At 73.6% G+C, this 44188-nt stretch carries 40 protein-coding genes and 2 pseudogenes; 14 read left to right on the top strand and 28 right to left on the bottom strand.

The features are described 5' to 3' along the window. Together KIK08_RS11805 and KIK08_RS11810 are read right to left on the bottom strand one after the other, a co-directional pair. Nucleotides 1-1341: aromatic ring-hydroxylating dioxygenase subunit alpha (locus KIK08_RS11805; RefSeq protein ID WP_214403118.1), on the bottom strand; the 1341-nt coding region annotated here is incomplete at its 3' end. A 97-nt stretch (nucleotides 1342-1438) separates the two neighbouring features. Next, a complete protein-coding gene (locus KIK08_RS11810; RefSeq protein WP_214403119.1) occupies nucleotides 1439-1612 on the bottom strand; it encodes a hypothetical protein in 174 nt (57 codons plus the stop codon). A 263-nt stretch (nucleotides 1613-1875) separates the two neighbouring features. Here KIK08_RS11810 and KIK08_RS11815 point away from each other — a divergent pair, with 263 nt between their 5' ends. Then, the gene (locus KIK08_RS11815) at nucleotides 1876-2334 is read left to right on the top strand and encodes a pyridoxamine 5'-phosphate oxidase family protein (RefSeq protein ID WP_214403120.1); all 459 of its coding nucleotides are present in this window, start codon (nucleotides 1876-1878) and stop codon (nucleotides 2332-2334) included. Between the two features lie 99 nt (nucleotides 2335-2433). Beyond that, a complete protein-coding gene (locus tag KIK08_RS11820; RefSeq protein WP_214403121.1) occupies nucleotides 2434-3009 on the top strand; it encodes a 2'-5' RNA ligase family protein in 576 nt (191 codons plus the stop codon). 551 nt (nucleotides 3010-3560) lie between these two features. On the opposite strand, the gene KIK08_RS11825 is transcribed toward KIK08_RS11820, so the two are convergent. The 4 genes and pseudogenes from KIK08_RS11825 to KIK08_RS11835 all read right to left on the bottom strand — a co-directional run bounded on the left by KIK08_RS11825 (nucleotide 3561) and on the right by KIK08_RS11835 (nucleotide 5797). Next, complete coding sequence (locus tag KIK08_RS11825) at nucleotides 3561-3884, bottom strand: alpha-L-rhamnosidase C-terminal domain-containing protein (RefSeq protein ID WP_214403155.1); 324 nt, start codon at nucleotides 3882-3884, stop codon at nucleotides 3561-3563. Nucleotides 3885-3969: 85 nt separating this feature from the next. Next, nucleotides 3970-4032, bottom strand: a pseudogene (locus tag KIK08_RS42230) (hypothetical protein); the annotation flags it as partial. Continuing rightward, on the bottom strand, nucleotides 4026-4262 hold the full coding sequence (locus KIK08_RS11830; RefSeq protein WP_214403157.1) for a hypothetical protein: 237 nt from the start codon (nucleotides 4260-4262) through the stop codon (nucleotides 4026-4028). The pseudogene KIK08_RS42230 and the gene KIK08_RS11830, both read right to left, overlap by 7 nt. Nucleotides 4263-4555: 293 nt before the next feature. Beyond that, complete coding sequence (locus KIK08_RS11835) at nucleotides 4556-5797, bottom strand: glycoside hydrolase family 1 protein (RefSeq protein WP_214403122.1); 1242 nt, start codon at nucleotides 5795-5797, stop codon at nucleotides 4556-4558. A gap of 238 nt (nucleotides 5798-6035) precedes the next feature. Between KIK08_RS11835 and KIK08_RS11840 the strand changes: the two genes are divergently transcribed. From KIK08_RS11840 to KIK08_RS11870, 7 genes and pseudogenes are all read left to right on the top strand, one after another. Then, nucleotides 6036-7301: an ROK family transcriptional regulator gene (locus tag KIK08_RS11840; RefSeq protein ID WP_308257593.1), complete on the top strand. Its 1266-nt coding sequence runs from the start codon at nucleotides 6036-6038 to the stop codon at nucleotides 7299-7301. 267 nt (nucleotides 7302-7568) lie between these two features. Further along, nucleotides 7569-8906: an ABC transporter substrate-binding protein gene (locus KIK08_RS11845; RefSeq protein ID WP_214403123.1), complete on the top strand. Its 1338-nt coding sequence runs from the start codon at nucleotides 7569-7571 to the stop codon at nucleotides 8904-8906. Between the two features lie 44 nt (nucleotides 8907-8950). Beyond that, nucleotides 8951-9898 (top strand): carbohydrate ABC transporter permease, encoded by a 948-nt coding sequence (locus KIK08_RS11850; protein ID WP_214403124.1) that lies wholly within the window; start codon nucleotides 8951-8953, stop codon nucleotides 9896-9898. After that, nucleotides 9895-10809 carry a carbohydrate ABC transporter permease gene (locus KIK08_RS41655; RefSeq protein WP_214403125.1) on the top strand — a complete coding sequence of 305 codons (915 nt, stop codon included), beginning with the start codon at nucleotides 9895-9897 and terminating at the stop codon, nucleotides 10807-10809. Before KIK08_RS11850 ends, KIK08_RS41655 begins: the two co-directional genes overlap by 4 nt. Continuing rightward, nucleotides 10809-11021: pseudogene (locus KIK08_RS42235) on the top strand (DUF5060 domain-containing protein); the annotation flags it as partial. The gene KIK08_RS41655 and the pseudogene KIK08_RS42235, both read left to right, overlap by 1 nt. Before the next feature lie 146 nt (nucleotides 11022-11167). After that, nucleotides 11168-11509 carry a hypothetical protein gene (locus tag KIK08_RS11865; RefSeq protein ID WP_214403126.1) on the top strand — a complete coding sequence of 114 codons (342 nt, stop codon included), beginning with the start codon at nucleotides 11168-11170 and terminating at the stop codon, nucleotides 11507-11509. A 65-nt stretch (nucleotides 11510-11574) separates the two neighbouring features. Then, complete coding sequence (locus KIK08_RS11870; protein WP_214403127.1) at nucleotides 11575-13860, top strand: alpha-L-rhamnosidase; 2286 nt, start codon at nucleotides 11575-11577, stop codon at nucleotides 13858-13860. Nucleotides 13861-14065: 205 nt separating this feature from the next. On the opposite strand, the gene KIK08_RS11875 is transcribed toward KIK08_RS11870, so the two are convergent. From KIK08_RS11875 to KIK08_RS11895, 5 genes are all read right to left on the bottom strand, one after another. Next, complete coding sequence (locus tag KIK08_RS11875; RefSeq protein WP_214403128.1) at nucleotides 14066-15145, bottom strand: alpha/beta fold hydrolase; 1080 nt, start codon at nucleotides 15143-15145, stop codon at nucleotides 14066-14068. 101 nt (nucleotides 15146-15246) lie between these two features. Continuing rightward, nucleotides 15247-15879 carry a hypothetical protein gene (locus KIK08_RS11880; protein ID WP_214403129.1) on the bottom strand — a complete coding sequence of 211 codons (633 nt, stop codon included), beginning with the start codon at nucleotides 15877-15879 and terminating at the stop codon, nucleotides 15247-15249. A gap of 90 nt (nucleotides 15880-15969) precedes the next feature. Then, the gene (locus tag KIK08_RS11885) at nucleotides 15970-17625 is read right to left on the bottom strand and encodes a class I adenylate-forming enzyme family protein (protein WP_214403130.1); all 1656 of its coding nucleotides are present in this window, start codon (nucleotides 17623-17625) and stop codon (nucleotides 15970-15972) included. Nucleotides 17626-17630: 5 nt separating this feature from the next. Continuing rightward, nucleotides 17631-18599, bottom strand: a complete 969-nt coding sequence (locus tag KIK08_RS11890; protein WP_214403131.1) for a cyclase family protein — start codon at nucleotides 18597-18599, stop codon at nucleotides 17631-17633. 166 nt (nucleotides 18600-18765) lie between these two features. Beyond that, on the bottom strand, nucleotides 18766-19641 hold the full coding sequence (locus KIK08_RS11895; protein WP_214403132.1) for a TetR family transcriptional regulator: 876 nt from the start codon (nucleotides 19639-19641) through the stop codon (nucleotides 18766-18768). A gap of 45 nt (nucleotides 19642-19686) precedes the next feature. Between KIK08_RS11895 and KIK08_RS11900 the strand changes: the two genes are divergently transcribed. Continuing rightward, nucleotides 19687-21306 carry a class I adenylate-forming enzyme family protein gene (locus tag KIK08_RS11900; protein WP_214403133.1) on the top strand — a complete coding sequence of 540 codons (1620 nt, stop codon included), beginning with the start codon at nucleotides 19687-19689 and terminating at the stop codon, nucleotides 21304-21306. A gap of 8 nt (nucleotides 21307-21314) precedes the next feature. On the opposite strand, the gene KIK08_RS11905 is transcribed toward KIK08_RS11900, so the two are convergent. The 11 genes from KIK08_RS11905 to KIK08_RS11955 all read right to left on the bottom strand — a co-directional run bounded on the left by KIK08_RS11905 (nucleotide 21315) and on the right by KIK08_RS11955 (nucleotide 36358). Further along, entirely contained in the window at nucleotides 21315-23201 is a 1887-nt protein-coding gene (locus KIK08_RS11905; protein WP_214403134.1) for a helix-turn-helix domain-containing protein, read from the bottom strand. A 45-nt stretch (nucleotides 23202-23246) separates the two neighbouring features. Then, entirely contained in the window at nucleotides 23247-23939 is a 693-nt protein-coding gene (locus tag KIK08_RS11910; protein WP_214403135.1) for an ABC transporter ATP-binding protein, read from the bottom strand. Further along, entirely contained in the window at nucleotides 23939-26701 is a 2763-nt protein-coding gene (locus KIK08_RS11915) for an ABC transporter permease subunit (RefSeq protein ID WP_250556831.1), read from the bottom strand. The genes KIK08_RS11910 and KIK08_RS11915 overlap by 1 nt, the downstream gene beginning before the upstream one ends. After that, nucleotides 26701-27927, bottom strand: a complete 1227-nt coding sequence (locus tag KIK08_RS11920; RefSeq protein WP_214403137.1) for an acyl-CoA dehydrogenase family protein — start codon at nucleotides 27925-27927, stop codon at nucleotides 26701-26703. Before KIK08_RS11920 ends, KIK08_RS11915 begins: the two co-directional genes overlap by 1 nt. Then, nucleotides 27924-28784, bottom strand: a complete 861-nt coding sequence (locus KIK08_RS11925; RefSeq protein WP_214403138.1) for an enoyl-CoA hydratase-related protein — start codon at nucleotides 28782-28784, stop codon at nucleotides 27924-27926. Before KIK08_RS11925 ends, KIK08_RS11920 begins: the two co-directional genes overlap by 4 nt. Continuing rightward, nucleotides 28781-30313 (bottom strand): acyl-CoA synthetase, encoded by a 1533-nt coding sequence (locus KIK08_RS11930; protein ID WP_214403139.1) that lies wholly within the window; start codon nucleotides 30311-30313, stop codon nucleotides 28781-28783. Before KIK08_RS11930 ends, KIK08_RS11925 begins: the two co-directional genes overlap by 4 nt. A gap of 4 nt (nucleotides 30314-30317) precedes the next feature. Next, the gene (locus KIK08_RS11935) at nucleotides 30318-31520 is read right to left on the bottom strand and encodes an ABC transporter substrate-binding protein (protein ID WP_214403140.1); all 1203 of its coding nucleotides are present in this window, start codon (nucleotides 31518-31520) and stop codon (nucleotides 30318-30320) included. Nucleotides 31521-31690: 170 nt separating this feature from the next. Continuing rightward, nucleotides 31691-32821, bottom strand: coding sequence for an acyl-CoA dehydrogenase family protein (locus tag KIK08_RS11940; protein WP_214403141.1), 1131 nt, complete (start codon nucleotides 32819-32821; stop codon nucleotides 31691-31693). A 47-nt stretch (nucleotides 32822-32868) separates the two neighbouring features. Then, nucleotides 32869-34062, bottom strand: coding sequence for an acyl-CoA dehydrogenase family protein (locus tag KIK08_RS11945; RefSeq protein ID WP_214403142.1), 1194 nt, complete (start codon nucleotides 34060-34062; stop codon nucleotides 32869-32871). 14 nt (nucleotides 34063-34076) lie between these two features. Further along, nucleotides 34077-35546: an AMP-binding protein gene (locus KIK08_RS11950; protein WP_250556835.1), complete on the bottom strand. Its 1470-nt coding sequence runs from the start codon at nucleotides 35544-35546 to the stop codon at nucleotides 34077-34079. A 14-nt stretch (nucleotides 35547-35560) separates the two neighbouring features. Further along, nucleotides 35561-36358 (bottom strand): enoyl-CoA hydratase/isomerase family protein, encoded by a 798-nt coding sequence (locus tag KIK08_RS11955; protein ID WP_214403144.1) that lies wholly within the window; start codon nucleotides 36356-36358, stop codon nucleotides 35561-35563. 397 nt (nucleotides 36359-36755) lie between these two features. Here KIK08_RS11955 and KIK08_RS11960 point away from each other — a divergent pair, with 397 nt between their 5' ends. Then, nucleotides 36756-37547, top strand: coding sequence for an SDR family oxidoreductase (locus KIK08_RS11960; RefSeq protein WP_214403145.1), 792 nt, complete (start codon nucleotides 36756-36758; stop codon nucleotides 37545-37547). Nucleotides 37548-37596: 49 nt separating this feature from the next. Here KIK08_RS11960 and KIK08_RS11965 read toward each other — a convergent pair whose 3' ends face one another. Both KIK08_RS11965 and KIK08_RS11970 read right to left on the bottom strand, forming a co-directional pair. After that, nucleotides 37597-38526, bottom strand: coding sequence for an SDR family NAD(P)-dependent oxidoreductase (locus tag KIK08_RS11965; protein WP_214403146.1), 930 nt, complete (start codon nucleotides 38524-38526; stop codon nucleotides 37597-37599). Then, nucleotides 38523-39134: an NAD(P)-dependent oxidoreductase gene (locus tag KIK08_RS11970; protein WP_214403147.1), complete on the bottom strand. Its 612-nt coding sequence runs from the start codon at nucleotides 39132-39134 to the stop codon at nucleotides 38523-38525. The genes KIK08_RS11965 and KIK08_RS11970 overlap by 4 nt, the downstream gene beginning before the upstream one ends. A gap of 88 nt (nucleotides 39135-39222) precedes the next feature. Between KIK08_RS11970 and KIK08_RS11975 the strand changes: the two genes are divergently transcribed. Beyond that, entirely contained in the window at nucleotides 39223-39804 is a 582-nt protein-coding gene (locus KIK08_RS11975) for a TetR/AcrR family transcriptional regulator (protein WP_214403148.1), read from the top strand. Nucleotides 39805-39842: 38 nt separating this feature from the next. On the opposite strand, the gene KIK08_RS41660 is transcribed toward KIK08_RS11975, so the two are convergent. Beyond that, complete coding sequence (locus KIK08_RS41660) at nucleotides 39843-40481, bottom strand: helix-turn-helix domain-containing protein (protein ID WP_308257594.1); 639 nt, start codon at nucleotides 40479-40481, stop codon at nucleotides 39843-39845. A 43-nt stretch (nucleotides 40482-40524) separates the two neighbouring features. Further along, the gene (locus tag KIK08_RS11985) at nucleotides 40525-41088 is read right to left on the bottom strand and encodes a helix-turn-helix domain-containing protein (protein ID WP_214403150.1); all 564 of its coding nucleotides are present in this window, start codon (nucleotides 41086-41088) and stop codon (nucleotides 40525-40527) included. Nucleotides 41089-41136: 48 nt separating this feature from the next. Here KIK08_RS11985 and KIK08_RS11990 point away from each other — a divergent pair, with 48 nt between their 5' ends. After that, nucleotides 41137-41964: a class I SAM-dependent methyltransferase gene (locus KIK08_RS11990; RefSeq protein ID WP_214403151.1), complete on the top strand. Its 828-nt coding sequence runs from the start codon at nucleotides 41137-41139 to the stop codon at nucleotides 41962-41964. A gap of 30 nt (nucleotides 41965-41994) precedes the next feature. Here the strand turns inward: KIK08_RS11990 and ald are convergent, their stop codons facing one another. Then, nucleotides 41995-43125, bottom strand: coding sequence for an alanine dehydrogenase (ald, locus tag KIK08_RS11995; protein WP_214403152.1), 1131 nt, complete (start codon nucleotides 43123-43125; stop codon nucleotides 41995-41997). A gap of 122 nt (nucleotides 43126-43247) precedes the next feature. Here ald and KIK08_RS12000 point away from each other — a divergent pair, with 122 nt between their 5' ends. Next, nucleotides 43248-43649: a VOC family protein gene (locus tag KIK08_RS12000; RefSeq protein ID WP_214403153.1), complete on the top strand. Its 402-nt coding sequence runs from the start codon at nucleotides 43248-43250 to the stop codon at nucleotides 43647-43649. Here the strand turns inward: KIK08_RS12000 and KIK08_RS12005 are convergent. Further along, the coding region (locus tag KIK08_RS12005) for a hypothetical protein (protein ID WP_214403154.1) at nucleotides 43627-44188 on the bottom strand (562 nt) is incomplete at its 5' end. The two genes, KIK08_RS12000 and KIK08_RS12005, sit on opposite strands and share 23 nt — an antisense overlap.

Here is a 44188-nt window from a genome sequence, read left to right on the forward strand (position 1 = left end):
GGGCGCTCCCACCTGCGCCCGACCCGCCCACGGCGACGCCGCGCGCCGTTGCGCGTCGTGGCGGGGCCAGTGCCGCGCCCAGCCGTCGGCCGGCCCGACCGTGTCCACCGCGACCGGTCCGGTCAGCGCGGCGGCCTCCGCGGCGTCGCGCGGGTGCCCGGGCAGCGGGTTGCCGGCCGCGAACGCCTCCAGCGAGCGCAGCAGCAGCCGCCGGTTCGCGGTGATGGCCCGGTCGGACACCCCGAGGCGCTCGACCGTGCGGTCCTGGATCGGCCCCATCGACTCGACCGCCCACTGGTCGTGCACGTTGATGTCCAGGCCCATCCCGGTGTAGGTCAGCTCGCGCTGCTCGGTGGGGTCGAACCCCCAGTCGTTGGACCGGTTCCGCACGGGCCGGTAGTCCGGCAGCGTGACCTCGGCCAACCGCTGCTGCAGCAGCGTCGGCTTGTCGGTCGGCTCGGCGAAGTCGTAGAGCACCATGTACCAGTGGTGGTGCTCGTCGTCGACGGGCACGTGCCACTGGGTGAACACCTTCGTGTTGCCGAACGGGACGGTGAACGCGTTCGGGAACAGCAGGTTGGTGATCCGGACGTGCAGGTGCTCCTCGGTGAGTCGGCGCAGCGCGAACACCCTCAGCCCGTGCTCGGCCGCCTCCACCTCGATGTCCGGTCGGAAGTTCTCGCCGACCAGCGCCGAGAGCTTGCGCCCGGTGCCGGCCACCTCCTCGCTGAACTGCTGCCCGTAGGTCTCCCGCGGGTCCTCCCGCAGGAACCGGTGCAGGAACGACACGTGGCTCGGGTCGATCCCGCCCTCCAGGCCCTGCAGCCAGTTGCAGTCCCACAGCCCCTTGAACGCGAAGGTGTACTCCTCGGGCGCGGTGAAGCAGTCGTAGGCCGGGAACGGCGGGGGATCGCCCGCGCCGAGGTAGGCGAAGACGATCCCGTTGCGCTCCGCGCACGGGTAGCCCGGGATCCGGACCTTCTCGCTGAACCGGCTGTGCTCGGGCTCGGCCGGCTGCTCGCGGCAGCGGCCGTCGGGGCCGTAGAGCCAGCCGTGGTAGAGGCAGCGCAGCCCGCCGTCCTCCAGCCGCCCGTAGGACAGGTCCACGCCGCGGTGCGCGCAGAACCGCCCGACCAGCGCCCACCCGCCGTCGGTCCCGTCGGCACCGGCGGTGCGGAACAGGACCAGGTCCTCACCCAGCAGCCGCACCGCCTTCACCGGGCGTTCCGCCGGCACCTCCGACACGAGCGCGGCCGGTTGCCAGTACGAGCGCAGCAGCCGGCCCAGCGGGGTGCCCGGGCCCGAACGGGTCAGCTTCTCGTTGTCCTCGCGACTCAGCACCGGTGCCTCCTCCAGTCCGGGATCAATATCAGGCACGATTGGATCCACTACAAGCCCGTCCTCCGATCACCGATGGCCGACCGCCGCCGCGCGCGGCCTATCCGGACGTGTGCACCCCGCAGTCGGGCGCGGTCAGCAGGGCGTCCGGGGGCGTGCGCGGTCCGTTGATCAGGGTCGGGCACCGGCAGCCGAGCTCCAGCGCGGCGTCCGAGCCGGGCGGCGGTCGGCCCTCCGCCGGCACCGCCACCGGGTCGTGGTCGTCGGACGACATCGAATCGCCTCCTCCAGCGGTCGTCGCCCGCGCCGGTCGCGCTGCGGCCGGCGCGGGCCCTCGCCCGACCAACGAAGCACGGCGGTGCGGGGACACGGTCCGACGCGGTGGACCCCCCGGCGGGACGAACGTCCTCCTCGACGCCGCCCGAACGACCCGTCTCCCGGGGTCCGACAGCCCGGGCGCGCGGGCGTCGCACGGGGGAGGGTCGGTGTCGGCGGGTCGTGCTCGGGGACCGGCCGCGGACACGGGAGGCGATGGGCATGTCGGGCGGGTACTCGGAGCCGGTGATGGAGGTCCTCGACCCCGACGAGTGCTACCGGTTGCTGGCCACCCAGCAGATCGGTCGGCTCGCGGTCGTCGCCGGGTACTACCCGTTGATCCACCCGGTCAACTACGGCCTGGACCGCGGGGTGGTCGTGATCCGGATGGGGGAGGGGACGAAGCTCACCGCGGCCGACCACGCCAACGTCGCCTTCGAGGTCGACGAGATCGACCGGCGCAGCCGCAGCGGCTGGAGCGTCCTGGTGCGCGGGCTGGCCGAGGAGGTCACCGCCGACCACCGGGCCGAGCTGGTCGCGCGCACCGAGGCCGCTGGGGTGCAGCCCTGGGCGCCCGGCGAGCACGGGCACTGGCTGCGGTTGATCCCGCAGGACATCAGCGGGCGGCGCATTGTCCCGGGCCGGCTCCCTCCGCCGTTCGAGGACGCGGCCTACCTCTGACCTGCCGGGGCGGGCGAGTCCCGTGCGGAGATGGGTGGGAGCCCGCGACCGCGGGCATCCCGGGCGGGATCACCGTCCGTCGCGCCCCGGAGACCCGTGATGACCAACCCGCCGCAGACGGCAGCGCCCCGCTCACCGGGGCAGCGATGCCGCCCGGCCGCGGTGCGCCCGCTGATCGTCACCGCCGTGCTCGCCCCGCGGCTGCAGGAGCGGTTCGACCGGCTGCGGCGCCGGCACTTCCCGGCCGAGCGCAACCACCTCGCCGCGCACGTCACCCTGTTCCACTGCCTGCCCGGGCAGGAGGTGGACGCCGTGGCGTCCGCGCTCGCCGCGGTGACGGACCGCCCGGCCCCGTCCGCCGACGTGGTCGCGGTGCGGTTCCTCGGCCGGGGGGTGGCCTTCGACCTGCGCTCGCCCGAGCTGGACGCGGTGCGGGCCGAACTCGCCGGGCGGTGGGACGCGTTGCTGGTCCCGCAGGACCGGCGCCCGCACCGCCCGCACGTCACGGTGCAGAACAAGGTGGCGCCGGAGATCGCCCGGGCCCTGCACGCCGACCTCGCGGCCGCGTTCGTGCCCGAGACCGCGCCCGTGCCGGCGCTGGAGCTGTCGCGCTACCTCGGGGGTCCGTGGGAGCCGGTCTCGCACCACCCGTTCACCGGAGCCGGGCGGGACTGACCGGGCCCGGCCGAGCACCGCCACTCCGTCGGCGCCGGGCGTCGCGGAGGCCCCGAGCGGCACCGCGGCCTCGACCAGGGCCGTGGTCCGTCGTGGGCAGCGACGGATCTTCCAGCTCGTGCCGATGGTCGGGGTTGGCCGAATGGTCGACCCGTACCCGGACAACGGCCGAGCGCGGATCCGCTGGGCAGCGCAAATTCGCCCGGTACGCCTCTTCCTGCCGGCACCGGGCGCCGCCGACCAGCATGACCCGCCGCCGGCCGCGGCCAGCGCCGGTTTGTGCGCGCCTCAGCAGGTTGGAAAGAGCACTGACGGCACCGACGACACCGGGGTCGAGTCCCAGTGCATCGGTGTAGTACGCGCCGACCGCGAGGCCTGTCGATACCAGCGCGGCGGAGTCGAGGTAGGAGGCCATGCCTGCCAGGACGGTGGTGCGCCACGGGTGGGCGGCGGGGGAGGGGATCCAATGCTCACCGGGTTCTCCTCGTCGAGTGGACCGGGGCCCGCGGGGACGACATGGCACCGCGGACGAGCGGAGTGGGTGAAACGTTTCAGGCGCCGCTCAGCCGGCAGACCCCCGCTGGTCCACCACAGGTTCCCGCAGGGTCGTGGCGTCCCCCGGGTAGGGTGGTCACGGGATGCCCCGGCAGCGCCAGCGTGGCGGTGGCGCCGCGCGGCACCTCCACGGTCATCTCCCAGACCTCGTCGGTGCGCATCCAGGACACGGCCGCCCGGCCGCGGACGGTGTCGTGGGCGATCCTGGCCCAGCGGACCCGGTCGTCCTGCACGGGCGCGACGGTGAGCGCGGACCAGTCCGGTGCGGTGGCGGCGAGCCCGCCGATGCGCTGCTGGATCCACGCCGACGCGGCACCCAGGAAGTAGTTGGTTGAGCGAGCGCGCGGTCACGTCCCAGGACTCCATCAGGGTCTGTGACCCGGCGGCGAACCACGCCCCCCAGCCGGGTCGGGTGCGGCGGATCGCCACGGTGACGGCGAGGTCGGGGCGGCCGAGGTCGGTCAGCACGGGCAGCAGGTGCTTGGCCGCGGCCGCGCCGCAGTCCAGGTGCTCGGCGCACGGTGCTCGACGTCCTCGACTAGCCCCGCGCCCACGGCGACCCGGGCATCGGCGGGCACGGCGTCGAAGGCCAGCGGCAGCACGTTCACCGCTTGGCGGTAGCCGGCCTCCGGCGACCGGTACGTGCCGGACGCGGCGTCGACCGCGAGCACCTCGCCGTCGAGGGTGCACAGTTCCAACTGCCCGTCCGCGTCGCCCGGGCCCGCGTCGGAGCTGGGGGAGACCAGGTCGACCGAGATTGCGGGACCGGGCCGGTGGTGGCGACGGTCTGGCCGAGCCACTGCCCCGCGCCGACCCACTCGACGTGGTCGAAGTCGACCGACCGGGTCGTGCGGGTCGCGGCGTCGGTGCTGCGGCCGATCCACGTCGCGGACCAGCCGACGGGGCGGGATGGGCTACCGGTCGTCACAGTGTCCTCCGAGCGCGGTCTCCCGCGGGTTCTCCAGCGGGCGTGGGGCGGGCGGGACCGTTGTCACCCTCCGCGGAGTGCATCGAGGCGGCCCGTGGCGGCGACCCGGGCGAAGGCGAAGGCGCTGGCCTTCGGGGTCCGGATGAAGTCGTTGCCGCGGTCGACGGCGATGAGCCCGAACCTGGGTCCCCAGCCCGCCGCCCACTCGAAGTTGTCGAAGGCCGACCAGTGCAGGTAGCCGCGCACGTCGACCCCTTCGCGGCGGGCGCGGGCCACGGCCGCGAGGTGGGACTCCAAGTAGTCGAGGCGTTCGTCGTCGTCCTCGGTGGCGATGCCGTTCTCGGTGACGTAGAGCGGCAGGCCGGTCCGGGCGGCGCGGTGCAGCATGGTGGTGAGCCCGTCGGGGTGGACCGCCCAGCCCATCTGGGTGCGCGCGTAGCCGGGCGGCGGCTCGGCGGACAGCGTCGGGGAGTCGGGGTCGACCCACTGCCTGCGGTAGTACTGCACGCCCAGCCAGTCGCCCCCGTCGTACGGGCTGAGGCCGTCCAGGTGGAGATCGACGATCTCGCTGCGCAGGTCGTGGCAGAAGGCTCGGCAGGCCTCGTCGTCGCGGGCCGGGGTCAGCAGCGGCAACTGCACGACGAGGCCGGTCCGGGCCGCGGATTCGTCACGCATGGCGCGCACGGCGGTGTGGTGCGCGTCGAGCAGCACCCGCCCGACGCACTTCCACAGCGTCGGGTTGGAGATCGACGGCGGGTGGTAGCCCTCGAGGTAGCCGTGCAGGGCGATCATCTGGGGTTCGTTGACGGTGCAGACGAAGGGCATGAGCTCGCCCAGCTCCGCGCCGACGTGGCGGCAGTAGCGCTCGAACCGCTCGACGGCGTCGGGGGCGAGCCAGCCGCCGCGGGCGGCGAACCAGCGGGGGAGGGTGAAGTGGTGCAGCGTCACGAACGCCGTCAGCCCCTGGTCGGCCAGCGCGGTGAGCACGCGGCGGTAGTGGGCGATCGCGCTGCGGCTGAGCTCACCGGGTGCGGGTTCGATCCGGGCCCACTCCACCGACAGGCGGTGGCAGTTGTGGCCGAGCGACTTCAGCAGGGCGAAGTCGTCGGCGTAGCGGTGGTACTGGTCGATGCCGTCGCCGGAGGACTCGCGCGCGGGTGCGGCCGGGTCGTGCTCGAAGTCCCACCAGTCGCTGTTGGTGTTGCCGCCCTCGACCTGGTGGGCGGCGGTCGCGCTGCCCCACAGGAAGTCGGCGGGGAAGTCGGCGTCCGCGTTCGCGCGCGCGGAGTCGTCGGTCACGGTCATCAGCGGCTCCCAACGGGCGCTCAGCGACCCTCGCCCCGGCGCTGCGGTAGGTTATGTCCCTGAAGGACATATCTCAACCCTCCGGATCGAAAGCCTGGTCACATGGGTCCGGCGAAGATGCGAGCGGAGCGGGCGACGGGGACCTACGATGTCGTGGGGTCGCGCCGGGTGGCGGGGCTGTAGCGGGGCCATCACCGTCCGAGCGCCTCGACGGCTCGGGACGGAGGGGAGCTGACAGGTGACGGGGCGAGCCGCGCTGGTGCCGTTCGACAGCCTCTTCCCCGTGCTCGACCTGCTGCGTTCGGTCGGCCCCATCACCCGCTCGGAGCTCGTCCGGGCCACCGGGCTGACGCGCAAGGTCGTCTCGCAGCGGGTCGACGAGCTCATCGCCGCCGGGTTCGCCGAGGAGAGCGGGATGGGCCCGTCGACGGGGGGCCGCGCCCCCCGCGAGGTCCGGTTCCGCCCCGGCGAGGCGCACGTCCTGGTGGCCGAGCTCGCCTCCACGAGCATGACCGTCGGGATCGCGGACCTGGGCGGGTCCGTCATCGCCCAGGCGCACGAGGCCGCCGGTGTGGTCGCCGGCCCGGACGCGGCGATCGACCACGTCGAGGAGCTGTTCGACGAGCTGCTGGCGGCCCGCCCGCCCGGCAGCCCGCCCGTGTGGGGCGTCGGCATCGGTGTGCCCGGCCCGGTGGCCACCGCGACCGGGCGCCCGGTCGGAGCGCTGTCCATCCCGGAGTGGGCGCAGTACCCGGTCCGCGAGCGGCTCGCGGCGCGCTACGACGTCCCGGTGTGGGTGGAGAACGACGCCAACCTGATGGCGCTGGGCGAGCTGCGGGCCGGGATCGCGCGCACCCACCGCGACGTGCTGTTCATCGAGATCGCGGACGGCATCGGCGGAGCCGTGGTGGCGTCCGGGGAGCTGCACCGCGGCGCACTGGGCTTCGCCGGCGAGTTCGGGCACATCGTCGTCGACCCCGCGGTGACCGAGCGGTGCTGGTGCGGCCGGACCGGGTGCCTCACCCAGGTCGCCGGCGGTCGGGCACTCGCGCGGCAAGGGCAGCTGGCCGCGCGCGAGGGCCGCAGCCGGATCCTCGCCGCGATCGCCGCCCAGGGCCGGCGGATATCGGCCCGCGAGGTCTTCACGGCCGCGGCGGCGGGCGACCCGGTCAGCGCGCAGATCCTCACCCGGGCCGGCGAACACCTCGGAGCGGTGACGGCCGTGCTGGTCAGTGCGTTCAACCCCTCGTTGGTCCTGGTCGACGCCGGGTTCGTCAGCATCGACGACCCGCTCGTGGCCGCGTTCCGCGCCACCGTCCTGGACCGGTGCCTGCCCGCGGCGGGAGGCCTGCAGTTCGCGGTCTCGCCGCTGGGCAACTCCGCGGGGCTCATCGGCGCAGCCTTCACCGTCGTCGACGCCCTGTTCTCCGCGCGCCACCTCGATCAATGGTGCGCTCAGGGCAGCCCGGTCGGCCTGGCGGACGTCATCCACAAGAATCCGTAGCTCTGATCCGGTCGGGCCCGCTGCGGCTGCATCGCCTTGACTTCCGTCCCTGAGGGTCGTAAGTTTCGGCGCGCTGAGTCGGCACTGTGATCTGCATTTCAGTAGGCGGTGCTCTCCGTCGCCGCCGGCGTCCAGCGGTGGTCGCTCCCAGCCGGGTCACACCTCCTGCTATCCGTCCGTCGCGGCACTGCCACCACTGGTCACCGGCGGACCGCTGCAGCCGAATTGAATCGTTTCAACAGTCGATGGGGACTTTGGAGGCGCGTCATGGCAGCTAGAACGGCCACCGGCCGGCCACGGATCGGAGTGCTGCTCGCCGCGGCCGCCGTCCTGGCCTCGACCGCCTGCAGCGCGGGGAGCCTCGGCTCCAGCGGCGGGACCGAGGACGGCACGGTCACGCTCACGTTCCAGTTCGGCAACGAGCCTCCGGCCTCGTTGATCGGCCAGGCGCTGGCCGACGACTTCATGGCGGCCAACCCCGACATCCGGATCGAGACCGAGACCCGCCCGGGCGGCACCGAGGGCGACAACATCGTCAAGACGCGCCTGGCCACCGGCGACATGACCGACCTGTTCGCCTACAACTCCGGCTCGCTCTTCCAGGCCATCAACCCCCAGCAGCAGCTCGCCCCGTTGACCGACGAGCCGTGGGTGGGCAGCCTGGAGGAGCAGTTCCGCAACTCGGTGACCGCCGGTAACGGGGTCTACGGGGCGCCGTTCGGGTCCAGCTTCGCCGGTGGCGTGCTCTACAACCGCAACGTCTACCAGCAGCTCGGCCTCCAGGTCCCGACGACCTGGGAGCAGTTCATGGCCAACAACGCGTCCATCGAGGCGGCCGGGATCGACCCGGTGATCCAGACCTACGGGACCACCTGGACCTCCCAGCTGTTCGTGCTCGCCGACTACCACAACCTCACCACCGAGGTGCCGACGTTCGCCGAGGACTACACCGCCAACAAGGCGAAGTACGCGACCACCCCGGCGGCGGTGCAGGGCTTCCAGCACCTGCAGGACGTGCACGACGCGGGCTACCTCAACGAGGACTTCGCCTCGGCCACCTTCGAGGACGGACTGCGCCAGGTCGCCGCCGGTGAGGGTGCGCACTTCCCGATGTTGACCGTCACCGTGGCGACGATGGTGGAGAACAGCCCGAACGCCGCCCAGGACGTCGGCTTCTTCGCTCTGCCCGGCAACGACGCGGCCGAGAACGGGATCACGGCGTGGCTGGCCGCCGGGGTCTACGTGCCCACGACCACCGCCGAGGACAGCGCGAAGTTCGAGGCCGCCAAGCGGTTCCTGGCCTTCATCGCCAGTCCCGCGGGCTGCGAGTCGGCCACCAGGGTCGCGCCGCCGGCCGGCCCGTACCCGGTCGAGGGGTGCACGCTCCCGGCCGACGTCCCGCAGGCGGTCAAGGACGTGCAGCCCTACTACGACCAGGGCGCGTCCAGCCCCGCCCTGGAGTTCGTCTCCCCGGTCAAGGGCCCTTCGCTGCAGCAGATCACGGTCGAGGTCGGTTCGGGCATCCGCTCGGCCGCCGACGCCGCCGCGCTCTACGACCAGGACGTGGAGAAGCAGGCCCAGCAGCTCGGCCTGCCCGGCTGGTAGCCGCAGCGGGGGAGCCGGGCGAAGCGATCGAGAGGACGAAGGACGTGGCAGGGACGCCGACAACGACGACGACGTCGCCCCCGCCGGTGCCGACCGCCCCCGGGGGCAGGTCCGGCTCGGCCGGGAAAGGCCGGACCGCAGGCAGCCGGTACCCGTACTGGTTCTACCTGCCGGCAGCGGTGCTCTACACGGTGCTGTTCGTCCTACCGACGTTCGCGTCGTTCTTCTTCGCGCTCACCCGCTGGCGCTTGATCGATTTCCAGTTCATCGGGTTCGACAACTTCGTGCTGTTCTTCCGCGAGCCCGCACTGGTGACCGGCCTGGTCAACACGATCATCTTCGGCGTCGTCACGTCAGCGGCGAAGGTCGTGCTGGGGCTGCTGCTGGCGGTGCTGCTGACCTCGCACATCATCGGCCGCGGCCTGCTGCGCTCGCTGGTGTTCTTCCCGGTGCTGGTCAGCACCATCGGCGTCGGCATCACCTTCACCGTGCTGATGGACCCGTTCGACGGGCTGTTCAACCAGGTGCTCGGCGCGGTGGGGGTGGACGGGCCGGGGTGGCTGACCGACCCGTCGCTGGCGCTGCTGTCGGTCGCGGCGGTCGACGTGTGGAAGGGCGTGGGCCTGGCGACGGTGATCTACATCGCCGGCATCGTGTCGATCCCGTCGGAGTACTTCGAGGCCGCCGAGGTCGACGGGGCCGGATCGTGGCGGCGGTTCCGGAGCATCACGCTGCCGCTGGCCCGGCCCGCCACGGTGACGGTCATCATCCTCTCGCTGATCGGCGGGCTGCGGTCGTTCGACCTGATCTGGGCGATGACCCGGGGCGGGCCGGGGTTCACCTCCGACGTGATCGCCTCGGTGATCTACAAGCAGTACCAGGCCGGCTTCTTCGGCCTGTCCACCGCCGGCAACGTCGTGCTCTTCCTCGTCGTGACCGCCATCGTGCTGCCGCTGTTCTGGTGGCTCAACCGCAAGGAGGTCGAGCTGTGACGACGACCCCCGCCGCGCAGCGGCCCGCCGGGGCGCTGGACCGGGCGGCCGCGGGGGAGCCGGCGAATCCCGCCAAGCGCACCAACCGGCAGCGCCCGAACTACTGGCTGTCCGCGGTCGCGATCGTGCTCTTCGTCGTCGTCTTCCTGGTCCCGTTCGCCTTCGTCGTGGTCACCGCGGTCAAGTCGGGACCGGAGGCCTCGCAGCTGAGCTTGTCGTGGCCGAGCGAGTGGCGGATCGTGGAGAACTTCTGGGCGGTGGTCGAGGCCCGCGACTACCTGCTCGTCATCGCGTTCATCAACAGCACCATCCTCACCGTGGCCAGCGTCGCGCTCATGGTCGTGGTCTCGGCGATGGCCGCGTTCGTGCTGCAGCGGCGGGCGAGCCGGTGGAACGGGCTGATCAACTTCCTGGTGCTGTCCGGTCTGATCATCCCCCCGGCCGTCGTGCCCACGATCTGGGTGCTGCAGGGGCTCGGGCTGTTCCGGACGATGGTCGGGCTCATCCTGATCGAGATCGCGTTCGGGATCTCGTTCTGCATCCTGCTGTTCCGGGCGTTCATCTCCACGATCCCGCGCGAGCTCGACGAGGCCGCGACCGTCGACGGGGCCGGTCCGGTGCGGGTGTTCTTCCAGGTCATCTTCCCGCTGCTGCGCTCGGTGATCGTCACCGTGGTCGTCGTGCAGTCGGTGGTCGTGTTCAACGACTTCGTCAACCCGCTGTACTTCCTGCCGGGCGAGCGCAACGCCACCGTCCAGCTGACCCTGTTCAACTTCCAGAGCCAGTTCAACACCCAGTACCACCTGCTGTTCATGAACATCCTGCTGATCACGGTCCCGCCGCTGGTCATGTTCATCTTCTTCAACCGGCGCATCGTGGCCGGGATGACCAGCGGCGCGATCAAGGGCTGATGCGCGTGACCGACGCTGGTACCCCGGGCCCGGTCGCCTGGCGGGAGTTCGAGGTCCGGGTCGCGCTCGCCGACCCGCCGGCCGACCCCTACACCGGGGTCGAGCTGTGGGCGGACTTCGCGCACGAGTCCGGGCGGGTGCTGCGTCGCCCGGCGTTCTGGGACGGCGGGGCCGAGTTCGCCGTGCGCTTCGCCGCGCCCGAGCCGGGCCGGTGGACGTGGTCGTGGCGCGGAACGGGCGAGGTCGAGGGCGCCCGTGAGGGCGCCGTGGACGTCGTGGCCGGCGAGGCCTGTGGCAGTGGCGCCTGCACGGCGCCGAACCCCGCCACGCACCCTCCTTCCTGGCCGAGGGGCACCGGGTGCGCGAGGCGCTCGACTTCGAGGGCTCCACCTATGTCGGGCTCGTGCCCCGGATCCTGGCCGGCCTGCCCACCACCGATATGGAGCCGGACTGGACCAGCGCCGTCGCGGCCCGCGGCCTACGCATACCGGGAAAGTTCCTGCTCGTCTACCGCGAGGCGGGGGGACCGGTCCGGATCACCGACGACTCGGTCCCGCTGCCCTTCACCGTCCTCGACCCCCGCACCGGGGAGGTCGTGGCCACCGGCCGGAGGCGGGAGCGCGCCGATCCCGTCCCCGACCCCGGCGGCGGCCCGCGCGTCTACCTCTGCGCGGAGGACGGCGTCCACCAGCCGGGCTGAACCCGGTGGTGACGCCCCGGTGCACGTCGGGGCGAGTCCAATCGATACCGGGCGGGAACGCCCAGATGGGGGAGACGGCCATGCCGCCGACCTGGCACGTCACGATGATCGGGCCCGACGACGACTTCCACGGCGCGCCCCTGCTGCGCGCGGAGTTCGCGCCCGACCCCGGGCACGACGAGGTGACCGGAGCCGTCCTGCACGCGACGGCCCGCGGGGTGTTCACCGCGTTCGTGGGCGGGGCCCCGGTGTCCGACGAGGTGCTGAGCCCGGGCTGGACGAGCTACGAGTGGCGCCTGCGCTACCGGACCTACGACGTCACCGAGGCCGTGCGGGCCGCGGGCGACACGGTGGTCGTCGGGATGGCGCTGGGCAACGGCTGGTACCGCGGCCGGCTCGGGTGGGGCGACAAGCGCGCGATCTACGGCTCCGAGCTGGGCGCGCTGGCCCAGCTGGAGATCACCTTCGCCGACGGCCACACGCAGACCGTCGGCACCGACGACACCTGGCGCGCGGGCCCGTCAGCGGTGCTGGCGAACGACCTCTACGACGGCCAGACCATCGACGCCCGCCTGGTCGAGGACGCCTGGCTGCGGCCCGGCTTCGCGGCCGAGGGCTGGATCGGGGTGCACGCCCAGGAGTTCGACGCCGCCATCTTGCAGCCCTACCTCGGCCCGGTGGTGCGCCGCCAGCAGGAGGTGGCGCCGACCCGGATCTGGACCTCGCCCGCCGGCCGGACGCTGGTCGACTTCGGCCAGAACCTGGTCGGTTGGCTGCGTGTCGCCGTGCGCGGCGAGGCCGGCGCGACGATCACCGTCCGGCACGCCGAGGTCCTCGAGGACGGCGAGCTGGGCACCCGCCCGCTGCGCTCGGCGCGGGCCACGGACCGGTTCGTGCTCTCCGGCGGCGACGACGTCTTCGAGCCGACGCTGACCTTCCACGGCTTCCGCTACGCCGAGCTCGACGGCTGGCCGGGCGTGCCGTCGACCGACGCGCTCACGGCCGTGGTCGTGCACTCCGACCTGCGCCGCACCGGCCGCTTCCGGTGCTCCGACGAGCTCGTCAACAAGCTGCACGACAACGTCGTGTGGGGCACCCGCGGCAACTTCCTCGACGTGCCGACCGACTGCCCGCAACGCGACGAGCGCATGGGCTGGACCGGCGACATCGCCGCGTTCGCGCCGAGCGCGGCATTCCTCTACGACGTGGCCGACTTCCTGGGCGACTGGCTGCTCGACGTCGACGCCGAGCAGCGCGCGGCCGACGGGCTGGTCCCGTACGTCGTGCCCGACGTGCTCAAGCACAACCCCCCGCGCAACCTGGGCGCCCAGGAGAGCACCGCCGTCTGGGGCGACGCCGCGGTCTGGGTGCCGTGGGCGCTGTGGCAGGCCTACGGTGACCGCGAGGCGCTGGCCAGGGCCTACGGCGCGATGGCCGCGCACGTCCGACGGGTCGAGACGCTGCTGTCCGACACCGGGCTGTGGGACACCGGCTTCCAGTTCGGCGACTGGCTCGACCCGACCGCCCCGCCCGACGACCCGATCCGCGCCAAGGCCGACAACGGCGTCGTCGCCACGGCCTGCCTGTACCGCAGCGCCCGGACCGCGGCGGACACCGCCGCACTGCTCGGGCACGGCGAGGACGCCGAGCACTTCGCCGACCTGGCCGAGCGGACGCGCACCGCGTTCACGAAGCACTACGTCGGCGGCGACGGGCGCATCCACAGCGACGCCGTCACCGCCCACACCCTGGCCATCCACTTCGGGCTGCTCGACGACCGGACCCGCATGCTGGCCGGCGACCGGCTGGCCGCGCTGGTGGCCGACAGCGGCCACCGCATCGCCACGGGCTTCGCCGGCACGCCGTACGTGTGCGACGCGCTCGTGGAGACCGGGCACCTCGACGACGCCTACCGGCTGCTGCTGCAGCGGGAGTGCCCGTCGTGGCTCTACCCGGTGACGATGGGCGCGACCACCGTGTGGGAGCGGTGGGACTCGATGCTGCCCGACGGCAGCATCAACCCCGGCCAGATGACCAGCTTCAACCACTACGCCCTCGGCGCGGTCGCGGACTGGCTGCACCGCACCGTGGGCGGGCTCGCCCCCGCCGAGCCCGGCTACCGGACCGTCCGCGTCGCCCCTCGCCCGGGTGCGGGTCTGACCTGGGCCGAGACGTCGCTGGAGACGGCGCACGGACTGGTCGCGGTGGCGTGGCGGCTCGACCCGTCGGGCGCGCTGGACGTCGAGGTCGTCGTGCCCGACGGCGTGCGCGCCGAGATCGACGTGCCCGGCGTCGAGCCCACCCGGGTGGGCGCGGGGCGGCACCGGTTCCACGCCGCGGGCGCGCGCTGAGCTCCCCGCTCGGGCCGCGCCTGCTGGCAGTGCCCCGTCGGGGCCTGCACGTGCCGGACCCACACCGCGGAACACGCTTCACAGCCGGCATCTCGGGACGTGTCCGGGGTCGCGGGCAGGGCATCGGGACGCCTGGGTGGATGCCCTGCCCGTTGAGGAGACTGGCATGCCTGCGTCGAGCAGCGGGGCCGGCGCAGGCGATACCTCACACCGGTGAGGTCAGCAGCTCGGTGAGGTGGTCGTCGACCTCCTTGAGGTAGCTGGGCTCGAAGCCGAACAGGCCGAAGTGGCCGGCGATCGAGTGCAGCACCCGCAACTCGGAGTTCGGGGTGAGCTCCTGCTCGGCGCGGACGTCGCGGACCGGGAAGAACATGTCCTCGTCGATCGGCATCGCGAAGACCTTGGCCGTGATCCGGCCGAGCGCCGCGGCGAGGTCGCCGCCGGTGTTGCGGGAGACGTCGCCGCGCTGCCACTTCCAGCCCTGCAGCAGCAGCGAGTTCGGGTCCATCGCGCCGAACACGGTGCGGATGAACCGGTCCTTGAACTCGATCTCGGTGTCCCAGGTGACGTCGGGCAGCTCGATGCCGCGCCAGAACTCGGTCTTCCAGAACTCGGTGGACAGGCCCATGACCGCCCACAGGTCGGCGTGCCGTTCGAGCCCGCGCGCGACGTCGGTGTTGGAGGTGTACTCGCCGCCGTTCCAGCCGGGGTCGTCGGTGATGACGTCGAGCAGGGTCTGGGTGAACAGGAAGTCGTGCGGGGTGTTGCGGGCGGTGCCGGCGATCGGGGCCGCGCGGGCCACCTTCTCCGGGAACCGGACCGCCCACTCCCAGGTCTGCTGGGCGCCCATCGAGCCGCCGACGACGGCGTGCAGGCGCTCGATGCCGAACTCCTCGCGCAGCAGCTGCTCCTGGGCGCGCACGTCGTCGCCGATACGGACCTTCGGGAACCTCGACATCGAGATCGCGCTGTTGGCGCCGTCGGCGTTGTGCGGGGAGGTCGACAGCCCGTTGCCGATCTGGTTGACCACGACGATGAAGTACTTGTCCGGGTCGAGCGCGCGACCCGGACCGATGTAGACGAGCTCCCAGGTCTGCTGGGTGCCGGAGAACCAGGTCGGGATGAGGATCGCGTTGTCCTTGGCCTCGTTCAGCCTGCCGTGGGTGGCGACGGCGAGCTGCAGGTCGGGGATGACCCCGCCCTCCTCCAGATGGAACTCGCCGAGGCTGTGCAGCGCGTAGGCGCCCTGGACCTCGGGTGTGTAGAACGGGTTGCTCAGTGCCATGGAAAGCCTCTCTGCTCAACGCGGCCTGGTGCCGGCGGCCCCGGTGGTCCGGTGCGCCGATGTCGACGCCGTCGATTCTGACGCCGGGAGCGGCGAAGTCATCAGCTCCGACCGCGCCGGCCCCGCCCTCCGGGGAGCTGACCCGGGGCCTCGACGGGGTGCACCGGCGCGTCGCTCGCGTCGAGCTCGGGGCGGTGGTCGGTGCCGGTGAGCGTGCGGTGCCGGTGCAGGGTGAGGTCGAGCTGCGCGGCGAGCCGCGGGACGGAGGCGGGGGACAGGTAGGCCTCGGCGCCGGCGTCCAGCATCCGCCGCACCGGGCCCTGGTAGCTGACGCCGAGCTCGTCGTCGTCGATCTCGGTCACCACGATGCGGGCCTTCGGGAACTGCGCGCGCAGGCCGCCGATCAGCTGCGGGCTGGCCGGCGGCACCAGCACGACGTCGGCAGTCGGCGGGGCGGCGCGAAGGTCGAGCACGATGTAGTCCGGGCCGAGCTCGGCGGACAGCGCCGCCCTCGCCGCCGCGGAGAGCCGCATCGCGGTGGCGACGACCAGCACGTTCGGGTCGTCGCCGGTCGGCCCGCCGACGGCCTCGGACGCCGCCCGGGTGGCGCGGATCGTGGCGATCGGGTCGCCGTCGCGGGTGACGAGCAGCTCCGCGCCGGGGGCGAGGGCGTCCAGGAGCCCGACGACGTCGTCGGGCAGGTGCGTCACGTCGATCCGCCGCGGCTCGGTCATGGTGCCCCGAGTGTGCCGCGCGCGGCCCGGCCGGTGGGTGGCGGGGACGCCGGCGCCGGTGCCGGCGTCCCCGTCGATGGTGGCCGGCGGTCACCGGCGGGTGCGCAGCTCCCGGCGCAGGACCTTGCCGCTGACCGTCTTCGGGATCTCGTCGAGGACCTCGACCTGGCGCGGGTACTTGTAGGCCGCCATCCGCTCCTTCGCGAAGGCGATGATCTCCTCGGGCGTCGCGGTGGCGCCGGCCCGGAGCGAGACGAAGGCCTTCACCGTCTCGCCCCGGTACTCGTCCGGCACGCCCACCACGGCGGCCTCGCGGACCGCGGGGTGCTCGTAGAGGACGTCCTCGACCTCCCGGGGCCAGATCTTGTAGCCGCCCGCGTTGATCTGGTCCTTCTTGCGGTCGACGATGTAGAACCAGCCCTCGGCGTCCATGTAGCCCACGTCGCCGGTGTGCAGGACACCGCCGGGCAGCGCCTTCGCCGTCTCCTCCGGCTTGTTCCAGTACCCGGCCACCACCTGCGGGCCGGCGGTCACCAGCTCGCCGGTCTCGCCGACGGGCAGCTCGTTGCCCTCGTCGTCGACGATCCGCACGACGGTGTCGTAGACGGGCACGCCGACCGACAGCGCCCCGGAGGCCGGGTCGACGGGGGCCTCGGCGTGGAAGGGCACCCCGTGCGACGGCGACGTCGTCTCGGTCAGGCCGTAGATGTTGTGGATGTAGTGGCCGAACGCCGCGCGGAAGGCCTCGACCGTGCTCGGCGGGATGGGGGCGCCGCCCGAGTAGACCTTGGTCAGGGTGGCCAGCTTGGACTTCTCGGCGTTGGGCGCGTTCATCAGCGCGATGAACACCGTGATGGAGCCGACGGTGAAGGTGGCCCCCTCGGCCTCGGCGACGTCGAGGGTGAGCGCGGGGTCGAGCCGGTGCATGAGCACCAGCGGGGCGCCGGTCAGCAGCGAGATGGCGATGTGGCCGACCAGGCCGGTGATGTGGAACAGCGGCGCGATGCCCAGGACGACGTCATCGGGCCCGATCCCGATCCAGTCGCGGTAGGTCTGGGCGTTGAACACGACGTTGCGGTGCGTGGTCATCGCGCCCTTGGGCGGGCCGGTGGTGCCCGAGGTGTAGGTCAGGAACGCGATGTCGTCCGGGCCGAGCGAGACCCGCGGCGGTGCGGTGTCGCGGTGGGTCCGCAGGAGGTCGAGCAGGTCGATCGTGCCGGGGCAGCTCAGCCGCTCGACGCCGGCGAACACCGCGGGCTCGTCGCGGGTCCGGAAGTCCAGCTCGGAGGTGGTGACCACGGTGCGGACCGCGGAGTCCGCCAGCACGTGCGCCGCGACGTCGCGGTGCAGCGACTGCAGCGCGACCAGGACGGTCGCCCCGGAGTCGGCCAGCAGTTCGGCCAGCTCGCGCTGCTTGTTCATCGGGTTGATCGAGACGGCGATCCCGCCGGCCTTCCAGGTCCCGACCTGGGCGATGACGAACTGCGGCACGTTCTGGGCGAAGATGGCGACCCGCTCGCCGGGCCGGAAGCCCTCGGCGGTGATGCCCGCGGCGAAGGCGTCGGTGAGCCGGTCGAGCTCGGCGAAGCTGATCCGGCCGTCGAAGTAGCGCAGGGCGTCGGCGTCCGGGACCCGGGCGACCGTCGCCCGGAACATCGCCAGCGCGGAGTCGTACTCGGGGGTGAGGGAGGCGGGCTGGCCCTCGTCGTAGCGGGCCAGCCAAACCTTGTCGTCGTAGGCGGACACGGCGGTCAGCGGATCGCGATCGGGTTGACCGGGGCGCCGGTGCCGTGCACGACCTTCAGCGGCGCGGCCGCGTAGAGGAACGACCAGCGGTTGTCCGCGGCGCAGGCGTCGGCGAGGTCGTCGAGCCAGGCGATCTCGGTGAGGGTGACCCCGAGGTTGCGCATGAGGGCGCAGTGCAGCGGCAGCGCGACCCCGGAGTTCGGGTCGGCGGTGACCTCGTTGGCGATCGTGTCGGTGACCAGGTTCGGGATCTCCCGCTGCTGGAACCACTCGACGAGCTCGCGGGAGTAGGTCAGGCCCGGCTCGATGAAGCCCTCGTAGAACTTCTCCGCGTCGTCGAGCTCGTACCAGTACTTCATCCACCCGGTGCGGATGACGAGCACGTCGTGCGGCTCGATCTCGACGCCCTGCTGCCGCGCGGCGGCTTCGAGGTCGTTGTGGTCGAACGTCTCGCCCTTGTCGAGCCACGGCTTGCCGCGGTGGCGGGCCATGTCGATCAGTACGCCCCGACCGACGACGCCCTTCTCGGCGATCGGCAGCACCGAGGCCTTCTCCATGGCGCCGATGGTGGTGCGGGCGTCGTAGCCGTTCCAGAGCTGGCCGTCGTACCAGACGTGGCCGAGCGCGTCGTACTGCGTCGAGCCCTGCAGGAAGATCTGGGCGGTGTCGTCGGCGTAGTGCAGCCCACCGGGGAAGGCCGGGGCGTCGTCGCGGTCCCAGGTGGACTCGTCGAGCTCGTTCTGCCGCGACATCGGCTTGCGGCCCGGCCAGATGGGGTCGCCAGGGCTCTCGGTGCGGCCCATCTGGATCTGCAGGGTGAACACCTCGCCCGACCGGACGTGCCGGACACCGCGGAGCACCTCGGCGGCGTCGAGGTAGTTCAGGGCGCCGAGCTCGTCGTCGGGGCCCCACTTGCCCCAGTTCTTCGGGGCGTCCTCACCGAGGAGTTCGCGCATGGCTGGGGCTTCGGACATCGTCGTCTCCTCCGCGGGGCGGAACAGGGGCACGGATCGTCAGAACGTTCGGTCGGTTCGAGATCCGGATGATGCGTCAGGGTGACCGCCGCGTCAACCCCGACCACCTGGTCGGACAGCTGACAGCGGAGGCCGGCCGGGGACGGGCTCGGGGCGCCCGCGGAGTTCAGTAGGGCTGAACTTCGGCCTCCGGACGGTCGGGTCGCAGCATGTCCAGGGCGAGGGCGGCGTAGCGGGCCGCGAGCCGCGCCGCGTCGGCCGGGCCGCGCGGGCCGGCCTCGTGCGACCAGTAGGGCAGGGCGAGGCACATCGTCGTGATGGCCCGGGTGACCGTGGGCAGGTCGTCGCCCGCCCCGGGGCCGGCGACGCGCGCGGCGGCCGCGTCGAGCACGTCCTGCACCCGGCGCCGGACGCCCGCGAGCCGGGTGCGGTGGGGTTCCTCGACGCTGCGCATCTCGGTGAGGACCAGGTGGGCCAGCTCCGCGCGTTCGAGGTGGAAGAGGGCGAGCGCCTCGACCGCGTTCGCCAGCGCCCGCGCCGGCGCGTCGGCCTCGTCGTGCGCCGCGGTGACGCGCCGGTGCAGGTCGGCCAGGGCGAGGTCGAGCAGGGCGACGAGGAGCAGCTGCTTGCTCGGGTGGTGGTGGTACATCCCGGCGATGCTGATGCCGGCGCCGGTGGCGATGACCCGCATCGTCGCGCCGTGGTAGCCCGTCTCGTTGAACACCTCCACCGCGGAGCCCAGCACGGGGTCGAGGGCCAGCGGCCCGAACTCGCGCCAGCTCGACGCGGGGGAGGGCGGCGGCCCCACCGGCGGCGGCCCTGGCCGGGGTGGCGCCGTCGGTTCGAGCAGCTCACCGGCGGTGACGCCGAGGCGCTGGGCGATGCGCTGCAGCCGGTCGACGGTGAGGCCGACCTTGCCGTTCTCGATGGCGCTCATCGTCCCCGCGCTGACGCCGAGGTCGGCGGCGAGCTGGCGGAGGGTGAGGCCGGCCCGCCTGCGGGCGAGCCGGACCCCCGCTCCCCCCACCGGTTGTTCAGGCACGCTGAACATCGTAGGGGCCCGGCCGCTGACCGTAGACTCCGCCGGGTGCGGCCGACCTCAGCGCCCGATGCCCCAACGGCCGAGTCGCCCCTCGCCCTCTTCACCGCCGCGGTGCACGCCGACCCGGCCGGGCCGGCCCTGCACTACTTCGACACGACGCTCAGCTGGTCCGAGCTCGACGACGCCTCCGACGCCCTCGCCGCGTTGCTGGTCGCCCGCGGGTTCGGCGAGGGCGACCGGCTCGCGCTGTACCTGCAGAACAACCCCGCCTTCGTGGTGGGCCTGCTCGCCGCCTGGAAGGCCGGCGGCATCGCCGCGCTGATCAGCCCGATGAGCAAGGCGGGCGAGCTCGACTTCGCCCTGCGCGACTACGCCCCGGCCGCGTTGCTGGCCCTCGACGACCTCTACGAGGACGTGGTCCGCGAGGTGCTGCGCCAGGGCGACGTGGGCATCCACACCGTCGTCACGGTCTCGCCGCTGGACCAGCAGACGCGCACCGACGCCCGGCTCTTCGCCGGCGCCGGCCGTCGCCGCCCCGGCGACGCGCTCGACCTGGGTGCGCTGGTCGCGTCGTTCTCCGGGCCGGGTCCCGCCCGCCGGTCGCCCGCGGCCCGCGACGCCGCCGTCCTCGCTCCCACCTCGGGCACGACCGGCGAGCCCAAGGCCGCGGTCCTCACGCACGGCAACCTGGCCTTCAACGCGCGGACCTACCGGACGTGGACGGGCCTGGAGGTGGGCGAGCCGGTACTGGCGATGGCCCCCGTGTTCCACGTGACCGGGCTGGTGGGTGCCCTGCTGCTCGGGTTCGCCGTCCGGTCGCCCGTCGTGCTGACCCACCGATTCCACCCCGGGGTGGTGCTCGACGCGATCCGACGGTGGCGGCCGGCCTTCACCGTCGCCCCGATCACCGCCTACATCGCGCTGGCCGAGCAGCCGGGCCTGTCGGCGGCCGACCTGGCCCCGCTGCGGCTGCTGTGCTCGGGCGGCTCCCCGCTCGTCCCGGAGGTCGCCGACCGGCTGGAGGCGCTGCTCGGTCGCTACATCCACAACGTCTACGGCCAGACCGAGGCCTCCTCGCCCACGCACATGGTTCCGCGGGGGACCCGGGCGCCGGTCGACCGCGACACCGGGGTCCTGTCGGTGGGCGTGCCGGTCGCCGACACCGTGGTGCGCGTCGTGGACGACGACGGGCGCGCCCTGCCGCCCGGGCAGATCGGTGAGCTGGTCAGCGCGGGCCCGCAGATCGCGCCGGGCTACTGGCGCCGGCCGGACGAGACGGCCACCGCGTTCGTCGACGGGGCGCTGCGGACCGGTGACGTCGGCTTCGTGGACGCCGACGGCTGGTTCTACGTGGTCGACCGCAGCACCGACCTGATCAACGCGGCCGGCTTCAAGATCTGGCCGCACGAGGTCGAGCAGGTGCTCGCCGGGCACCCCGCGGTCGGCGAGGCCGCGGTCGTCGCGATCGCCGACGACTACCGCGGCCAGTCCACCCGGGCCTACGTCGCCCTGCGGCCGGGCGGTGCCGCGAGCGAGGCCGAGCTGATCGACTACTGCCGCGGCCGGATGGCCGCCTACAAGTACCCGCGCGAGGTCGAGATCGTGAGCGCGCTGCCGCGCTCGGTGACGGGCAAGCTGCTGCGCCGCCGGCTGCGCCGGAGCTGATCCGCTCGTCAGCTGTCGTGGTCCGGCGCCCGCTCCCACGGGTCCGGGAGGTGGGCCAGCGCGCCCCGCATGCGCAGCACCAGCAGGGCGAGCCGGACGTCGACCTGGGCGTCCGCGTCGGTCCGCACCGCGAGCCCGCTGAGCTGCTCGAGGCGTTCGAGCCGGTTGCGCACCGTGTTCTCGTGCACCCCGAGCCAGTCGGCGGTGCGGCGGACGCTGCGGGTCAGCGCGAACCAGGCCTCGGCGGTGGTGATCAGCTGGTCGGCCTGCTCACCGGCCAGGACCGCGCCGAGCACGCGGTCGATGAGGTCGTCGGCGTCGTTGCGGTTCATGCCGCGCAGGAAGAACCGCGCCGACCCCAGCCGCTCGGCCGAGAGCACCGATGGTGCGCCGCCGCCGTCGAAGCGCGCCACGCAGGCCACGACGTCGCGGACCTCGGCGTGGGCGCGGGCGAAGCCGCGGATGCCGGTGAACTCCGAGGACACGACCGCCCGCACCCGCCCGCCCAGCTGCAGCCGGGGCAGCGCGTGCGCGAGCAGGTCGGTCGCCGTGCGGCCCTCGGCGGACACGGCGACCAGCACGCCGTCCGGGACCGTGCAGGCCACGGTCTGGCGGCCGCCGTGCGCCTCCAGGACGTCGATGACGCGGTGCGCGTCGGGCAGCGTGGTGGCGGCGTCGGCGGGGGCCAGCAGGCAGAGGTGGCGACGGTGGTCCGGGTCGAGGCCGACGGCCTCGGCGCGCCGGGTCGCGACGACCGGATCGGCCGCGCCGGTGACGAGCTGGGCCAGCAGCGTGGCGCGGGCGTCGGTCTCGGCGGCCGCGGCGCGGCGCTCGGCGCTGAGCCCGAGCGCCAGCACGGTCGCGGCGCGCCTGCTCACCACCGTGTCCTGCGCGGTGAACCGGCCGCCGTGCTCCAGGAGCACGAGCGTGCCGTAGCGCTGCTCGCGCACGACGATCGGCGCGACGAGGCAGCGCCAGCGCAGCCCGATCGCCGGCGCCGGCTCGACGATCACGCTCTGCCGGCCGGTGGCGCGCTGCAGCGCCTCGCGGACCTGGGGGTGGTCGCGGACCCCCGGCTCCAGCAGCCGCGGGACGACCGGCTCGCCGAGCGGCGGGGAGGCCGACACCAGCAGGTTGTGCTCGGCGTCGTGCACCGCGCACGGCTTGCCGGTGAGGTCGGTGATGCCCTGGGCGACCTCGCGCAGGCTCGCCCCGGCCACCACCAGCTCGGTCAGCCGGGCATCGATCGCGGCGGCGTGGCGCAGCTGCTGGTTCTGCTTGGCCTGCGCGGCCAGCGACTCGCGCAGCTCCGCGGTCGTGCGGCACTGGGCCACCGCGACCGCGGAGAGCTCGGCGAACGCCGAGGCGATGTCGCGCTCGGCGTCGGTGAACACGTGCCGGCGGTCCTCGTCGTCGAGGGTGAAGATGCCGATCACCCGCCCGCGCAGCAGCATCGGCACGCCCATGATCGAGCGGACGCCGAACGCCTTGACCATGTACCGGAACAGCCGCTCGTCGGTGTCGGCGCGGGCCACGACCAGCGCCCGGCGGTTGGCCAGGATCTCCTGGGTGAAGCGGTCGCCGGGCAGGCCCATCGTCAGCCGGCGCACGGCGGCGTCGGTGGCGTGGTGGCGGGAGTCCTGCCCGACGCGCCCCTGGTAGCGCCCGGACTCCTCGTCGCCGAGGTAGATCGTGCCCCGGCGGACGCCGACCAGCCGGGTGATCTGGTCGACGACCAGGTGCAGCACCTCGTCGAGGGGACGCTCGGCGATCATCGCGCCGGCGACCCGGCTGAACGCCTCCACGACGCGGGCCGTGGACCTGCTGGACCGGTGGTCCTGGATCCGGCGCGCGACGCCGGTCGGCGCCGCCAGCGGCACCATCAGCTCGGTCATGACCCTCCCACCAGCGACGACAGCCGCCTGACCACCGACGATAGGTCAACTCCCGGTCGACAGGTAGAGCCCCTCGATCTCGGTGAGGCGCTCGCGGGCCTCCTCGGCGTCCACGGCCATCTCCACGGTCCCGCGCCGCATGACGTAGACCCGGTCCACGTACCGCAGGGCCTTGCGCACGTGCTGCTCCACCAGCAGCACGCCCGTCCCGCGGGTCTCGGCCGCGTGCCGGACCGCCGCCAGCAGGCGCTCGACGACGAGCGGGGCCAACCCCAGCGACAGCTCGTCGGCCAGCAGCAGCCGCGGTCGCCGGGCCAGCGCCCGGCCGAGCACGAGCATCTGCTGCTCCCCGCCGCTGAGCAGGCCCGCCCGCACGTCCAGCCGCGACTCCAGCTCGGGGAACAGCGCGAGCACGTCGTCGACGCCGCAGCCGCCGAGCGCGATGTTGTCACGCGCGGTCAGCGCCCGGAAGATCGAGCGCTCCTCGGTGACCAGGCCCAGGCCGTTGCGGGCGCGCCGGAACAGCGGGCCGCGCGCGGGGGCGCCGTCGATGAGGACCTCCCCGCCGATCGTGGGCAGCTCACCGCACACGGTGAGCAGGGTCGTGGTCTTGCCGGCGCCGTTCGCGCCGAGCAGGGCCACCACCTCGCCTTCGCCTACCCGCAGGTCGAGGTCGGTCACGACGGGGCGACCGCCGTAGCCGGCGCGCAGGCCGCGCGCTTCGAGCAGGACCGCCATCAGTCGTCCCTCCCGGCCGTCGCCGCTGTGGGTTCCGATGTGGGTTGCGGTGTGGGCTGCGCGGTGGGTTCCGCTGTGGCGTCGCCACCGAGGTAGGCCGAGATGACGGCAGGGTCGTTGCGCACGTCCTCCGGCGGCCCGGCGGCGATCGTCGCGCCGAAGTCGAGGACGACGATCTCGTCGCAGGTCGACATCACGAACGTGACGTCGTGCTCGATCACGAGGATCCCCATGCCCCAGTCGGCGGCCAGGCGTCGCACGAGCTGGCCGAGCTCGGCCGTCTCGGCCGACCCCAGCCCGGCGGCCGGCTCGTCGAGCAGCAGCACGCTCGGACCGGTGGCCACGGCCCGGGCGATGGCCAGCAGCCTGCGCTTGCCGTAGGACAGGTTCTCCACGACCTCGTCGAGGTCGCCGGCCAGGCCGAACTCCTCGATCGCGGCCAGGACCGGGCCGGGCAGCGGGGCCGCCACGGGGTACACCAGGTCGCGCAGGTAGGACAGCCCGTCGCGGGGGTCGGAGGCGGCTCGCAGGTTGTCCAGCACCGTGAGGTCCTCGAACAGCTCCAGCGACTGGAACGACCGGCTCAACCCGGCCTGCGACCGGCGGGCGACGTCCCACTGGTCGATCACCTGCCCGTCGAGGCGGATCGCGCCGGCGGCCGGGGCGACGAACCCGGTGACGCCGTCGATGAACGTCGTCTTGCCGGCCCCGTTCGGGCCGATCAGCCCGACGATCCGGCCGGGCTCGACGGCCAGCGACACGTCGTCGACGGCGGTGGTCCGACCGAACCGAACGGTGAGGCCCTCGACCTCCAGGCGCTTGGGCGCCATCCGGTCGCGCACCCCCGACGCCGGGGGCAGCCGGGTGGGCGCCACCGGGGCGCGGGTCCGCCCGACCAGCCCGCCGATCTTCGTCCCGACCCAGCGGAGCTGGCCGATCGCCTCGCGGGCCATGCCGTCCTGGTTCTGCAGGACCAGCAGGATGAGGATGGCGCCGCTGATCAGCTCGAGGTACTGGGCCACCCCGGAGAAGATCGCGTCGGAGATGTTGGTCCCGATCGCGCCCGGGGCGAGCGTGCCGCCGATGAGCGGACCCGCCAGGTAGCCGACCCCGCCGATCACCGCGAACCCGACCGCGGTGATCGACTTCAGCGCGTCGAACTGGGTGAAGAAGATCGAGCTGTCGCGGAAGGCGATCAGGATGCCGCCGAGCGCGGCGAACGCGGCCGAGACGCCGAAGGCGTACAGCTTGGCCGCGCGCACCCCGATGCCCAGCGCCGCCGCGGCCCGCTCGTTGGTCCGCACGGCCAGCAGGCGCCTGCCCGTGCGGCCGCGGCGCAGGTTGGCCGCGACGAGCGCGCACACCACGAAGCAGGCCAGCGCGAACAGGGCGTACCGCTCGGGGTGGCCGACCGCGTCGATCTCCAGGCCGAACAGCGTCGGCGTGCCGACCTCGGTGCCCTGGAAGCCACCGGTGTAGTCGCCGTTGTTGAACAGCATCAGCTGGATGGCGGTGCCGAGCCCGAGCGTCACGATCGCCAGCTGGATGCCCCGCGAGCGCACCGCCGGCAGCGCGAAGAGCACCCCCAGCGGCACGGTGGCCAGCACGCCGAGCAGCACGGCCAGCCAGAACGGCAGCCCGGCCGCGGCCACCAGCGTCGAGGCCACCCAGGCCCCGAACCCGGCCAGCGCGAACTGGGCCAGCGAGAGCTGGCCGGTGTAGCCGGTCAGCACGACGATCGAGAGCAGTACGCAGGCCACGCCGAAGGTCATCACCAGGCCGTCGACCCAGCTCGTCTTCAGCGTCAGGATGAGCGCGACGGCGACCGCGATCGCGATCAGCACGGGCACCGGCCGCACCCGGCCGGTGCCGACCGAGGGCAGCCGCTGCAGGAAGAAGTCGCGCAGCGGCAGGTCGCGGCCCCGCACGAGCATCACGATGACGATCAGCACGAACGGCACCGAGCGGGCGAAACCGGGCTGGTCGACGAAGCGGTCGGCCTCGGTCTGCAGGATCCCGACGAGCATGCCCGCGGCGAACGCGACCGGGAACGACCGGAAGCCGGCGATGAGCGCGGCGGCCATCGCCGCCAGCACCAGCGTCGTCATGCTCATCGCCTGCAGGGTCACGATCGGCGAGACGAGGATGGCGGCCAGTCCGGCGAGCGCCGAACCGAGCGCCCAGTTCAGCGCGGCGATGCGGTCCGACGAGCGGCCCAGTGCCGCGGCGGCGCGCTCGTTCTCGGCCACCGCCGAGGTCGCCCGACCGAACATGGTGAACCGGTAGAGCGCCCACAACCCGAGGCACAGCGCCGCCGCGATGGCCAGCAGCACGATCCGGTCGGCGGAGATGACCACGTCGCCGAACAGCCGCAGCACGTCCGCGGGCAGTTCGTTCTCCACGAACGTCGTGTCGTTGCCGTAGCGGAGCACGGCCGCTGACTGCAGGACGATGAGCACGCCCAGCGTCGCCACGGTGCGGGCGATGGGGGAGGCCCGCCGCAGTGGCCGCATGATCAGCGCGTAGGTCAGCGCGCCCAGCACGGCCGAGGCGAGGATGCCGACGACGAGCGCGACCCCGAACGGCAGGCCCTGCTCGACGCGGACCTCCCAGGCGACGTAGGCGCCGACCATGCCGATGGCGCCGTGCGCGAAGTTCAGCACGCCCGAGCCGCGGTAGACCGCGATCAGGCCGAACGCGGCCAGCGAGTACAGCGCGCCCAGGCCCAGGCCCAGCAGCGCGAACCGGATGACCTCCTCCATCACGACCGGTCCTTCGGCAGGCCGAGTACGCGCTCGGCGACGATGTTGCGCTGGATCTCGTCGGTGCCCCCGCCGATGCCGAACGAGGGCTGTTCGAGCGAGACGATCGACCAGGCGAACGTGCCCCACTCGCCGGTGTCGGCGACGATCCGCGGGCCCAGCACGTGCTCGATCAGCTCGCTGGTTCGGCGCAGGGCGTCGACCAGCAGGATCTTGCCGATCGAGAACCGGGGGCCGGGGTCGCTGCCGGAGCGCAGCTCCTCGGCGCACCGCTCGCCGAACCGCTCCACCAGCCGCGACGCCGTGTAGGCGCGGGCGGTCAGGTCGCGGGTCAGCGCGCTGCCGTCGCCGTGGCGGCGCACCAGTTCCAGCAGCATCCCGGGGTCGACGGTCTTGGTCGAGTTGCCGGTGCCGATCGAGGAGCGTTCGCTCATCAGCGTCGAGATGATCACCGCCCAGCCCTGGCCCGGCTCGCCGAGGCGGTGGGTGTCCGGGATGCGCACGTCGGTCAGGAAGACCTCGTTGAACGACGAGTGCCCGGTCAGCTGGCGGATCGGGCGGACCTCGACACCGGGGTCGTGCATGTCGACGATGAACGCCGTCAGGTTGCGGTAGCGGGGGCCGTCGGGGTCGGTCCGGCAGACGATCAGCCCGATGTCGGAGAAGTGCGCCCCGGAGGTCCAGATCTTCTGGCCGTTGACCACCCAGTCCCCGCCGTCGCGCACGGCGCTGGTGCGGATGCCGGCCAGGTCCGAGCCGGCCTCCGGCTCGGAGAACAGCTGGCAGGACACGGTCTCGGCGCGGGCCAGCCGCGGGGCGAGCGCGTCGCGCAGCTGCGCGGACGCCCAGCGCACGACGGTCGGCAGGACCATGTGCAGGGTGACCGCCAGGATGCTGGGGTCGGGCAGGTCGAACCCGGCCTCCAGGTTCTTGAACGCGGTCTCGTAGTGGGTCGGCAGGCCCGCCCCGCCGAGCTCGGGCGGTCCGGTGACCCAGCCGAAGCCGGCGTCGAGCTTGCGGGCCTGCCAGGCCCGGGCCGCCAGCACGTCGGGGGCGTCGGGCCCGTCGGCGCCGTCGTCGATCAGGTTGACGTCGTCGCTGCCCTCACCCCAGGTCCTGGCCTGCTCGCTGCGCCGCCGGGAGCGGGATTCGAGCAGGGCGAGCCCGCGCTCCAGGAAGGAGTCGAGCGTCTCGACGGGCGGGGCGGCGGTGCCGGTCGCGCTCATCCGCCGGTCCCGCCCGCGACCGGCGGCAGGATGTGCTCGGGCACCCGCCCGTCGCCCCGCCAGACCGGGTCGCGCTTCTCCAGGAAGGCCTCGATCCCCTCGGTCGCGTCGAGCTGGCGGGTCATCCAGGCGAACACGCGGCTCTCCCGGGCCACGGCCTCCCCGGCGCCGTGGAACCCGGCCGAGAGGTAGGCGAGCCGGCGGGTGCCGGCCACCGCGGTCGGGGCGGTGTTGCGGCCGATGTCGTCGGCGATCTCCAGGGCCTTGTCGAGCACCTGGTCGGCCGGGACGGCGGCCTTGGCGAGCCCGAGCTCGACCGCCTCCCGCCCGCTGATCATCCGGCCGGTCATCAGCAGGTCGAGCGCGTTGGGCAGCCCGACCAGCTTCGGCAGCACGAAGTGGGCGTTGGCCTCGGCCACCACCCCCCGCCGGACGAAGACGAAGCCGATCTTGGCGTCCTCGGCGACGATCCGGATGTCGGCCAGCAGCGGGAAGGTGATCCCGACGCCGACGGCGTGGCCGTTGATGGCCGCGATGAACGGGGTGCGCAGGTCGGCGAAGTCCAGCGCCAGGCCCTGGTCGCCGTAGCCGTCGGCGAGGGCGTCGTCGTCGTCGTAGGCGCCGAAGGGGGTGTCGCCGGAGAGGTCCTGGCCGGCGCAGAACGCCCGCCCGGCCCCGGTGACGACGATCGCGCGCACGCCCGGGTCGTCGTCGAACGCGGTGAGCGCGCGGTCGATCTCGCGACCCATGTCCTGGTGGTAGGCGTTGAGCCGCTCGGGCCGGTTCAGCGTGATGATCCCGGTGGTCCCGCGCCGCTCGACGAGGATGGATCCGAACTCGGTGCTGGTCTGGGTCACGCCCGCTCCTTCTGGAGGTACTCGTCGCGCAGCAGCCGCTTGTAGAGCTTCCCGTTGGGGTCGCGCGGCAGCTCGGGCCGGAAGTCCAGGCTGCGCGGCTGCTTGTAGCCGGCCAGCTCCCGCCGGCACAGGGCCAGCAGGTCGTCGCGCAGCTCGTCGCCGCCGACGCCGTCGACGGGTTGGACGACGGCCTTGACCTCCTCGCCGAACTCCTCGTTCGGCACGCCGAACACCGCCACGTCGAGGACCCGCGGATCGGTGATGAGGGCGTCCTCGATCTCCTGCGGGTAGATGTTGACCCCACCGCTGATGATCGTGAAGTTCTTGCGGTCGGTGAGGTAGAGGTAGCCCTCGGAGTCGACGTGGCCCAGGTCGCCGACCGTCGCCCAGCCCTTGTCGTCGTAGGCGCGGGCGGTCTTCTCGGGGTCGTTGTGGTACTCGAAGGTCGGCCCGCCGGAGAACCAGACCTCGCCGGTCTCCCCGGTCGGCACCTCCTCGTGGTCGTCGCCGAGGATGTGCAGCTCGCCCATGACCGCGCGGCCCACCGTGCCCGGGTGCGCGAGCCACTCCTCGGCGGTGGTGAACGTCGAGCCGATCATCTCGGTGGCCGAGTAGTACTCGTTGATGATCGGGCCCCACCAGTCGAGCATCTGCTCCTTGACGTTGCGGGGGCAGGGCGCGGCGGCGTGCAGCGCGATCCGGTGGGTCCCGCCCTCGTAGCGGGCCCGGACCTCCTCGGGCAGGCGCAGCATCCGGACGAACATCGTCGGGACCCACTGGCTGTGGGTGATGCGGTAGCGGTCGAGGGTGTCCACGGCCAGCTCGGGGTCGAACTTCTCCAGCGTGACGACCTGCCCGCCCAGGCGCTGGACCATCATCGAGAACACGATCGGCGCGGAGTGGTAGAGCGGCGCGGTGGACAGGTAGACCGTGTCCGGGCCGATGTCGTAGTGCGGGCCCTGGAACAGCTCCCGCAGCGGGCCCTGCAGCTCGGCGGGGTGCAGCCCGGTGAGCGGGCGCTTGATGCCCTTCGGCCGGCCCGTCGTGCCCGACGAGTACAGCAGCTCGCGCCCGTCGGTCTCGTCGTCGATCGGCGTGGTGGGCATGTCCGCGACGGCGTCGTCGTAGGACTCGTAGCCGTCCAGCTCGCCGCCCACGACCAGGGCCACCTCGACGCCGGGGCACAGCGCGAGCAGCTCGGCGGCCGCGGGTGCCGACGCCTCGACGACCAGCGCCTTGGCCGCGCAGTCGCCGACGATGTAGGCGTCCTCGGCTGCGGTCAGCCGCGGGCTGAGCGTCGTGTAGTACAGGCCCGAGCGCTGCGCGGCCCAGGTGATGTCGAGGAACGGGGGTCGGTTGCCCATCAGGATGGCGACGCCGTCGCCGACGGTCAGCCCGCGCCTGCGCAGCAGGTGGGCCAGCCGGTTCGAGCCGGCGTCCAGGTCGGCCCAGGTGACGGTGTGGCCGCTGGGCACGTAGGTCTGGGCGACGGCCGACGGTGAGGTCTTCGCGTAGATTCCGGGGTACATGCGATCACCCCGCGCTCGGGGCCGCGTCCGGGTTCGGCTGGCCGAAGAACGTCTTGGTCTGGTCGTGGAACTTGCCGTCCGTGGCGACGAGCTTCCCGCCGCTGACGGTCTGGAAGCCGGTCGAGCGGCCGAACAGCCGGGCGAAGTTCTCCGCGCCCGGGGCGTCCCACGGCGTGGTGTAGTCCATCGGGGTGGTGAGACCGCCGGAGTCGACGTCGGTGGTCTTGTTCATCTGCGCCATGACCGTCTCGGCGGTGATGTCGCCGTCGATGGCCTTGGCGATGTTGGTGAACACGGTGTGGCCCGCCCAGCCGCCGATCGCCAGCGACAGGAACTGCTTGCCCTCGCCGTACTGGGCGATGGCCTCGCGGTAGGTCGCCAGCTCGGGGCCGTCCTCGCCGCTCGGGGCGTAGTTGAACGCGCGGGCCGAGCCCTCCAGGTAGTCCGGGAACTTCGACACGACGCTGTCGTCGAAGGTGGAGTGGCCGATCAGCGGCACGTCGACCCCGGCCTGCTGCAGCGCCGGGATGAGGGCGCTGTAGTTGGCCTGGCCCATGTTCGTCACCAGGCAGTCGGCGCCGGCGACGGCCTCGGAGACCTGGGCGCTGTAGTCGCCGGGCTCGGCGGGGACCGAGACGTGGCGCAGCGGCTGCTTGCCCTGGCTGGCCAGCCCCGAGGTGATCCAGTTGACGGTGGACTGCTCGGCCGGGTTGGCCACCGTGACGATGGCCGGGCTGTCGCACATCGAGCCGGCCAGCGCGCCCTGGCCCAGGACCATGCCCAGCCCGCCCGCGCTGGTCGGGAACACGTTGGTGCCGGAGAACTCGGCGGGGGTCTGCGGCGTGGCCGGCTGGAACGCGATGCCGGCGTCGGCCAGCACGGGCACGATCTTGTCGCCGAAGGCGGTGTAGCTGCCGGTGACCGCCACGACGCCCTCGTCGACCGCCTCGCGGGCGCACTTGGCGGCCTGGTTCGGGTCGTTGCGGTCGTCGCACAGGACGACCTCGTAGGGCCGGCCGTTGATCCCGCCGTTGGCGTTGACCCACTTCTCGTACACCTGGGCGATGTCGTGGTACCCGGGGAACGAGAGGGTCTGGGAGTTGACCGGCGCGATCGTCATGACCTTGACCGGCTCGCCGGTCAGGCCCGCGGTGGAGTCGTCGTCGGACTCCCCACCGCCCGCGCAGCCCGCCGCACCCAATGTCACGCACAGCATTCCCACGAGTGCCCGGATCACCGGACGCCGTCCACGAGAATTCGTCACCGCTATCTCCTTCGGTAGCAGTCGGCCCTGCTGCGGGCAGCGGGCATCGCACAGAAAAATGGGGGATTTCGAGAAGGTGCAGAGCAGGTCGGGCGGAACCGTTCGGGGACCGCTCAGACGCCGATGTGGTCGGCCAGCAGGGCGCGGTGGTGCGCGGCCCCGCCGAGGAGCTGGGCCGAGGACTTGGCCCGCTTGAAGTAGAGCTGCGCGTCGCACTCCCAGGTGAAGCCGAAGCCCCCGTGGACGTGCACGCAGTCGGCCGCGACGCGGGAGAGCGCGTCGGTGGCCGATGCCTTGGCGATGTGGGCGGCGATCGGCAGCCCGGCATCGTCGTCGGTGTCGCCATGGGTGTCGGCGAGCGCCGCGGCGTGGGTGACCGCGGCCGCGGCCGCCTCGACCGCGGCGTGCCCCTCGGCGATCCGGTGCTTGACCGCCTGGAAGGAGCCGATCGGCCGGCCGAACTGCACGCGCTGCTTCGCGTAGGCGACGCTGGTCGCGACGCACCGCTCGGCGGCGCCGACCTGCTCGGCGGCCAGCGCGATCGCCGAGGACCGCAGCGCCCGGGTCAGGGCCGCGGTCGCGTCCCCGGAGCCCAGCCGCCGGGCCGCGGCGCCGTCGAGGTCCACGCGGGACTGCGGGCGGGTGAGGTCGAGGACCTCCAGCGGCGTGCGGGTGACGCCGTCGGCCGCCGCCTCGACGGCGAACAGGGCGAGGTCGTCCCCGTCCCGCGCGACGACGAGCAGCACCGTCGCGGCCTGGCCGTCGGGGACGAAGAGCTTCGTGCCGGTCAGCCGGTGCCCGTCCCCGGCCGGCGCCGCCCGCATCGCGACGTTGGCCAGGTCCCAGTCGGCGGCGGGCTGCTCGGGGAGGGCGACGGTGGCGATGGTCGAGCCGTCCGCGATGCCGGGCAGCAGGTCCCGCCGGGCGCCCGCGTCGCCCACCGCGAGCAGCGCCTGCACGGCCAGCACGGAGCTGGAGAAGTACGGCGCGCACAGCAGGGCGGCGCCCATCTCGCGCAGCACGACGGCGAGCTCGCGGTGGCCGAGCCCCAGGCCGCCGTGCTCCTCGGGGACGGCCAGCCCGGTGAGCCCCAGGTCGGTGCCCAGGGCCCGCCAGAGGGCGGGGTCGAAGCGGTCGGGCAGGTCCATCGCCCGGCGCACGTCGGCGGTGGTGGAGCGGTCGGCGAGGAAGTCGCGCACGGATGTGCGCATGTCCTGCTGCTCGACGGTCAGGGTGTGGGTCATCGGGCTCGCTTCCGGCCGTGAAGGGGGGTGGGTCGGCGGCGGGGCGGTCAGGCCTTGGGCAGGCCCAGCACGCGCTCGGCGACGATGGTGCGTTGGATCTCGTCGCTGCCCCCGCCGACGCTGTAGGCGGGGATCTCCAGGCCGACCAGGTGCCAGGCGTAGGTGCCCCACTCGGTGGTGTCGGCGACGGCGCGGCCGCTGAGGACGTGGTCGACCAGCTCCGCCGTGCGGTTGAGCGACTCGACGAGCAGCACCTTGCCGAGGGAGAACCGCGGGCCGGGCGACCCGCCGTCGAGCACCTCCTGGGCGCAGCTCGCGGCGAACCGCTCGGACAGCCGCTGCGCCACGTAGGCCCGCGCGGCCAGGTCCCTGGTCAGCGCCGAGCCGTCGCCGTGGCGGCGCACCAGCTCCATCAGCAGTGCCAGGTCGACCGTCCGGTTCGACCGGCCGCTGCCGATCGAGAGCCGCTCGTTCATCAGCGTCGACACGGCGACCTGCCAGCCCTCGCCGACCGGGCCGAGGCGGTGCGAGTCGGGGACGCGCACGCCGTCGAAGAAGACCTCGCTGTAGCCCTCGGCCCCGGTGGCCTGGCGGATCGGGCGCGCGTCGACCCCGGGCGAGGACATGTCCACCAGGAACATCGTCAGGTTGCGGTGCCGCGGCGCGGCCGGGTCGCTGCGGGCCAGCAGCAGGCCGACGTCGGACAGGTGCCCGTGCGAGGTCCAGATCTTCTGCCCGTCGACGACCCAGCCGTCGCCGTCACGGCGGGCCGTCGTGCGGATGGCGGCCAGGTCGGAGCCGGCCTCCGGCTCGGAGAACAGCTGGCAGCCCACGACGTCCGCGCTCGCCAGCCCGCGCCCGACCGACTCGCGCACCCCGGGCTGCGCCCACCGGGCGACGGTCGGGCGCACCATGTGCAGCCCGACGCTGAGGATCGTCGGGTCGGGGATGGCGTAGCGGTCCTCCAGCCTGCTGAACGCCACGTCGTGCTCGATCGGCAGCGCACTGCCGCCCAGGTCGCGCGGTCCGGTGATCCAGCCGTAGCCGGCGGCGAACTTCGTCGCCTGCCACGACCGCGCGGCGAGCACGGCGGGGGAGTCGGCGCGATCGGCGCTGTTGTCGAACAGGCCGACGTCGTCGCTGCCCTCGCCCCACCGGGCGGCGCGGTCGGGCGCAGGCGCGGCCGACGCGTCGAGGAACGCCCGCGCCCGCTCGGTGAACTCGTCGACCCCGATCGTCACGGCCGCTCCTGTCGTCACGGCCGCTCCCGCTCGGCCACGAGCGCGCTGCGGCGCAGCTTGCCCGCTTCGTTGCGGGGGAGCGCCCGCACGATCTCGATCGTCTTGGGCACCTTGTAGGGCATCAGCGAGGCCTTGCAGTGCGCCCGCACGGCCTCCGCGGTCACCGTCGCGCCGGCCAGCGGCTCGACGACCGCGTGCACGCGCCTGCCCCACTCGCCGTCGGGCAGGCCGATGACCGCGACGTCGCCGACCTCGGCCATCTCGCTGATCGTCGCCTCGACCTCGGCCGGGAACACGTTGGCCGCACCGGTGACGATCATGTCCAGCCGGCGGTCGACGATGGTGAGGTAGCCGTCCTCGTCGAGGGACCCCAGGTCGCCGACGCTGGCGTAGCCCTCGTCGTCGACCGGGCCGAGGTCGCGGCCGATGTAGCGGTAGCGCGGCTCGGTCCGGCCGTTGGCCCGCATGTAGACCTCGCCGGTCTCGCCGGGGCCCAGCGTCCGGCCGTCCTCGCCGACGATCTTCACCGCGCACTCGGTGGCCCGCCCGACGGTGCCCGGGTGCTCCAGCCACTCGTCGCCGCGGATGATCGTGAACCCGACCTGCTCGGTCGAGGTGTAGAACTCGTAGAGCCGCTCGGGGCCGATCAGGTCGATCCAGCCGCGCTTGACCCACTCCGGGCACGCGCCGCCGGCGTGGATGAGCGTCTTCAACGAGCTGAGGTCGCGCTTCTCGACGCCGGGCACCTTGAGGACCCGGGCCATCATCGTCGGCACCAACGTGGTGATCTCCGGGCGGAACCGCTCGACCGCGTCCAGGAAGGCCTCCGGGGTGAACCGCTCCAGCGCGGTGACCTCCCGGCCTTCGAGCGTGCCGTAGTAGGTGACGATGAAGCCGATGCTGTGGAACACCGGCGTGGCCAGCAGCACGGGCTGGTCGAGCCGGTAGCCCAGCTGCACGCCCAGTTCGCCCAGCGAGTAGCCGGGGACCATCTGCGCGGCGCCGAACGCGCTGATCAGCTTCGGGACGCCGGTCGAGCCGCCGGACGGGAAGACGATCACCGGGTCGGCGACCCGGGTCGGCAGCGGGGTGTCGTCGCCGTCGTCGAGCACGGCGAGCACGTCGGCCGAGCCGAGCGCCTCGACGGCCACGTCGCCCACGACGAGCCGCGGTGCCGCCGTCTCGACCAGGCGGACGAGCTCCCACTCGGGGATGCGGGCGTTGAGCGGCAGCACGGTGGCCCCGAGCTGCCAGGCCGCGAACACCGAGGCGTTGTGGGCGCGCCCCAGCGGCAGCGCCACGGCCACCACCGAGCCCTGCCCGACGCCGCGGTCGGCGAAGGCGTGCGCGAGGCGGGTGGCGTCGCGGCGCAGCCGGGCGTAGGTCATGGTCTCGACCCCGCCGTCGAGGCGCACCAGCCGCTGGACGACCTGGTCGGGGCGCTCCCGGGCGAGTCGGTCGAGGATGTCGGGGAAGTCCTGCATCTCCGGCACGGCGCTCACCGGCCCTGGTACGCCGGGTCGCGGCGCTCGAGGTAGGCGCGCACGGCCTCGCGGTGGTCCTCGGTGCGGAACAGCCTGGCGTGGACCGGTCCGAGCCAGTCGCCGAAGCGCTCCCAGTCCGGGTCCGACACCCGGCGCATCGCCTGCTTGGAGGCCTCGACGACCAGCGGCGGCTGGCCGGCGACGGTGCGGGCCACCTGCAGCGCCCGTTCCAGCGCCTGCCCCTCCGGCACGACCTCCAGCACCAGGCCCCACTCCGCGGCCTGCTCCGCGGTGATCATCTCGCCGGTCAGCAGCATCCAGGTGGCCCGCTCCCGCCCGATCAGCTGCCAGAGCCGGCCGAAGCCGGTCGCGTCGGCCGCCTGGCCGCGTCGGATGTAGAGCTCGGCGAACTTGGCGGTCCGCGCGGCGACGCGCAGGTCCGCCATCAGCGCCAGGCCCATCCCGTAGCCCACCGCCGGCCCGTTGACCGCGGCGATGATCGGGTAGTCGCGGCTGAGCAGCAGCCGCGAGGTGCTGTCCAGGGCCGGGTCCGCGCCCATGTCGACGCCGTCGCCCTCGCCGTTGTTGAAGATGTCGACGACGTCGTCGCCCGCGCAGAACCCGCGCCCCTCGCCGGTGATCACGAGCGCTCGGGTGCGCAGCGACCCCACCGCGTCGGCGATCTGGTCGTGCGTCTCGAACCGCACCGCGTTCATCCGCTCGGGGCGGGTCAGGGTGAGCACGGTGATGCCCGGTTCCGGCTCCTCGATGCGGATGTCGGAGTACGTGCTGTCGCTGCTGGTGAACCCCATCGTTCGCCTCCTCGTCGTCGGCCCGCGCACGGTCGCCGACCGACGAGCGCACGGGCAAGGACCGGGTTCTGGGCGGTTGTGCCCGCCCACACCGCTACGGTCCGTGCTCTCGGGCTGACCGAGCGCGGTGGCGAGGCCGGCTCCGATGCCGGTACCTCGGCGAAGCCGCTGGTCGGAGGGTCACGCGGGTCGACGACGACCGCGGCGGCGATGACGCAGCGGCCGAGGGCGGTCGCGGTGCGGAGCACGCGGGACGCACGGCGCCGTTCCCGGCTGTGGGAACCCACAACCGGTAGGGGCGCGGCCCGCGTTGCCGGCCCGGTGCCCTCCCGGACCCGACTTGACATCGACATCACTTTCACCTCTGCTGATCGCGACTCGATGGGGAGGACAACTCGTGAGCGCGTTCAGCGACGGCCTGATGGCCGACCGCACGGTGTTCGTGGCCGGCGGCACCAGCGGCATCAACCTCGGCATCGCCCGCAGGTTCGCCGAGCTCGGCGCCCGGGTGGCGGTGGCCGGCCGCGACCCGGACAAGGCCGCGGCCGCGGCGGGGTCGATCGGCGCCGGTGCGCTCGGGCTCTCGGCCGACGTGCGCGACTACGCCGCCATCCGCGCCGTGATGGAGCGGGTGGCGGGCGAGCTCGGACCGCTCGACGTCGTGGTGTCCGGCGCGGCGGGCAACTTCCTGGCCCCGGCGGCGCAGATGTCGGCGAACGCGTTCCGCACGGTGGTCGACATCGACCTCAACGGCACGTTCAACGTCTTCCGCGGCTGCTACGACCTGCTCCGCACACCCGGCGCCTCGCTGATCGCGATCACCGCGGGGCAGGCCGTGAACGCGACCCCGCTGCAGGCGCACGCGTGCGCGGCCAAGGCGGGGATCAACCAGCTGGTCCGGGTGCTGGCCATGGAGTGGGGCCCCGACGTGCGGGTCAACGCCATCTCGCCCGGCCCGATCTCCGGCACGGAGGGCATGGCCCGCCTCGCGCCGGACGAGAGCGCCCGCGAGGAGTACTACGCCCGGATCCCGATGAAGCGGTGGGGCGAGGTCGAGGAGGTCGCCGAGGCGGCGATCTTCCTCAGCAGCCCGTCGGCCGGCTACGTCAGCGGGGCGATCCTGGACGTCGACGGGGGCTCCCAGCTCGGCGACGCCAGCCGGACCTCGGTGCGGAAGGGCCTGGCCTGAGCCTCGCCCGTCGGGTGTCCCACCGACGGGCCGGACAGGGCCGCGCCGCTCAGGGCGCGGCCGTCGCCCAGGCGAGGCTGAGCCGCCACGCCGTCGCCCGGATGGCGGGGTCGTAGGAGGTGTCGGGGGAGCGCGCTTCGCGGTCGCGGACGTAGTAGCGCCCGGTGGTCGTCGTGAGGTCGGGATCGGTGGCCAGCCGCAGCGCGGCCGCGGCGCCCTGCTCGGGGGTGAGCAGGCGCCGGTGGATCACCGAGCGGAACGGGGAGAGCACAGCGGGCACCAGGTCGTCGACGATCCCGGTGCTGACGATGCCGGGGTGGACGGCGTTGACCGTCACCCCGGTGTCGCGCCAGCGCTCGGCGAACCCGTAGCCGGTGATCGTGGCCAGCAGCTTGGCCCTGGCGTAGGCGGTGAAGGGCGCGTAGCCCTCGGCGGGGTTGATGTCGCGCACGTCGCGGACGGCCGAGAGGTCCGGGGAGACCGGTCGCGGGCGGCCGAGCCGCGGCACGGGCACCCGGCGGGCGTCGGACATCGCGGCGGACACGACGTTGACGACCCGGGCCTCGCCCGCGGCGAGCAGCCGGTCGGCCAGGTGGTGGGTGAGGGTGAAGCCGGCGAGGTGGTTGACCGCCAGGTGCGCCTCCACGCCGTCGACGGTCAGCCTGCGCTCGCGGAAGTGGGCTCCGGCGTTGTTGACCAGGAGGTGCAGGGCGTCGTGGCGCGCGGCGAGCTCGGCCGCGAGGCGGTGCAGGTCGGCCCGGGCGGCGAGATCGCCGGTGAGCACCTCGACGCGGTCGGCGCCGATCTCCCGGGCGATCCGCTGCCGCAGCGCCTCGCCGCGGTCGGGGTCGCGGCTGGTGGTGACGACGTGCGCGCCCGCCCTGGCCAGCTCCGTCGTCAGGACGCGGCCCATCCCGCCGGTGCCGCCGGTCACGAGTGCGGTGCGCCCGGTCAGGTCGGCCGTGGCGGCGGCACTCACGCCGCGATCCGCGGGGTGGCGCGGAGGTAGGCGGGGGTGAGGGCCTCGCGGACGAGGAAGTCGGCGAGGTCGGTGCGGGAGACGGCGGAGGTCAGCCCGATGCGCAGGTCGGGCCCGGTGCGGTAGCGGCCGGTGGGGGCGCGGTCGCGCAGGGCGGCCGGGCGGACGATCGTCCAGTCGGTGTCGGAGGCCCGGATGAGCGCCTCCATCGACTCCTTGTCGCGCATCTTGTGCGCGACCGACGCCCACAGCGCCACCGAGTAGAGCGAGCGGTCGCGGCTCTCGGCGGCCCCGTGGGCGCTGACGGCGACGAGCCGTCGGACCCCGGTCGCGCGCATCGCGGCGAGCGTGGCGCGCACGGCGTCGGTGCACAGCGTGACCGGGCCGCGGGCGGTGGGGCCCAGCGCGCTGATGACGGCGTCGTGGTCGGCGACGACGCGGGTGAGGCGGTCGACGTCGGTCGGATCGGGGAGCACGGCGACGACCAGCCCGGGTGCGGGAGGTAGTGCGCCTTCGCGACGGACGACGGCGGTGACGGCGTGACCGGCGCGCAGGGCGGTGTCGACGGTCGCCCGTCCGGTGCCCCCGGTGGCGCCGAGGACGACCACGCGGGCGGCTTCTGAGTCAGTTTGTCTCATAAATCGACTCTGGCACGGCGACTACTTCTGAGTCAACTTGTCTCATAGGATGCGGGCCATGGCCGATGCCCCGGACCCCCGCGTCACCCGCAGCCGTGCGGCGGTCCTGGCCGCCGCGCGGGACCTGCTGCGCGAGGAGGGTCCGGCGGCCCTCACCCACCAGCGGGTGGCCGCGCGCGCCGGCGTCGGGCGGGCCACCGTCTACCGGCACTGGCCGCAGCCGGAGCAGCTGCTGACCGACGCGATGGCCGGTGTGTCGATGCCGTTCTTCCTCGACCCGACCACCCCGGTCCGGGCGTGGTTGCGCCAGCAGCTGCGCGTGCTCGCCGACGAGCTGGTCCTGCCCGACGTGCTCGCGGTGACCACCTCGCTGCTGCACGGCGCGGTGTGGCAGCCCGCGATCACCGAGCGCCGCGACCGGCTCGCCGCGGCCATGGCCGACCGGCTCCGCCGGGCCTTGGCCTCGGCTGTCCACAGTGGGGAGCTGCGTCCGGCCGGCGACCTCGACGACGCCGCGGCGCTGCTGATCGGCCCCCTGCTCTACCGGGCCGTGCTCGAACCGCGGCGGCCGGTTCCCGACACCCTGATCGCGCGCCTGCTCGACCAGGTGGGCGCCTGGGCGGACGACGGGACGTCGTGACGCGCCGGGGCCCCGGCCCGCTCGGGTGTGCGCTCCGGCTATTCGCGCAGGTCCCCGTAGGCCACCACGGACAGGAAGCGGATCGGCAGTTCGACGAGCTCGCGGGGGCCGTGCGGCCCTTCACCATCGAGCTGCAGCGCATCGCCGGGGCGCATGGTGTAGCTGGAGTCGCCGTGGCCGTAGACCATCTCGCCGTCGAGCATGAACAGCAGCTCCGTGCCGGGGTGCTGGAAGAGGGGGAACTCCTCGCTGCGCTCGGTGAGGGTGACCAGGTGGGCCTCCATCCGCTTGTGCGGCCCGCGCAGGGCGCCCAGCAGGGTGTAGTCGTGCCCGATGCGGGTGCCCCTGGCCACGATGCGCGCGCCGTGGCCGGCCGGGGTGTGCACGGCCTCGCGGGGGATGTCGGCGTCGCGGAACAGCGAGGTGGCCGGGACGTCCAGGAAGTGGGCCAGCCTCGCGACGGTCGTCAGGCTGCACGACGTCTGGGCGTTCTCGATCTTGGACAGCATCGGCTTGGAGATGCCGGTGGACAGCGCCAGGTCCGCGAGGCTCATGCCGGCCGCCAGCCGCAGCCGGCGCACCTGCTGGCCGATCGCGCGTTCGAGCCGGCCCACCGTCGGCGCCGCCTCGGCGACCTCGCGCGCCGCGGGGCCGTGCTCGGGGGGTGGTTCGCTCACGGACTGCACCCCACCAGGCTATGGGCGCCGCGCGGCCGGGTGGTCAGTGCGTGCCCAGGTGGGTGCGCCGGCCGTCGTGGTCGAGGATGCAGAGGATCTCGGCGGGCCCGCCCGCGCAGCCGAACGCGTGCGGCACCATCGTCGAGAACGCGGCCGCCTCGCCCGTGCGGACGGTGATGGTGCGCTCGGCCAGCCGTAGCACCGCCGTGCCGGACAGCACCGTGAACCAGTCGCGGCCGGGGTGCACGCGCAGCTCGGTCGGCGCCGGGCGGGTCAGGCGCATCTTGACCACCGTCGTGCCCGCCGCGCCGTGCTCGCGGGAGAGCAGCCAGGTGGTCGTGCCGTGCTCGTCGTTGCGGTGCGGGCGGATGACGACGTCCTCGTCGCGCCCCGACTCGACCAGCTGGTCGAGCGTGGTGCCCAGGGCCCGGGCGAGCGGGGCCAGCTGGTCGAGGGCGATCCGGCGGTGGCCGGTCTCGATGCGGCTCAGGGTGGACGGGCTCAGGTGGCTGCGGGCGGCGAGCTCGTCCAGCGACCAGCCGCGCGCGACCCGCAGGCCCCGGATGCGCTGGCGGACCAACGCGTCCAGTTCTCCGTCTTGCGTCATACGCAAGAGGATATGCCAATCCTGCACGACGCGGGTAGCGTCGCGGGCATGCCGCACGACCACCACGACACGCACACCTCCCACGAGCCCCACGACCACATGGCCGAGATGCTCGACCTCGACGCCGCCGTCCTGCACGACTTCCACCGCGAGGTGATCGGCTGGGTCGGTTCGCTGACCCCCGACCGGGCGCACGTCGTCGACGTCGGCGCCGGCTCCGGGACCGGCACCCTGGCCCTGGCCACGCAGCTGCCCGGGGTCCAGGTGACCGCCCTCGACATGGACCAGGACCTCCTCGAGCACCTGCGTCGCCGGGCCGCCGAGGCCGGCGTCGCCGACCGCGTCCGCACCGTCCGCGCCGACCTCGACCAGGGCTGGCCCGACCTCGGCGCCCCGGCCGACCTGGTCTGGGCCTCCGCCTCGATGCACCACCTGGCCGACCCGGCCCGCGCGCTCGCCGACGTGCGCGCCGCGCTGCGCCCCGGCGGCCGCTTCGCGATCGTCGAGCTGGACTCGTTCCCCACGTTCCTCACCGACCCGGCCGGTGCGGCCGTGGAGGAGCGCTGCCACGCCGAGCTGGCCCGCATGCGCCACGAGCACGGCATGCACATGGACGAGGACTGGGGCGCCCGGCTCACGGCCGCCGGCTTCGAGGTCGACGGCCAGCGCCGGTTCGACCTCGAGCTGCGACCCCCGCTGCCCCCGCTGGCCGGGCGCTACGCCCAGGTCGGGCTGCAGCGCGCCCGCCACGGCCTGGCCGACCGGCTCCCGTCCGACGACCTGGCCGCCCTCGACGCGGTGCTCGGCACCCTGCCCGACCGCGACGACCTCGTCGTGCGCGCCACCCGGTGGGTGTGGATCGGGCGCCGGCCCTGAGCCGGTCACCACTGCGACCCGGCTCGTGGATCAGCGGCCGTCGAGCAGGTCGGCCGGATCGGTGCAGGGCAGCTCGTGCGCCCGGGCGACCGGCTCGCTGGCCAGCCGGCCGTCGAGCGTGCTCAGGCCGTGGCGCAGGGCGGGGTCGGTCCGCGCGGCGCCGACCACCCCGTGCCGGGCCACCGTGACCAGGTAGGGCAGCGTGGCCGAGGTGAGGGCCAGCGTCGAGGTGCGGGCCACGGCGCCGGGGATGTTGGCCACGCAGTAGTGGGTGACGCCCTCCTCGACGTAGGTGGGCTCGGAGTGGGTGGTGGGCCGGCTGGTCTCGAAGCAGCCGCCCTGGTCGATGGCGATGTCGACGACGACGCTGCCCGGGCGCATCGCGGCGATCATGTCCCGGGTGACCAGCTTCGGGGCCTTCGCGCCGGGCACCAGCACCGCCCCGATCACGACGTCGGCGTCGGCGACGTAGGCCGCGGTCCGGGCCCGGTTGGGCATGACGAGGTCGAGCCGGCCGCCGAAGATGTCGGACAGGTAGGCCAGCCGGGTCGGGTTGGTGTCCAGGACGCGCACGAGCGCCCGCATCCCCAGCGCGATCTTCGCGGCCTCGGTGCCGGCCACGCCGCCGCCGATGATGAGGACGTTGGCCGCGGGGGTGCCGGGCACGCCGCCGAGCAGGATGCCCGCGCCCCCGGCCGGGCTCTCCAGGTGGTGCGCCGCGGCCTGCACGGCCATCCGGCCGGCCACCTCGCTCATCGGGGTCAGCAGCGGCAGCCTGCCGTCGGCGGTCTGCACCGTCTCGTAGGCGATCGAGCCGATGCCGCGGTCGATCAGGAACTCGGTGAGCCCGCGGTCGGCCGCGAGGTGCAGGTAGGTGAACAGCTGCTGGCCCTCGCGGAAGCGGTGGTACTCCTCCGGCACCGGCTCCTTGACCTTGACGACCAGGTCGGCGGCGGCGAAGACCGCGTCGGCGTCCGGCGCGATCTCGGCGCCGACGGCGGCGTACTCGTCGTCGGGGAAGCGCGACCCGGTGCCCGCCCCGGACTGCACCACCACCCGGTGGCCGCCGTGGACCAGCTCGACGGCGCCGTCGGGGGTCAACGCCACCCGCTTCTCGTTGTCCTTGATCTCGCTCGGTACCCCGACGACGAGCGTGTCCATGGCGCCTCCCTTGTCCCGCACCTGCGCGGACGAGCTCTCCGGTGCCGATGATGGCGGGCCGGCCCGGTCCGCGGGGTCCCGCCACGCGGGACGCACCCGGGCGCGGCTGCCATCGTGCACGCATGGCTTTCCTGCAGCTCTCCGCGGTCCTCGTGCACGACTACGACGACGCGATCGACTTCTTCACCCGGGCGCTGGGGTTCGAGCTGGTCGAGGACTCGCCCGCGCGCACCGACGACGGCCGTCCGAAGCGCTGGGTGGTCGTCCGCCCGCCGGGCGGGCAGACCGGCATCCTGCTCGCCCGCGCCGACGGCGAGCGCCAGGTCGCCGGGGTCGGCGACCAGCACGCCGGTCGGGTCGGCTTCTTCCTGCACGTGGACGACTTCGACGCCAGGTACCAGCACATGCGCGCGGCCGGGGTGGAGTTCCGCGGCGAACCCCGGACCGAGCCCTACGGTCGGGTCGTCGTCTTCCGGGACGTGGCGGGCAACCTCTGGGACCTCATCGGCCCAGCCGCCCCGTGAGGCCCGCCGGGGTCAGCGGTGCGCGCGGCCCCAGACCGCGGACCAGCCGCCCCGCCCGAGCAGCGCGGCGGGGGCGAGGAGCCCGTGCTCGGCGAGGCGCCGCTCGAACTCCGCGACCGGCGCGCCGAGCTCGGCCGCGGCGGGGAGGGCGCGCTGCCAGGGGCCGCGCTCGTCGAGGACGTCGGAGGGCGGGAAGCCGTGGCACCGCGCTCGCCCCGGGCGCCGTCAACCGCACGGTGCCGTCGGCGGGCCCGGCGCACGTCGCGGCGATGACCAGCGCGCACAGCAGCTCGCGCGGGGGGTCGCGGACCACCGTCAGGGCAGGCGCCCCGGTGGCGTGCAGCTCGCCCATGGCCCGGCGGACGGCCCGGCCCACGGCGTCCATCGCGTGCGCCGGGGCGATCTCGGGCCGGCGCACCAGCGCCCGCAGGCCGCGGGGCAGGGGTGCGTCGCCGGTGAGCGCGGCGAGCCGGTGGTGCTCGCGCTGCGCCGGGTCGAGGCGGGCGAGGGCGGTGGCCAGCGGGCGGACGCGGGTCGCC

It is taken from the genome of Pseudonocardia lacus (genome assembly GCF_018531445.1).
GTDB lineage: Bacteria > Actinomycetota > Actinomycetes > Mycobacteriales > Pseudonocardiaceae > Pseudonocardia > Pseudonocardia lacus.

Excerpts from the sequence above, each read along its gene's own strand:
- KIK08_RS11810 (WP_214403119.1), bottom strand. The coding sequence starts at position 1,612 with ATGTCGTCCGACGACCACGACCCGGTGGCGGTGCCGGCGGAGGGCCGA.
- KIK08_RS11815 (WP_214403120.1), top strand. The coding sequence starts at position 1,876 with ATGTCGGGCGGGTACTCGGAGCCGGTGATGGAGGTCCTCGACCCCGAC.
- KIK08_RS11820 (WP_214403121.1), top strand. The coding sequence starts at position 2,434 with ATGACCAACCCGCCGCAGACGGCAGCGCCCCGCTCACCGGGGCAGCGA.
- KIK08_RS11835 (WP_214403122.1), bottom strand. The coding sequence starts at position 5,797 with ATGACCGTGACCGACGACTCCGCGCGCGCGAACGCGGACGCCGACTTC.
- KIK08_RS11845 (WP_214403123.1), top strand. The coding sequence starts at position 7,569 with ATGGCAGCTAGAACGGCCACCGGCCGGCCACGGATCGGAGTGCTGCTC.
- KIK08_RS11870 (WP_214403127.1), top strand. The coding sequence starts at position 11,575 with ATGGGGGAGACGGCCATGCCGCCGACCTGGCACGTCACGATGATCGGG.
- KIK08_RS11875 (WP_214403128.1), bottom strand. The coding sequence starts at position 15,145 with ATGGCACTGAGCAACCCGTTCTACACACCCGAGGTCCAGGGCGCCTAC.
- KIK08_RS11880 (WP_214403129.1), bottom strand. The coding sequence starts at position 15,879 with ATGACCGAGCCGCGGCGGATCGACGTGACGCACCTGCCCGACGACGTC.
- KIK08_RS11890 (WP_214403131.1), bottom strand. The coding sequence starts at position 18,599 with ATGTCCGAAGCCCCAGCCATGCGCGAACTCCTCGGTGAGGACGCCCCG.
- KIK08_RS11905 (WP_214403134.1), bottom strand. The coding sequence starts at position 23,201 with ATGACCGAGCTGATGGTGCCGCTGGCGGCGCCGACCGGCGTCGCGCGC.
- KIK08_RS11910 (WP_214403135.1), bottom strand. The coding sequence starts at position 23,939 with ATGGCGGTCCTGCTCGAAGCGCGCGGCCTGCGCGCCGGCTACGGCGGT.
- KIK08_RS11915 (WP_250556831.1), bottom strand. The coding sequence starts at position 26,701 with ATGGAGGAGGTCATCCGGTTCGCGCTGCTGGGCCTGGGCCTGGGCGCG.
- KIK08_RS11920 (WP_214403137.1), bottom strand. The coding sequence starts at position 27,927 with ATGAGCGCGACCGGCACCGCCGCCCCGCCCGTCGAGACGCTCGACTCC.
- KIK08_RS11930 (WP_214403139.1), bottom strand. The coding sequence starts at position 30,313 with ATGTACCCCGGAATCTACGCGAAGACCTCACCGTCGGCCGTCGCCCAG.
- KIK08_RS11940 (WP_214403141.1), bottom strand. The coding sequence starts at position 32,821 with ATGACCCACACCCTGACCGTCGAGCAGCAGGACATGCGCACATCCGTG.
- KIK08_RS11950 (WP_250556835.1), bottom strand. The coding sequence starts at position 35,546 with ATGCAGGACTTCCCCGACATCCTCGACCGACTCGCCCGGGAGCGCCCC.
- KIK08_RS11955 (WP_214403144.1), bottom strand. The coding sequence starts at position 36,358 with ATGGGGTTCACCAGCAGCGACAGCACGTACTCCGACATCCGCATCGAG.
- KIK08_RS11975 (WP_214403148.1), top strand. The coding sequence starts at position 39,223 with ATGGCCGATGCCCCGGACCCCCGCGTCACCCGCAGCCGTGCGGCGGTC.
- KIK08_RS11985 (WP_214403150.1), bottom strand. The coding sequence starts at position 41,088 with ATGACGCAAGACGGAGAACTGGACGCGTTGGTCCGCCAGCGCATCCGG.
- KIK08_RS11990 (WP_214403151.1), top strand. The coding sequence starts at position 41,137 with ATGCCGCACGACCACCACGACACGCACACCTCCCACGAGCCCCACGAC.
- ald (WP_214403152.1), bottom strand. The coding sequence starts at position 43,125 with ATGGACACGCTCGTCGTCGGGGTACCGAGCGAGATCAAGGACAACGAG.
- KIK08_RS12000 (WP_214403153.1), top strand. The coding sequence starts at position 43,248 with ATGGCTTTCCTGCAGCTCTCCGCGGTCCTCGTGCACGACTACGACGAC.